This window comes from Candidatus Hydrogenedentota bacterium (assembly GCA_019695095.1).
Lineage (GTDB): Bacteria > Hydrogenedentota > Hydrogenedentia > Hydrogenedentales > SLHB01 > JAIBAQ01.
Map to the genome: position 1 here is coordinate 1 of JAIBAQ010000019.1, position 52,650 is coordinate 52,650.

44 protein-coding genes are annotated in these 52,650 nt (G+C 57.4%); 29 read left to right on the forward strand and 15 right to left on the reverse strand.

Translation table 11 applies throughout. From position 1 onward, the window contains the following. Positions 1-407 (forward strand): hypothetical protein (locus K1Y02_05275; protein MBX7255750.1); only part of this gene is annotated, 407 nt, incomplete at its 5' end. Between the two features lie 288 nt (positions 408-695). On the opposite strand, the gene K1Y02_05280 is transcribed toward K1Y02_05275, so the two are convergent. Next, positions 696-2,231, reverse strand: coding sequence for a long-chain fatty acid--CoA ligase (locus tag K1Y02_05280; protein MBX7255751.1), 1,536 nt, complete (start codon positions 2,229-2,231; stop codon positions 696-698). Positions 2,232-2,446: 215 nt separating this feature from the next. On the opposite strand from K1Y02_05280, the gene mgtE reads away from it, so the two are divergent. Further along, positions 2,447-3,814 (forward strand): magnesium transporter, encoded by a 1,368-nt coding sequence (mgtE, locus tag K1Y02_05285; protein ID MBX7255752.1) that lies wholly within the window; start codon positions 2,447-2,449, stop codon positions 3,812-3,814. 167 nt (positions 3,815-3,981) lie between these two features. Here the strand turns inward: mgtE and K1Y02_05290 are convergent, their stop codons facing one another. Then, positions 3,982-6,174 carry a trypsin-like peptidase domain-containing protein gene (locus K1Y02_05290; GenBank protein MBX7255753.1) on the reverse strand — a complete coding sequence of 731 codons (2,193 nt, stop codon included), beginning with the start codon at positions 6,172-6,174 and terminating at the stop codon, positions 3,982-3,984. Between the two features lie 293 nt (positions 6,175-6,467). On the opposite strand from K1Y02_05290, the gene K1Y02_05295 reads away from it, so the two are divergent. The 3 genes from K1Y02_05295 to K1Y02_05305 all read left to right on the forward strand — a co-directional run bounded on the left by K1Y02_05295 (position 6,468) and on the right by K1Y02_05305 (position 9,948). Beyond that, positions 6,468-7,373 carry an SDR family oxidoreductase gene (locus K1Y02_05295; GenBank protein MBX7255754.1) on the forward strand — a complete coding sequence of 302 codons (906 nt, stop codon included), beginning with the start codon at positions 6,468-6,470 and terminating at the stop codon, positions 7,371-7,373. 78 nt (positions 7,374-7,451) lie between these two features. Beyond that, positions 7,452-8,342, forward strand: a complete 891-nt coding sequence (locus K1Y02_05300) for an HAD family hydrolase (protein MBX7255755.1) — start codon at positions 7,452-7,454, stop codon at positions 8,340-8,342. A gap of 199 nt (positions 8,343-8,541) precedes the next feature. Further along, the gene (locus K1Y02_05305) at positions 8,542-9,948 is read left to right on the forward strand and encodes a hypothetical protein (protein ID MBX7255756.1); all 1,407 of its coding nucleotides are present in this window, start codon (positions 8,542-8,544) and stop codon (positions 9,946-9,948) included. Positions 9,949-10,073: 125 nt separating this feature from the next. On the opposite strand, the gene K1Y02_05310 is transcribed toward K1Y02_05305, so the two are convergent. Next, complete coding sequence (locus K1Y02_05310) at positions 10,074-10,217, reverse strand: hypothetical protein (GenBank protein ID MBX7255757.1); 144 nt, start codon at positions 10,215-10,217, stop codon at positions 10,074-10,076. Positions 10,218-10,453: 236 nt separating this feature from the next. On the opposite strand from K1Y02_05310, the gene K1Y02_05315 reads away from it, so the two are divergent. After that, complete coding sequence (locus K1Y02_05315; protein ID MBX7255758.1) at positions 10,454-11,038, forward strand: hypothetical protein; 585 nt, start codon at positions 10,454-10,456, stop codon at positions 11,036-11,038. Between the two features lie 10 nt (positions 11,039-11,048). Here the strand turns inward: K1Y02_05315 and K1Y02_05320 are convergent, their stop codons facing one another. Then, positions 11,049-11,225: a hypothetical protein gene (locus tag K1Y02_05320; protein MBX7255759.1), complete on the reverse strand. Its 177-nt coding sequence runs from the start codon at positions 11,223-11,225 to the stop codon at positions 11,049-11,051. Positions 11,226-11,384: 159 nt separating this feature from the next. Here K1Y02_05320 and pdxB point away from each other — a divergent pair, with 159 nt between their 5' ends. The 11 genes from pdxB to K1Y02_05375 all read left to right on the forward strand — a co-directional run bounded on the left by pdxB (position 11,385) and on the right by K1Y02_05375 (position 22,945). Further along, positions 11,385-12,527 (forward strand): 4-phosphoerythronate dehydrogenase PdxB, encoded by a 1,143-nt coding sequence (gene pdxB / locus K1Y02_05325; GenBank protein ID MBX7255760.1) that lies wholly within the window; start codon positions 11,385-11,387, stop codon positions 12,525-12,527. A gap of 47 nt (positions 12,528-12,574) precedes the next feature. Further along, positions 12,575-12,943: a VOC family protein gene (locus K1Y02_05330; GenBank protein ID MBX7255761.1), complete on the forward strand. Its 369-nt coding sequence runs from the start codon at positions 12,575-12,577 to the stop codon at positions 12,941-12,943. 37 nt (positions 12,944-12,980) lie between these two features. Then, on the forward strand, positions 12,981-14,258 hold the full coding sequence (locus tag K1Y02_05335) for a lactate racemase domain-containing protein (protein MBX7255762.1): 1,278 nt from the start codon (positions 12,981-12,983) through the stop codon (positions 14,256-14,258). A gap of 141 nt (positions 14,259-14,399) precedes the next feature. Further along, complete coding sequence (locus K1Y02_05340) at positions 14,400-15,692, forward strand: diphosphate--fructose-6-phosphate 1-phosphotransferase (GenBank protein MBX7255763.1); 1,293 nt, start codon at positions 14,400-14,402, stop codon at positions 15,690-15,692. A 57-nt stretch (positions 15,693-15,749) separates the two neighbouring features. After that, on the forward strand, positions 15,750-15,950 hold the full coding sequence (locus K1Y02_05345) for a type II toxin-antitoxin system HicB family antitoxin (GenBank protein MBX7255764.1): 201 nt from the start codon (positions 15,750-15,752) through the stop codon (positions 15,948-15,950). Between the two features lie 20 nt (positions 15,951-15,970). Continuing rightward, positions 15,971-16,174, forward strand: coding sequence for a type II toxin-antitoxin system HicA family toxin (locus K1Y02_05350; protein MBX7255765.1), 204 nt, complete (start codon positions 15,971-15,973; stop codon positions 16,172-16,174). Between the two features lie 15 nt (positions 16,175-16,189). Next, entirely contained in the window at positions 16,190-17,638 is a 1,449-nt protein-coding gene (gene gnd, locus K1Y02_05355) for a decarboxylating NADP(+)-dependent phosphogluconate dehydrogenase (protein MBX7255766.1), read from the forward strand. 133 nt (positions 17,639-17,771) lie between these two features. Then, the gene (locus K1Y02_05360; protein ID MBX7255767.1) at positions 17,772-18,692 is read left to right on the forward strand and encodes a sugar phosphate isomerase/epimerase; all 921 of its coding nucleotides are present in this window, start codon (positions 17,772-17,774) and stop codon (positions 18,690-18,692) included. Between the two features lie 13 nt (positions 18,693-18,705). Next, positions 18,706-19,686: a D-glycerate dehydrogenase gene (locus K1Y02_05365; GenBank protein MBX7255768.1), complete on the forward strand. Its 981-nt coding sequence runs from the start codon at positions 18,706-18,708 to the stop codon at positions 19,684-19,686. A gap of 308 nt (positions 19,687-19,994) precedes the next feature. Then, positions 19,995-21,920 (forward strand): 1-deoxy-D-xylulose-5-phosphate synthase, encoded by a 1,926-nt coding sequence (gene dxs, locus K1Y02_05370; GenBank protein ID MBX7255769.1) that lies wholly within the window; start codon positions 19,995-19,997, stop codon positions 21,918-21,920. Between the two features lie 35 nt (positions 21,921-21,955). Further along, positions 21,956-22,945 carry an SDR family oxidoreductase gene (locus tag K1Y02_05375; GenBank protein MBX7255770.1) on the forward strand — a complete coding sequence of 330 codons (990 nt, stop codon included), beginning with the start codon at positions 21,956-21,958 and terminating at the stop codon, positions 22,943-22,945. A 396-nt stretch (positions 22,946-23,341) separates the two neighbouring features. Here the strand turns inward: K1Y02_05375 and purF are convergent, their stop codons facing one another. Genes purF through K1Y02_05390 form a run of 3 tightly spaced genes read right to left on the reverse strand, consistent with a single transcriptional unit; the run spans position 23,342 to position 27,096 of the window. Further along, the gene (gene purF / locus K1Y02_05380; protein MBX7255771.1) at positions 23,342-24,847 is read right to left on the reverse strand and encodes an amidophosphoribosyltransferase; all 1,506 of its coding nucleotides are present in this window, start codon (positions 24,845-24,847) and stop codon (positions 23,342-23,344) included. Between the two features lie 26 nt (positions 24,848-24,873). Next, positions 24,874-25,773 carry a phosphoribosylaminoimidazolesuccinocarboxamide synthase gene (locus K1Y02_05385; protein MBX7255772.1) on the reverse strand — a complete coding sequence of 300 codons (900 nt, stop codon included), beginning with the start codon at positions 25,771-25,773 and terminating at the stop codon, positions 24,874-24,876. Between the two features lie 36 nt (positions 25,774-25,809). Further along, positions 25,810-27,096: a 6-phospho-beta-glucosidase gene (locus K1Y02_05390; GenBank protein MBX7255773.1), complete on the reverse strand. Its 1,287-nt coding sequence runs from the start codon at positions 27,094-27,096 to the stop codon at positions 25,810-25,812. Positions 27,097-27,565: 469 nt separating this feature from the next. Here K1Y02_05390 and K1Y02_05395 point away from each other — a divergent pair, with 469 nt between their 5' ends. Continuing rightward, positions 27,566-28,303, forward strand: coding sequence for a hypothetical protein (locus K1Y02_05395; GenBank protein ID MBX7255774.1), 738 nt, complete (start codon positions 27,566-27,568; stop codon positions 28,301-28,303). A gap of 254 nt (positions 28,304-28,557) precedes the next feature. Further along, positions 28,558-29,484: a diguanylate cyclase gene (locus K1Y02_05400; protein MBX7255775.1), complete on the forward strand. Its 927-nt coding sequence runs from the start codon at positions 28,558-28,560 to the stop codon at positions 29,482-29,484. Between the two features lie 27 nt (positions 29,485-29,511). On the opposite strand, the gene purD is transcribed toward K1Y02_05400, so the two are convergent. Continuing rightward, entirely contained in the window at positions 29,512-30,789 is a 1,278-nt protein-coding gene (purD, locus tag K1Y02_05405; GenBank protein ID MBX7255776.1) for a phosphoribosylamine--glycine ligase, read from the reverse strand. Positions 30,790-30,792: 3 nt separating this feature from the next. Continuing rightward, the gene (locus K1Y02_05410; GenBank protein MBX7255777.1) at positions 30,793-31,398 is read right to left on the reverse strand and encodes an IMP cyclohydrolase; all 606 of its coding nucleotides are present in this window, start codon (positions 31,396-31,398) and stop codon (positions 30,793-30,795) included. A gap of 310 nt (positions 31,399-31,708) precedes the next feature. Here K1Y02_05410 and K1Y02_05415 point away from each other — a divergent pair, with 310 nt between their 5' ends. The 6 genes from K1Y02_05415 (at position 31,709) to K1Y02_05440 (ending at position 39,141) form a co-directional block, all read left to right on the forward strand. Further along, positions 31,709-33,157: a hypothetical protein gene (locus tag K1Y02_05415; GenBank protein ID MBX7255778.1), complete on the forward strand. Its 1,449-nt coding sequence runs from the start codon at positions 31,709-31,711 to the stop codon at positions 33,155-33,157. An 11-nt stretch (positions 33,158-33,168) separates the two neighbouring features. Continuing rightward, entirely contained in the window at positions 33,169-33,336 is a 168-nt protein-coding gene (locus K1Y02_05420) for a hypothetical protein (protein MBX7255779.1), read from the forward strand. Between the two features lie 68 nt (positions 33,337-33,404). After that, complete coding sequence (locus K1Y02_05425; protein MBX7255780.1) at positions 33,405-35,534, forward strand: hypothetical protein; 2,130 nt, start codon at positions 33,405-33,407, stop codon at positions 35,532-35,534. Continuing rightward, positions 35,531-36,577, forward strand: coding sequence for a uroporphyrinogen decarboxylase (locus K1Y02_05430; protein MBX7255781.1), 1,047 nt, complete (start codon positions 35,531-35,533; stop codon positions 36,575-36,577). The genes K1Y02_05425 and K1Y02_05430 overlap by 4 nt, the downstream gene beginning before the upstream one ends. Positions 36,578-36,978: 401 nt before the next feature. Further along, complete coding sequence (locus K1Y02_05435) at positions 36,979-37,122, forward strand: entericidin A/B family lipoprotein (protein ID MBX7255782.1); 144 nt, start codon at positions 36,979-36,981, stop codon at positions 37,120-37,122. A 186-nt stretch (positions 37,123-37,308) separates the two neighbouring features. Next, positions 37,309-39,141 (forward strand): PAS domain S-box protein, encoded by a 1,833-nt coding sequence (locus K1Y02_05440; protein ID MBX7255783.1) that lies wholly within the window; start codon positions 37,309-37,311, stop codon positions 39,139-39,141. An 8-nt stretch (positions 39,142-39,149) separates the two neighbouring features. On the opposite strand, the gene K1Y02_05445 is transcribed toward K1Y02_05440, so the two are convergent. Then, a complete protein-coding gene (locus K1Y02_05445; GenBank protein MBX7255784.1) occupies positions 39,150-40,514 on the reverse strand; it encodes an APC family permease in 1,365 nt (454 codons plus the stop codon). 29 nt (positions 40,515-40,543) lie between these two features. Further along, the gene (locus K1Y02_05450; protein ID MBX7255785.1) at positions 40,544-41,986 is read right to left on the reverse strand and encodes a DUF2851 family protein; all 1,443 of its coding nucleotides are present in this window, start codon (positions 41,984-41,986) and stop codon (positions 40,544-40,546) included. A 159-nt stretch (positions 41,987-42,145) separates the two neighbouring features. Between K1Y02_05450 and K1Y02_05455 the strand changes: the two genes are divergently transcribed. The 3 genes from K1Y02_05455 to K1Y02_05465 all read left to right on the forward strand — a co-directional run bounded on the left by K1Y02_05455 (position 42,146) and on the right by K1Y02_05465 (position 44,721). Beyond that, entirely contained in the window at positions 42,146-42,772 is a 627-nt protein-coding gene (locus K1Y02_05455) for a hypothetical protein (protein ID MBX7255786.1), read from the forward strand. Positions 42,773-43,062: 290 nt separating this feature from the next. Further along, entirely contained in the window at positions 43,063-43,353 is a 291-nt protein-coding gene (locus K1Y02_05460) for a hypothetical protein (protein MBX7255787.1), read from the forward strand. Between the two features lie 162 nt (positions 43,354-43,515). Further along, a complete protein-coding gene (locus K1Y02_05465) occupies positions 43,516-44,721 on the forward strand; it encodes an exo-alpha-sialidase (GenBank protein ID MBX7255788.1) in 1,206 nt (401 codons plus the stop codon). 272 nt (positions 44,722-44,993) lie between these two features. Here the strand turns inward: K1Y02_05465 and K1Y02_05470 are convergent, their stop codons facing one another. Further along, entirely contained in the window at positions 44,994-45,890 is an 897-nt protein-coding gene (locus tag K1Y02_05470) for an NAD(P)-dependent oxidoreductase (protein ID MBX7255789.1), read from the reverse strand. A 341-nt stretch (positions 45,891-46,231) separates the two neighbouring features. On the opposite strand from K1Y02_05470, the gene K1Y02_05475 reads away from it, so the two are divergent. Then, the gene (locus K1Y02_05475; GenBank protein ID MBX7255790.1) at positions 46,232-48,247 is read left to right on the forward strand and encodes a redoxin family protein; all 2,016 of its coding nucleotides are present in this window, start codon (positions 46,232-46,234) and stop codon (positions 48,245-48,247) included. 97 nt (positions 48,248-48,344) lie between these two features. On the opposite strand, the gene K1Y02_05480 is transcribed toward K1Y02_05475, so the two are convergent. From K1Y02_05480 to K1Y02_05490, 3 genes are all read right to left on the reverse strand, one after another. Then, entirely contained in the window at positions 48,345-49,634 is a 1,290-nt protein-coding gene (locus K1Y02_05480) for a Gfo/Idh/MocA family oxidoreductase (GenBank protein MBX7255791.1), read from the reverse strand. A gap of 161 nt (positions 49,635-49,795) precedes the next feature. Next, positions 49,796-50,899, reverse strand: coding sequence for a peptidylprolyl isomerase (locus K1Y02_05485; GenBank protein MBX7255792.1), 1,104 nt, complete (start codon positions 50,897-50,899; stop codon positions 49,796-49,798). Positions 50,900-51,167: 268 nt separating this feature from the next. Then, entirely contained in the window at positions 51,168-52,214 is a 1,047-nt protein-coding gene (locus K1Y02_05490) for a Gfo/Idh/MocA family oxidoreductase (GenBank protein MBX7255793.1), read from the reverse strand. Between the last annotated feature and the right edge of the window lie 436 nt (positions 52,215-52,650).

Here is a 52,650-nt window from a genome sequence, read left to right on the forward strand (position 1 = left end):
GAATCGGGGTGCTGGCTCTGGGACGGGCCATGTCGGGGGAAATATCCGCCAAGCATTGTATCAAGCGGGTTTGGCGCTTTCTGAGAAATGAGCAATTGGAGACCGAAGCGGTATTCAGGGCGATGTTCCGGGACCTCAAGAATCGGGACTGGGGACTTGGACTAGACCACGTACGGCTGACACAACCTCAACGACACGACCGCCACTTCGCGGTCATCGCGTTGGCATACGTACTGTTAGCCGCCTTTGGCGCGATTGCCGAAAAACTAAAAATAGACCGCCAACTGAAGGCAAACACACGCAAAGACCGGGTCATGAACCTGGCTCGAATCGGAAATTACTTCCTGCAAATCTACTATTGCCCTCTCGAGAATGCATTTTACGCCCTCCTGCAACTACCTACGTGAAACTGGGGAACACTGAGGACATGCGGTGTTGCGACGCGCACAAACCGGGATTGCCGGAAATCGTCGAGGGCCGCGAATGATTCTGTTTGACGCTTTCAGCGCGACCGACGCTAGAGACTGGCTACCTAGGGCGGCGTTCGAGAGTGTACATTGCTTGCCCGCAACGTACACCCTCAAACTTTGCCCTAGGCTTTCAGGACCGGCACCATCGGTGCCGAATGCAAAGTACTGTTCGGTGCAAAATGTCCAGCGCCATCTATCTTCGCAGCAATGCCTCTACACCCGCCTTCATCTCGGGGCGAAGCTGCGGAGTTCGCGTTTGAGGATCTTTCCAGTCGGGCCTTTGGGCAGGGTGGTCAGGATTTCCACCTCTTTCGGGCATTTGTATTTCGCGAGCCGCTCCAGACAATAATTGCGAATCTCGTCGGGCGTGACCGTACAACCGTCACGCAGTGAAATGTAGGCCTTGACTTCCTCACCGCGCGCTTCATCGGGGATGCCTACTACTGAAGCTTCGAGAACGGCGGGGTGCGAATAGAGGGTCTCTTCGATTTCGCGCGGATAGATGTTCATACCACCCCGAATGATCAAATCCTTGAGACGGTCCACGATGTAGAAGTAGCCATCTTCGTCGACACGTCCGAGGTCGCCGCTGTGAAACCAGCCGCTCAGTATGGCCTCTTCCGTGGCCACAGGTTTCTTGTAGTAGCCTTTCATCACGTTGTGACCGCGAATAACAATCTCTCCCACTTCGCCGACATCCGCAAAGCTGCCATCGTCTCGCATGATGCGCATCTCGCAACCCCAGATCGGGAGGCCGATGGAGCCGGGCTTACAGGGCTTGTCGGTGACATTGAAGGAGGCGACCGGGCTGGTTTCGGAAAGGCCATAGCCTTCCAGGATCTGTACGCCGAAGGTCTGCTTGAACCGGTTAATGATTTCAACGGGAAGCGAGGAAGCTCCACTGACGGCCATTCGCACGCTGGAAAGATCGAAGGATGCGAGGTTCGGGGCATTGAGCATGAAGAAATACATCGTGGGTACCATCGCCATGATGGTGACGCGATCGCGCTGAATGACTTCAAGCACCTTCTCGGTGTGGAATGCAGGAACCATGGTAATGCAGGCGCCCGCCATGAGCGAAGCGTTCATGATGCAGGTCTGCCCAAACGAGTGGAACAGCGGAAGAACGGCCAACGCCACGTCGTTGGGCTTGGCCTGAATAATCTTGTCCTTCGAATAGTAGGCGTTAAAAAACATGTTGAAATGCGTCAGTTCAGCGCCCTTGGGATGGCCGGTGGTGCCGGAAGTGTAGAGGATGACGGCCGTATCGTCGGGCATCGTGTCCACGTGGTCGAATTCGTGGAACGCTTCCATAAGTAAAGTAATGAAGAGCTCGCCCGTATCCGGCGGTTCAAGGTCATCCATCGTGCTTGCAAAGATCAGATGATGGCACGTGTCCGTTTCGATGAAGGCATGGACAGCATCGTCGTGAAACCCTCGCCATGCGAAGAAGACCTTTGCATCGGAATCTTCCAGGCAATATTGAATTTCGTGCGCCTTCAGCAAGCAATTGATGGGAACCACGGTGGCGCCAACGTTGAGAATGCCGTAATAGATGATGGGAAAGTAGGGCGTGTTGGGAATCATCATGGCGACCTTGTCGCCCTTCTGCACGCCCCGGTCGACAAGAATGTTGGCGACACGCTTGGCGTAACCGTTCAATTCGGCATACGTGAGCCGCAGACCGTCGTAGACGACGGCGGTGTTGTTTGCATAGGATTGTGCAGAAATTTCCAGGAAATGCGCGAGGTTGAGACTCATAATCGAAACTCCCGGATTGCTTGCCACCAATCAGAACTAAGCCATACAGGCATTATAGTGACGAGTACCGAGAGAGTCTAGCGTGAAGAACAAAAGAATGGCCATTGCCTGACACCCTCTGATACACTCGCGCACGTTCATGCAAGGCACATACGCCGGTCCGCCGCCGCATCCGGTTTCACGAGCAGTCATTTCCGCGTCAGGAGCATTGTCCAATGGCAGAATACCCCGATCACGAGTCTTGGGAGCAGCTTGAGTTCATCATTGAACGCAAGGATTCGGAAGAACTCACGCAGTTCCTGGATTCGCTTCCGCCGTCGGAAGTCGCGCGGGCGATGTCGCGGCTTGACGATGACGATCAGACGAGCGTGTTGCGCATGCTCGCGCCGGAAGATGCGGCCGACCTGATCGAGGAGTTGCCAGAGTCTCAGGGCGCGGATTTGCTGGAAGATCTCTCTGCCCACGACGCCGCGAAAATTGTCGACGAGATGGACAGCGACATCCGCGCGGACGTGTTGAGCGAGTTGGACCAGCACGACGCCGAGGCCATCCTTCAGCAGATGTCTCCGGAAGAGGCTGAAGACGCGCGGGACCTGCTCCGCCATGCTCACAACACGGCGGGTGGTCTCATGATCACGGAGTACCTGGCGTATAGCGAGGAACTGCGGGTGCAGGACGTGTTGGCCGATTTGCGGGCCAATGCCGAAACGTATTCGGATTATGCCGTTCAGTATGTGTATGTGACCGCGAGCGACGAGAAATTGGTGGGGGTCATTCAGCTTCGAGATTTGGTGCTCTCGCCGGGTACAACCCCCTTGAAGACCATTGCGATTCCCAATCCATTGAGCGTCCCTGTCGAGGCGTCGTTAAGGGAACTCGAGGAGTTCTTTGACCGGCATGCCTACTTTGGAGTCCCGGTAGTGGATGCGAACGGTGCGATGGCCGGCGTGGTACAACGGGCGGATGTGGAAGAGGCTCAAGGCGAGGCGGCACAGCGCGCGTTCCTGCGATTCAGCGGTATCGTCGGGGGTGAGGAGCTACGCAGCATGTCGTTACCGTCGCGTGCGTTTCGACGGTTGTCGTTTCTGACGATCAATATCTTCCTGAACGTCATCGCGGCGAGTGTGATTGTGTTGTTCGAGAGCACGTTGGCGCAGGTCATCGCTCTCGCGGCGTTTCTGCCGATTATCTCGGACATGAGCGGTTGTTCAGGCAGCCAGGCAATTGCGGTGAGTATCCGGGAATTGTCATTGGGTCTGATCAAGCCACGGGATTTTATGCGGGTATGTGTCCAGGAGATTCTGGTCGGCCTGCCGAACGGAATCGTGCTGGGCGGCGTACTGGGGACGATGGCATACCTATGGAAAGGCGACCCGTATCTCGGACTCGTAGTCGGAACGGCATTGGCTGTCAATACCGTCGTGGGCGTGACGCTTGGCGGAGCGATTCCACTGGTGTTGAACCGATTGCGTATGGATCCGGCGTTGGCTGCGGCGCCCATCCTGACGACCGTGACAGACATGTGCGGGTTCTTCTTGAGCCTGAGCCTGGCGGCGCTTGCGTTGAGTTTTGGGAAGCTGTAGGGAGAGAAATGCGCCTGCGCAAAGGGTATGCAGGTGAGGCAATTCAGGTGGTGCCAAACAGCATTGGCGCAGTACGGTAAAGTCTAATCCCTAAAGAGTCAGTTCCTTCAATTTCAAATCTCAGATTCGAGATTTCAAATTCTGGAAGTAGTCACTCCTTCGACACTTCAATCCTGAAACATGGGAACCGAAATCGTCTTCACCGCAGGCGTATCTGAGCCGTTCGTGGGGCTCGTGCCCAACGAGATTTCGACGCCGTCATACACCCCGTCGCCATCGCTATCGGGACTATTCGGATTGGTGATGTAACCGTAAGTTCCGTTAGTCTCTTCGTAATCCGAGAGGCCGTCGTTGTCGGCGTCAGGATCGTTGTCCGTGAGCTTTACGGTCGCGGGCGCATAGGAACCCGCCAACTGACACGTAACGGGGTTGCTGAGCAAAACCTTGAAGTTTCGGCTTCCTGTTGGACGCGTGTTTCCGATCAAGTTGACGGTGATCGTCTTAAGCGTATCGGCGGCGCCGAAGTTTACGACACCGGAATTGGCTACGTAGTCCGATCCTGCTCTTGCGGTGCCGTCTTGCGTGGCAAACGATACTGAAGCAGAGCCCAAATCACCGGGCGCTTGGTTCAATTGCACATTGATGGTCGCGGTGCCTTGGTCTTCATCCACAGACACCGTCGCCGATACAAACGACACACTAGGCTGCACAGCCAGCAGATAGGACGTCATAAGCGGGAAACTGACATCGAATCGCCCATAGTAATCCAGCTTCGTCGAGGATGGGCTGCACGAGGAGGGCCCTCCCCACAACTGACCTATCACCTGCTCGCTGTCGTTGAATAGCGGGCTGCCCGACGATCCGGGTTCAGTCACGCCATTGCTCCAACTGGATTGATAGTATCGGTTCGCTGGACGCGACGAACGAGAGGATTCCGCAACATCTGTAACGGTGCCAAACGAAATGCGCTTGTAGTCGCCGCTCGGATGATGGATGGCGGTTGTGTTCGCGCCAAGTGGCGTCGCTGACGAATTCCAGCCGGCAAAGGTCGTGCCGGAAGACGCAGGATTGTTCAGGCGCAGCAAACAGAAATCTGTGCCGGAGTCGACGTTGGTGGTGGCAAGCAAAGCCGCGCCTCCCGTAGTACGCGGGACGCTCGCGGGGCTGGGCGCCGTACCGTTGCACGAGGGTGTCTGATAGAGCCAGTAAATTTCGACGCTCGCAGCTTGCCCGGACGTGGAGATACAGTGATTGGCCGTCAGGAAATAGGGAATGTCGGAACCCTCGACATTGTCTGCAAGCAAGGTGCCCGTGCAGAAAAGTGACCCCGTGACGCCAACGCTTCCGATTCCACCAACGGATTTGGAAGTGGCCAGCCAATCGCTGTAGCACGTCACGTCGAGATTGCACGTGCCCGCGGCTTTCGCCCACGAGAGTTCTCCGAAGGGGACGTAGTTGTGCACGATGCGGTCAATGGTCAATTCAACCTGGCCGGTGTCCGCGCCGCTGGGAACGTAGCATTCAATACCAACGGTCTCTGAAAAACAGGTCGCGCTCCACAATTCTGAGCGACCTTGCGGAAGTTCGGTGTAGGGTCCGTAGGATTCATCGGGATTGTCGTAGTTGTACACAACCACGCGCGCGCCAAGCGGCAATGTCAGTTGCGTAAAATGGATTCGCATGCCGAGCGCCCCCGGTGAAACGAGGACGGCAGACCATACGCGTCCGCCGTCTCCGAGAGTCTGCCAAAAGCCTTCGGAGGGGGTTCCGTCCGTAATACGGAGGGGCTCATCCAAATCCACGAATACACCAATGCGCCTTGGGCCTTTTCCTTGCGTTGCGGCACGCTCGGCGTCTTCCTGTAACGCTTTGTTAATGTCCACGTCGGGCAGCACAATTCCCGCGCTCTCTTGGAGCCCGCGTGTCCGCGTCTGCACATCGGGCTTTGGGGGAAGGGCTTTTTTCAGGTCGGCGGGAAGAGACGCCGCTTGCTCAACAGGAGGAAGATCCCATCGTTTCGGCGAAATTCCCAGCGCCTTCAATTCAGAATCATCCAAGAGACGTGTTGCGCCGTCGCTGTAGATGTCAAACGGCTCCTCGCCGCTCTGCTTCACACGGTATCCGGTAACGTACTTCTCACTGCCATCACGAGCCTTCTCGCTCCAGGACAACAAGACGGTGTACTGCGAGGACGGATACCCCAGCGTTTCCAGGAATGCCGACTCCGCCGGGAATCGCGGTTCGTCGCCACATGTGGCGCAGGTTTCGTCGGAAGATGCCGGCAAAATGGCAATCGAGGACACGAACAATAGAGCGACCAGTCCAAAGAGGGGAAGGACACTTCGGCGTGGAGTCTGCATTCGGGACAGAGCCTCTCTTGTGAGTTCTCGCGATACACAAATAGAATTTGGACAGGACCGTCTATTTATACCATCCAGTCGGCGAAAACACACATCGCACGCGCCGCGCGAGACAGAAGCGCTTAGTCTGCCGAGCAGCACAGCGCTTGGGCGCAGTCGCGATAACCCCTTTGAGCACACGAGGTTGCCCACGAGCCAGCTTCGACGAATTGAATCAAATGTCAACGTCTGCTAATCTACGAGACCTCGATATATCGCGGCTGAGCGCGACCCTCAAGGAATGCGCATGACGGATGCCCGCTGTGTCTGGCATCAACGTTTGTCGTGGGTTCATACCTGAGTTCACCGGGGGAAAGGAGTCTATTTTGTCTGAAGGTAACACCACTTTCGACTTGACCGGCAAAGTTGCCGTGGTCTCCGGGGGCGGCGGCGTGCTTGGCAGCGCAATCACGTGCGGACTTGCCCGCGCGGGGGCGCAATGCGCCGTCACCGACATCTCGTTGAGCAACGCGGAACAAGTCGCGAGTCAGATTACGGCCATGGGCGGACGCGCGAAGGGCTACGAATTGAACGTCATGGCGGATGGCGCCACCGAGGCGTTCTGTGACCAGGTCTACGCGGAGTTCGGCAAGGTCGATATCCTCGTCAACTGCGTTGGCGGAAACATGAAAGAGGCGACCACGTCGCCCGAGATGTCGTTCTTCGACGTGCCGTTGGATGCCATCCGCAAGGTAATGGAACTGAACTTCACGTCGGGCGTGGTGCGTCCGTGCCAGGTGTTCTGCAGGAAAATGAAGGACAATCCGGACGGTGGCTCAATCATCAACGTGTCGTCGATGTCGTCGATGCGTCCGTTGACGCGCATCCTCGGATACAGCGCGGCGAAGGCCGCGGTGAGCAACTTCACGCAGTGGCTCGCCGTGCATCTGGCGAAGGAACACAGCACGAAGCTGCGCGTCAACGCGCTCGCGCCGGGTTTCTTTCTGACGGCACAGAACCGTTACCTCCTGACCGACGAGCGCACCGGCGAGTTGACCGAGCGCGGCAACCTTATCATCCAACACACGCCGATGGGCGATTTCGGAGTCAGCGAAGACCTCGTGGGCGCGACCATCTGGCTGGCGTCTGACGCGTCGCGTTTCGTGAACGGTATCGTGCTGCCGATCGACGGCGGGTTCTCCGCGTTCTCCGGTGTGTAATGTGCATTGTCTTCGAAGCGTGAATGGAATCTGTAGCGTCCGCTGTTCGTTGCGGGCGTATTTTGGGGAGATAGCATCATGTCCGATCCGGTTGCCGCTCTGAAAAACCACAAGCCGTCGCACGAGTTTCTGATCGCCATCGACTCGGACGGTTGCGCCTTCGACACGATGGAAGTGAAGCACAAGGAATGCTTCATTCCGAACATCATCAAGTATTGGGATTTGCAACCGATTTCGAAGTTTGCGCGCGCCGCGGCGGAATTCGTCAACCTGTACTCGAAATGGCGCGGGATCAACCGGTTTCCGGCATTGACGGTGACATTCGACTTGTTGTCGCAGTGGGACAAGGTGCAACAGCGCGGCTGGAAGGCGCCGGACGTGCCGAATCTGCGCAAGTGGATCGAAACGGAGACGAAGCTCGGCAATCCCACGTTGAAAGCGTATTGCGAGACGCACAACGAGCCCGATATGCAGCGGACCTTCGAATGGAGCAAAGCCGTCAACGTGACGGTCGCGGATATCGTAAAGGAGGGACTTCCCCCCTTCCCGTTCGTGCGCGAATGCCTCGAAAAGGCGCAGTCACGCGCGGACATGCTCGTGTGTTCGCAGACGCCCACCGAAGCGCTGCAGCGCGAATGGGAAGAACAGGGGATCTCGAAATACGTGTTCGCCATCGCCGGCCAGGAAATGGGCACGAAGACCGAACACATCCGGTTCTCGTCGGAAGGCCGCTACGAAAAGACGAAGATGCTCATGATCGGCGACGCGCCCGGCGACATGAAGGCCGCGCGCGGCAACGGGGCGCTCTTCTTCCCGATCAACCCCGGCGAGGAAGAAACCTCCTGGAAGCGGTTGTTCGAGGAAGGCCTCGACAAGTTCTTCAACGGCACCTACGCGGGCGCATACGAAGAATCGCTCATCAAGGAATTCGACAAGTTCCTCCCGGATACGCCTCCCTGGAAGAAGTAGGAGTCCTGGGTTAACGCAATTGAGCTTTCAAGTCTGCTCGAACAAAGACGACTCCAAGGTGTCTGAGGTTATGAGAGAAATGACCATAGTCTCGTAACATTGTGGGGAGTTGCGGATGCGGCGCGTTCGTGTTCCAGGCCGTAATCGTGTTGGGGGACCTCAGTCATTCACATGGCGTTTCACACTCGGGAGGTGAAACATGTCTCTACTTCGTCTGAGTTTACGAGTGTCTGCAATCACGCTTGTGCTTATCATTCAAGCATTCTCAACATTCATAGAACCAGACGAGACGGTACCGCTGGAGCGATTGGTGAAGAACTACCAGCAGTACGTCAGTGAACACCCGGACGACATCAGAGGGTACTACTGGGTGGCCAGAGCGTACAGCCTCGGTTTTGCTCTAGCACAGCAGGAGTTTGGGATCTGGAACAACGAACGGCCCGACGAAGAGCCTACGATGTTCATGGACCCTTATCAGGGGGAACGTAAAACCTTCGCCGACGGCCCTGCAAGTCAGTTGTCCCAACGAAAGGACTGCCTGGTCCAAGCTTTGCGGTGGTTCCGAAAAGGGATCACGCACATTTCGTCTTCAAGTGACACGTGGTATGTTGCAGGGCTTTGGCTAGGATTGGGGTGGATGTACGAAGAGGGTGCGCAGTTTGCCGGGGACGTGGCGTGCCCAATTGAGGTAGATGTCAGTGTGAGCGATCAGCGTGAGATACTGCGGCTGATAAGCGAGATTCAGTCTCCGGATGAGGGAATGGCCGAACATGCTAAAGAAGCATTGTTCGCGCACGCATCGAGTGGCCTTCTGTTGTTGCAGCGGGCATATGAAAATGCTCCGACGGAAGTCAGTAAAGATCGGTTACGGGCCGTTCTTCGGCGCGGATGGGAAGACCGGGCCATCGAGGCATACAAGAGCGCCTACAAGCCCGCTCGCACAGACAGCCTGAAGTACAAATCCTACAGTCAAACCGCGATAGAATCGGCAAAAGGGATTCGAACGATACTTGAATCCAGAGGAAAACTGACCGCGGAAGAGAAGCAGCTCGTGAAGAAACTTGGAGACGAAATGGGCGAGATGGGTGCTTTCTCTCGCAGCGTGACGCCTATAGTCTTCTCGCTTTCGCGCGTGTCCTGCCTCCCTGATCTCATCGATTCGCGTGCACACGTTTCGTTTGACCTGGACGGATTTGGCGGTGACGTGGAATGGCCGTGGGTAAAACCCGACACCCTGTTGCTTGTCTGGGACCCGAAGAATACGGGGCAAATCGATTCAGGCAGAAGACTTATCGGCACAGCCACGTGGTGGATGTTCTGGCGGGACGGATTCGATGCGTTGCGAGCGCTCGACGACAACAATGACGGTTGGCTCGAAGGCGACGAAATGCACGGATTGGGGACTTGGCAAGACCGAAACGGTAACGCGAAATCTGACGAGGGAGAAGTCGTGCCGATCGAAGCAACGTCCATCGCGAGACTTGCTGTATTCGCCACAGAGACAGAAGTTGGAGGTATTGGCAATCCGCACGGTCTGGCACTGAAGAATGGGAACGTCTTGCCGCTCTACGACTGGATACCCCAATCAAAAAGTCGAAAGAACTGAGAACGTTTTGGGAAGTCTGGATACTACTGAATAGAGCAGCAGCAGACATCTCCACACCAACGAAACACGGCGGAGATCCTACCGGATCTCCGCCCTTTCTGTCTTCCTTCGCCAAAGAACGCGGATTAGCCGTACAACGCCTGCATCAGGTTGCCAAAGAGGGCATTGACGGGGTAGTCGTTGTTTTGTTTGTATTTGATGAATGAGACGTGGCCGTCCATGTAGAGGGTGTTGGTGCCGCCGGGAACCTGGTTGCAGGAAACCGCCATTGGCGCAAAAAGATGCGGTAGTCAGGGAACCGGCGCTCCGGCTACGGGATACTATCTAGCGCGAGACCGCGGGCGTTCGGAATATGCGTCGGAGTCTCCTCACGCTCATTTGCGGGGATTGTGTGACTGCTCACTCGTTGCTCAACGCCCATAGTTTACTCTTGCAACACTGTTGCATGGTGAAAAGACAGTGCTCTGGGCCGTGTCCGTCCGAACAAGGCGAAGGGAGCGTAGTCATGGCGAAGCGAATCCTGTTTAGCGTCTGCGTACTCATTGCCGCTGCAGGCTGTCCCGTCGTTTCGTTGCAGCCGCTCTACAATTCAACGGAAGAGCTAGTATTCAAACCCGAACTGGTCGGACGTTGGGCCGGAGATGATGCGGGCCTTGAGTACATGGAATTCTCCCAAGACAGCAGCAAAATGTACACCATGACACTGCATGAAAAGGATAACGAGATTAGGTTCGCTGTCGGGATGGTCGAGGTGAAAGGGAGACTGTTTCTTGATCTCCTGCCGGAAGAGCCTAAGGGTGACTCAGCGATGTGGCTGCAACAGATGCATGAGTTCTGGTCGATTGACTTGAACAAAGACACTTTAGCCGTGAAGCGCATGAGCGGAGATTGGACCGGCGACCGCTCCGAGAAAGGGCGGTTGTGGGTACGTCATGAGATCATCGACGACAAGACAATCTTGACCGCCAAACCGGATCGGTTGAAGCGATTTGTCCGTAAATGGGTGGACGATCCGGATGCATTCGCTGAGGCATTCACGTTGCACCGGGTACCGTCCCCGCCAGACGACGCCAAACCATCGCAACAGTAGCGGCGCGGTGTCAGGCGCTTAAGCGCTTAAGCAAGTCGTCGCGTTCACTTTCGGGCAGAGAACCGAGGTACTTTTTCCAGCCGGGGCACCAGCCGGTATGCCATTTCCAGAGGCGACCGAGGAGAGATTTCGGGTTTCTGTCATAGCGAGCGCGAATCTTGCACGTAGCGCATCCGGGTTGAGCCATGTCGCAATCCTCCCCCACCTCGCACCGGGCGCGTTGCAGCGCTCCCATTTTAGCACGTTTGCGGAGTGTACATTGCGTGCGCGTATCTGCCAAAATTGGGGCCTTCGCTGCCCGCACTTGGCACGAATTTGGGGAAAATCAACCGCACGTGGAGAATTCATGCGAATTGTAGTTGATGAGAACATTCCGTATGGCAAGGAAGCCTTCGAGACGCTTGGCGACGTCGTACTCAGGCCTGGACGGGGCATCAGCAAAGACGATCTGAAGGACGCCGAGTTGTTGTTGGTGCGTTCAATTACCAAGGTGAACGCCGATCTACTCGAAGGCACCAAGGTGCGTTTCGTCGCGACGGCCACCATCGGCGAAGACCATGTTGACAAAGAGTACTTGCATAAAAAGGGCATTGCCTTTTCCAGCGCGCCGGGATGCAACGCAAACAGCGTGGCGGATTACATCGTCGCGACTTTACTGCACCTCGCTGAAGTCCGCGGTTTCAAGCTGACGGACCGCAAACTGGGGATCGTCGGGCATGGCAACGTGGGCTCGAAGGTTGCTCGAAGAGCGCGTGCCCTGGGCATGCAATGCGTGGTCAATGACCCGCCGCTTGCCAGGAAAACGGGAGACGCGACGTTTCGACCGCTGGACGAGATATTCGACTGCAACATCATCACGTTTCATGTGCCGTTAACGAAAACAGGACCAGATGCGACCTATCATCTCGTCGATGATGCGTTTCTCCGCAAAATCAGGACCGGTACACTCATAATCAACACGTCGCGTGGTTCCGTCATTGACGGCAAGGCGCTGCAGGCGGCGCTGGAAGATGGCCGAGTGGGCGCTAGCGCATTGGATGTGTGGGAGGGCGAGCCCAACATCGACCTCGACTTGTTTGCCAATCTCGCTTTGGGAACGCCGCACATCGCGGGATATTCGTTTGATGGAAAGGTGAATGGCACACGGCAAGTCTACGAAGCCGCATGTGCCTATCTTGGAGTGAATCCGAATTGGGACCCCTCCCTCCTGTTGCCCGCGCCGGAGACGCCGGTCGTGGAGGTAGATGGATCCGTCGAGAACGCTCAAGCGGAACTGCGGCGAGTCGTGCGCTGCGTGTATGACATTCTTCGCGATGACGAGGCGCTTCGGGCTATAATCAAGATGCCTGCCGAGGAGCGCGGCCCGCACTTCGATCGCCTGCGCAAGGAATATCCGCGACGACGCGAATTCTTCAATACGAAGGCCGTTGTGACGCCCTCCAATCCGGCACTGGAACAGGCGCTCGCGGGCATAGGGTTCACGCTTTAAGCCGGGTCCCTTAGGCGCAATTACCAGAACCACAGGGAGAATACGGGATGCCGCGAGTAGTGCATTTTGAAATGGGCGTGCAGGACACCGCCCGCGCGGCAGCCTTCTATCATCATGTGTTCGGATGGGGCGCGTATCAGGTGGATGGACCCGAAGACTATTGGATACTGACAACGGGCCCGGACGGCGAACCCGGTATCGACGGTGGCTTGATTCGCAGACAAGATGGTCTGCCCCGAACAATCAACTCTATCGATGTCGAATCGGTAGATCTGTATCTGGAGCGCGTGCTAAGCAACGGAGGAACGGTATCCACGCCGAAGAAGGCCATTCCGGGTGTCGGATATCTGGCCTATTGCACGGACACAGAAGGCAATCTGTTCTGTATTTTTGAAACTAACCCGTCGGCCGAGTAATCGCTCCCAGCCGACACCGCGATAGTCGAGGGAATCCATGAAGCAACGTGTATCGGAGACTGGCTACTTAACCAATGACGAATTGCGGTCCTTCGTGGCCGAAGCATTTGAGCATGAGAACGTGGACGGCAAGCGCCTTTTATTCATCGTGCCGGACTCGACGCGAAGCATGCCAATGCCGACCGTGTTCCGGGCGCTGTTCGATACGCTGGGCAAGCGCGTGGCGAAGTTGGACTACCTGATCGCGCTGGGCACGCACCCGCCGATGCCGGACGATGCGATTCACGCGTTCTTCGGAATCTCTGACGCGGAACGGCATGGCGCCTTCAAGTCTGTCGGAATCTTCAACCACGAATGGAAGAATCCGGCGGCCCTCGCAAAGATCGGCACAATTACTTCACAAGTACTCGCCGATATCTCCGATGGCATGATGCACGAATCCGTGGACGTTACGGTGAATCGGCGCGTCCTGGATTACGACCTCGTGTGCATCGTGGGACCGGTGTTCCCGCATGAGGTCGTGGGCTTCAGCGGTGGCAACAAGTACTTCTTCCCCGGAGTCGCGGGCGAAGAGATACTTAATGTGTTTCATTGGTTGGGTGCGCTGATCTCGAATCCCGTCATTAACGGGACCAAGATGACACCGGTGCGTCGCGTGGTGGATACCGCTGCCGCGATGATCCCCGTCGAAAAGCGGTGCTTCTGCTTGAACGTGATGGGCAAGCAGACGAAGGGGATCTTCTTTGGGTCGCCGCAGGAAGCGTGGAGCGCGGCTGCGGATCTTTCGTCGCAGACGCACATCGTCTACAAGGACAAGCCCTTCAAGAGCGTGCTTGCGATGGCCCCGCCCATGTACGACGAAATCTGGGTGGCGGGCAAGTGCATGTACAAGTTGGAGCCCGTGGTCGCGGACGGCGGCGAGCTCATCATCTATGGCGCGCACATCCATGAAGTAAGTGTGACGCACGGGCACTACATCAAGCGCATCGGCTACCACACGCGCGACTACTTTCTCGCGCAGATGGAGAAGTTCAAAGACATCCCCGGAGGCATTCTCGCCCACTCCACGCACGTGCGCGGAATCGGCGTGTTTGAAGATGGCGTGGAAAAGTGTCGCGTCCAGGTGACGTTGGCAACATCCATTCCCAAGGAAGAATGCCTGTCCATCAACCTTGGCTACCGCGACATCGCGAGCATCAACCCCGAGGAATGGCGCAATCGCGAAGACGAAGGCTACCTGCTGGTGGAAAACGCCGGCGAGGTGCTTTATCGGCTGAAAGAGGGGAATCCAGCTCCGAAAAAGGTGTTGAGGTAGCGAGAAAACAGCAGCCGGGGGCGTGAGAGAACGGGGCGGCGATTTTGTCACCGGACTCAGCATCGCGCTATAATTACGCCCTATTCATGTCATCACACACCGCGCTCCCAGTCCGCGGAGTTGTGCACAGCCAAGGGGGTTATGATGCCTAAGAATGTGATTGTCGCCCAGTCGGGAGGGCCAAGCCCGGTAATCAACAGTTCGCTGCGCGGGGTCATCGAAACCTGCAAGATGTTTCCGGAAACGTTTGGGACGGTCTATGCGGGTTGGCATGGCATTGAGGGCGTACTGAAGGAAGAGTTGCTGAACCTATCCGCGCAGACCGACGAAGAAATCGCCCTGTTGCGATACACGCCGGCGGCGGGTTCGATTGGCACATGCCGGTACAAGCTCAAGAAGAATCAGACCGAAGACTTCGAGCGCGTTGTTGACGTGATGAAGGCGCACAACGTCGGCTACTTCTTCTATACGGGCGGCAATGATTCGATGGACACGGCGCACAAGGTCAGCGTTATCGCAAATGAGCGCGGACTGGACTTGGTGGCCGTCGGCGTGCCGAAGACTATCGATAACGACGTCGGCGATTCGGAGTTCAAGTTGATCGACCACACGCCGGGGTATGGCAGCGTGGCGCGGTATTGGATGAGCGTCGTGCAGAATGCCAACGAAGAAAACGGTGGGTCGTGCCCCGCCGATCCGGTACTGGTGTTGCAGGCGATGGGCCGCAAGATTGGCTATATCCCCGCCGCGGCGCGCCTGGCCGACCCAAAGCGCGAATTGCCGCTGCAGATCTACTTGGCCGAATCGGGCGTGACTGCGGAGGCGATGTGCGACTTTATCAACGACCAGCTAAAGAAGGATGGCCGCTGCATCGTGGTCGTCAGCGAAGGATTTGAGGTCGGCATGGAAGGCGGCGAAGCGCGCGACAGCTTCGGGCACAAGAACTACGGTTCGGCGAAGATGAGCGTGCAGGCGCAGGTCGTGGCAATGCTAAATGCAAAGGGACTCCCAGTGCCTGGCGCGGCACGCGGACAGGTTTCCGGCACGGACCAGCGCATGACGGCGGTCTATGCGTCTATCGTGGACTTGGACGAAGCGTACAAGGTGGGGCAGCAGGCGGCGCTCATCGCGCAGTCGGGCGAGAATGGCTGGATGGCGACGATTCTGCGCACACCGGGCACGATCTACAACGTGACCTTCGACAAAGTGCCGCTGGAAAAGGTCGCGAATTCGGAGCGGACCTTCCCGAAAGAATGGATCGCTTCGAACGGAATCGACGTGACAGACGATTTCGTACGCTACGCGAAGCCGCTGGTGGGCGAGGACTGGGCCAGCGTACCGGTTATCAACGGCAAACAGCGGTTCACACAGTTCAAGCCCATCTTCGCAGAGAAAAAGTTGCCGGCGTATACGCTGCAGGGACTGCGAAAGTAGGGAACAAACTGCGTAGAGACCGTCCTGAATGGTATCATTCCTGAGGAGGATCGGTGCATGAATTGGCGTGTGATTGTTGAGTATGACAAGGAAACGGGAGACTATGCTGCATGGTGTCCCGAATTGCCCGGGTGTACATCCGCAGGTACTACGGAACACGAGGCACTTGATGGCATACGCGAAGCGATTGCCCTCTATCTCACGCCTGACCCTGTGGATTTACCGCCGCAAGCAATTGTGCGTGAAGTGGCTGTCTAGTGTCGCCGCGCGTGCGGCAAATGACGGCGCGAGACGTGGAGATACTATTAAAAACCCATGGATTTGTGCTTGTCTCTCAGGTAGGCAGTCACCGAAAGTGGCGCCATCTCAAATCGCGTTTGCAGGTGATTGTTCCTGAACACCGGGGACGCACTCTTCCCATAGGGACCCTGCTAAACATACTTACAAATGCGTCGATTCCGGAAAAGGAATGGCGGGATTAGGAAAGGAGTAGATTCGTGTCGCAAGCAGATATCGGCCTGATTGGCCTGGCAGTGATGGGCGAGAACCTGGTGCTCAACATGGAGAGCAAGGGGTTCACGGTAGCGGTGTTCAATCGCACGACCTCCAAGGTCGACGATTTCGTCAATGGGCGTGGCAAAGGCAAGAACTTCGTGGGTTGCCACAGCGTAAAGGAACTGTGCGCAAACCTGAAGCGGCCGCGCAAAGTCATGATGCTGGTCAAAGCCGGTCAAGCTGTAGACGACTTCATCGAGCAGATCATCCCTCACCTGGAGCCGGGCGACATCATTATCGACGGAGGCAACTCGCACTTCCCCGATACAATTCGCCGCGTGAAGCACGTCGAGAGCAAAGGCTTGCTTTACATCGGCACGGGCGTCTCCGGCGGTGAAGAGGGCGCGTTGAAGGGGCCCTCGATCATGCCGGGCGGCTCCCCCGCCGCGTGGGAACACGTGAAGCCCATATTCCAGGCCGTCTCCGCGAAGACCGACAAGGGTGAGCCGTGCTGCGACTGGGTCGGCGAAGGCGGCGCGGGCCACTTCGTGAAAATGGTGCACAACGGCATCGAATACGGTGACATGCAGATGATCTGCGAGACGTATCAGCTCATGAAGGAAGCCGTTGGCCTTTCCAACGAAGAAATGCACGCGGCATTCGCGGAGTGGAACAAGGGCGAACTGGACTCGTACCTCATCGAGATTACGCGAGACATTCTTGGCTATACGGAAGACGGCAAGCATACAGTCGACCTTATCCTCGACACGGCCGGTCAGAAGGGCACCGGCAAGTGGACGGTTATCGAGGCGCTCAACCAGGGTCAACCGCTCACGCTAATCTCCGAGGCCGTGTTCGCGCGTTGCTTGTCCGCAATCAAGGACGAACGCGTGGCGGCGTCCAAGGTGCTCAAGGGTGTGACCGAGAAGGTGCAATTAGACAAGAAGGCATTTGTAGACGACCTTCGCCAAGCACTGTACGCCTCGAAGATTGTAAGCTATGCGCAGGGCTATCAACTCATGCGCGCGGCGGCCAAGGAATACGGCTGGAACCTCAACTTCGGCGGCATCGCCCTGATGTGGCGAGGCGGGTGCATCATCCGCTCGGCATTCCTCGGAAAAATCAAGGAAGCCTTTGACAAGAATCCAGGCTTGGTGAATCTGCTGCTCGATCCATTCTTCGCGGATGCAGTCAGCAAAGCGCAAGCTTCGTGGCGTCGCGTCATCGGCACGGCCGTCAGCCTGGGCATCCCGGCGCCTGCGCTAAGCAGTGCGTTGGCGTATTTTGACGGTTACCGTTGCGAATCGTTGCCCGCAAATCTGCTCCAAGCGCAACGCGATTACTTCGGCGCGCACACCTACGAGCGCGTCGATAAGCCGCGCGGCGAATTCTTCCACACGAACTGGACCGGCCGCGGCGGCGCGACGTCCGCATCGACTTATGTTGTGTAAGCATACCTAAGCACGGTATATAAGGGGCGGAGACCTTGCTGGCCAGGCGGCCGGAAGGACTCCGCCCTCTGCGGTTTCGGCTCCTTCAGCAATTTCCCCGGGGGTTGCACGCAAACAAGAAGGTGAGCACGGCATGTTGGATTCACTTCACGATTACATGCGGGTCGGTATCGTTCATTTCATGGCCTTTCCTCAATGCGCAGGCGGCGTAGGGCCCATCGTCAAAACGATCTCGGCCATCGCGTTCGATCCCTTTTTCGACGTGATTGAGATCTCGCATACGAAGAGCGAGGCCCACCGGAAAGAAATCCGGGCGCTCGCGGAACAATCGCGCATAGAGATCTGCTTTGGAGCCCAGCCTATACTGCTCGGAGGGGGACTCGACCTGAATCACCCCGATAACGGCGAACGCGCGCGGGCCATTGAGGCCGTCATGAATGCCATCGACGAGGCGTTCGAGGTGGGCTCAAAGACCGTTGCCGTTTTGAGTGGCAAAGTGACCGACGACAAATCCGCTGCCATGTCGCGCCTGACCGAATCGCTCATGGAACTCTGCGAATACGCGAAGACCAAAGCAATGAGCGTCACGCTGGAAACCTTCGATCAAGTGCCCTTCGGTAAGAACTGCCTCATCGGGCCCACCAAGGACGCCGTGGCGGTCTCTGAGGCGGTTCGGAAGCACTACTCCAACTTCGGAATCATGCTTGATCTCAGTCATTTACCCCTGCAGGAAGAGTCTCCGAAGCATGCCATTCGCATGGCGCGCGAACACCTTGTGCATGCGCACATCGGTAACTGCGCGATGGATTACCCGCACCATCCCGCATATGGAGATATGCATCCGCGCTTCGGCATGCCAGGCACTCGAAACGACGTACATGAGTTGGCCGAGTACCTTAAATGCCTCGTGGAAGTTGGATACCTTTCGAAGGAGAAGCCGCGGGTGGTCAGTTTCGAAGTGAAGCCGATGCCCGAAGAAAACCCCGAAGCCGTGCTCGCCGGATGCAAACGCACACTGGAGGCTGCGTGGCGCAGATTGCGCGCGCGCCAATAATGGAGGCCTGACGATGCCGCGAATTTTTGTCTCCCGCCAAATTCCCGACGCGGGACTTAACCTGTTGTACGATGCGTTCGGCCGCGACAGTGTCGACGTGTTTCCGCACGACCGTATTATCGGGCGCGATGAGTTTCTGGCAGGCGTGAAGGGAGCGGACGCCATCCTCCCTATTCTCACGGAGCGAGTGGATGCGGAAGTCATGGACGCGGCAGGCCCGCAACTGCAAATCATCGCCAATTTCGCTGTCGGGTATAACAACATCGAAGTAGCCGCCGCCACGCAACGGCGCATCCCCGTCACCAACACGCCCGGCGTGTTGACCGAGACTACGGCGGATCTGACATGGGCGCTTATACTCGCGGTGGCACGGCGTATCGGTGAAGGCGAACGCATCGTGCGCGCGCAGCAATGGCCGGGCTGGGGGCCGATGCAGCTTATGGGTTCCGATGTGTTTGGCAAGACGCTGGGCATTTTCGGGTTCGGACGTATTGGCAAGGCCGTTGCCCGCCGTGCGCGCGCATTCGACATGAATGTCCTTTACACGTCTCGCGATACAGTTGACCCCGAAATCGACCACGAGTACCACGCACGTGCCGTCGACAAGGACACCCTCCTGGCAGAATCGGATTTCGTGAGCATTCACTGCCCGCTGATGCCGGAGACAACCCATGCGTTCGGCCAGGCCGAGTTCAAAGCCATGAAGAAATCCGCGTATCTGATCAATACGTCGCGGGGTCCTGTCGTCGATGAGGCAGCACTTGCCGCAGCTTTGAAGGCCGGCGACATCGCGGGCGCCGGTCTGGACGTGTACGAAAACGAACCTTCGGTCCACCCAGGGTTATTCGAGTGCGAGAATGCCGTGATCATCCCCCACCTCGGGAGCGCAACTCTTGAGACGCGCGGCAAAATGGCCTTCATCGCGGCCACGAACATCGTCGCTCGCCTGCGAGGAGAACGGCCGCCGAACTGCGTGAACCCCGAAGTGCTCTGAAAAGGGAATCCGGCTAACCTGTTTGATGAATTGTCTGGCGCGTGCGCGGGAACGGATCGGTGGTCATCGCCCATCCCGAACGCTTGCACCGCTTCGTCGCCCGCACACAAAAATGCATCCTAACCCCGACTTTGGTATACTCTTAGCCAACGTCTTGGGAACAAGCTGCCTTTTTAGGCTAAGAGGCTGTTCCTAGCTGTAACGTATTGTCATTTGGCTGGTTCGGCTTGCAGGGGCCACCAGAAACACGCATCCGGGGAACCAAAGTGGTCTCCGTATGTATGGATAAGCCCAGAGGATAGGAATTAATGACTTCCAATCATGACGAGTCGGCGACGCCGCAGGAAAACCCCGGCACCCCGATCCTGGATACCATTAACTCGCCCGCAGACCTTAAGCGGCTCTCCATTGACGAGTTGAAGACTCTCGCGGAGGAGATCCGGCGCACCATCATTGCAACGGCGGCCGCATACGGTGGTCACTTGGCCCCGCACCTTGGCGTTGTCGAGTTGACCCTCGCCGTCCACTACGTGTTTGACACCGAAGAAGATATGCTGGTCTGGGACGTCGGCCACCAATGCTACGCCCACAAATTGGTTACCGGCCGCCGTGAACAGATTGGCACCATCCGGCGCAAAGGCGGTTTGAGCGGGTATCCGAAACGCTGCGAAAGTCCCTATGACACCTTTGGGGTTGGCCACAGTTCCACCTCAATTTCCGCGGCGCTCGGCATGTCCGTTGCCCGCAAACAATTGGGCCAGTCCGAACGGGCGATTGCCATCATCGGCGACGGCGCCATGACCGCCGGAATGGCCTTTGAAGCGCTCGGCCACGCCGGCCACCTGGGTTCTGACCTGCTCGTTATCCTCAACGACAACGACATGTCGATTTCCAAGAATGTTACGGCGCTTTCGGCGTACTTCAATCGCCTCATCACGCACGGCCTCTACACACGAGCGCGCGGCGACCTCCATACCTTCATGGAGCGCATGCTCGGCCAGAGCTTGACCCGCGCCGCCGAACGGCTTGAGCACTCCGTCAAAGGCTTTCTCATGCCGGGCACGCTCTTCGAGGAACTCGGGTTCCGTTACCTCGGGCCTGTCGACGGCCACGACCTTGACGTGCTGGTCGAGTGTCTCAGCAATCTCCGCAACTCTCACGGCCCCGTGTTTTTCCACGTGGTCACGAAGAAGGGCAAAGGCTACAGCTACGCCGAGGATGACCCCCTCACGTACCACGGCGTTCGTGCCTTCGATATCAAAACGGGCCGATTCCAGCCCGCATCGGCATCTGTCCCAACCTTCACGGACGTGTTCGCCGACGCGCTGATCGAAGCCGCCCGCGAAGACTCCCGCGTTGTCGGTATCACCGCTGCCATGCCCACTGGCACTGGTCTCAGTAAGTTCGAGAAGGAATTCCCTTCCCGCATGTTCGACGTCGGCATCTGCGAACAACACGCGGTGACGTTCTCGGCCGGGTTGGCGACGCAAGGCCTTAAGCCGGTCTGCGCCATTTACTCCACATTCCTCCAGCGCGGGTACGACCAGCTCATACACGACGTGTGTCTCCAGAATCTGCCCGTCGTGTTCGCCATCGACCGCGCGGGAGCCGTCGGTGAAGACAGCCCCACGCAGCAGGGAGCGTTCGACATATCCTTCTTGCGTCTAGTTCCGAATCTGGACATCCTCGTCCCGCGTGATGACGTGGATCTTCGCGCCATGCTCCTGTGGTCGTTGAAGCAGGACCGCGCCGTGGCTATTCGTTACGCGCGCGGAAAAGCGCCGACACTCGGGCCTGTCGAAGGTCGCGATATTACCCGGGGCGAAGTGCTGCGCGAAGGCACCGATGCCATGATCCTCGGAGTCGGACCGATCCTTGGCGCTTGTCTCGACGCCGCTCAGGCCCTGCAAGCCGAAGGTCTTTCCATCGGCGTGGCCGACCCGCGCCACGTTAAGCCACTCGATACCGATTTGCTCGATCGCTTCAAAGGCATGCCCTTGATTACCGTCGAAGAGAACACCCTTCCCGGCGGATTCGGCGCTGCTGTGCTCGAGTACTTTGAACACAAGGGCTGTCTCGACGAAGTTCGCGTTCGCCGCGTTGGTTTCCCCGACGCGTTCATCGATCACGCCACGCGCGAGGAGCAATTGGCCGACATTGGCCTCGATGTGCATGGGATTACCGCCAGCGTCCGTGAGTTTGTCACGCAACGCGAAGCACAGCCGGTCAGGTAACGCCACGTGAAGAGTCACACCGCGGACACGAAATCATGATTGCCGTCACAGGGGCGTCAGGCCACATCGGCGCTAATCTGGTTCGGGCCTTGCTTGAACGTGGTGAAAAGGTCCGCGTCCTCGTCCGAAAGGATGTCCGCGCCATCGAAGGCCTCGACGTCGAACGCGTCGAAGGCGACGTGCTTGATGTGCCCTCTCTGGACAACCTCATTGCGGGGGCTGACTGTGTCTATCATCTGGCCGCCCGTATTACGCTTGTGCCCGACCGCGACGGCTCCGTGCAGCGCATCAACGTCGAAGGCCCCAAGAACGTCGCCGAAGCGTGTATGCGACACCGCATACCGCGTCTCGTCCATTTCAGTTCTATCCACGCCTTCTCCGAATTTCCGCGTGACGGCGTTGTCGATGAAACGCGCCCGCTAACCGACGACTCGAACATCTTCGTCTACGATCGTTCGAAGGCCGCCGGTGAACGCGCCATTCAAGAAGCCGTGAAACGTGGTCTCAACGCGGTCATCGTGAATCCGACTGCCGTTATCGGACCCTACGACTTCAAACCATCGGCGCTTGGCAGCGCCCTGCTTGATCTGTACGAGGGCCGCATGCCCGCGCTGGTCAAAGGCGGTTTCGACTGGGTCGACGTGCGCGATATCTGCGCCGGAGCGATGGCCGCCGCCGAAAAGGGCGGAGTGGGGGAGAAGTACCTGCTCACCGGCCACCATCTCCCGTTTCCCCAATTGGCCCGGATTGTCGAAGCCGAGACCGGACTCAAAATGCCCCGCTTGTCGCTTCCGATGTGGATGGCCTACATGGGCGTACCCTTCGCCGCGTTTGCGTCGCGTATTACCGGCAAGCCGCCCAAGTTCACCCGTGCCTCATTGCACGCCCTCTGGAACCACCAACAGATTTCCCACGCGAAAGCCACCCGCGAACTCGGTTATTCACCCCGCCCCATCAATGAAACAATCCGCGACACCTACGCCTGGTTCGAAAAGAACGGTTACGCGAGAAGAAAGACCCGCTGAGCCTCAGCTAAGTAGGATCTTAATGACAGGTGGAGTGCCATCCTGTGCCTCACGGCGCATCCCTGAATCTGCGTTGTGCTTGCCGGCCAGACTGTCATCCCGAGTCCGCGTAATGCGGACGAGGGATCTGGCCTAAAAACGGCATAGTTCTTTTTACCAGATTCCTCGCTGCGCTCGGAATGACAAATGGACTCCGGTTCCAGAAGTTGTCGTGAATGAACTGTTCATCACGAGCTACAGTGAAGGACAAGGCTTCAAATCGATTAGGTACCAAAGTGGCATGCCCCTGTAAGGCACACAACCTTTAGCCGTTCCGGTTTTACCCTGACGAAACGAAACCTTCGACTCTCTGTATCCGGGATTTCAAATCTCAAATCTGAGATTTCAAATTCCTCTTCACCAATGCGCGGGCACTTGCTGATTGCCTACTCCAATTCCCGCCAAATCCAAACTCATGTCGACGTGATGACGGTTCTTACGCGCCGGGTCGAATTCCTGAGGTGTCTTCGTCGGATAATTGTTGTTGAAACAGGCGAGGCAGAATTGATCCATCGTGTATCCGGCTGCCGAAACCAGATCCTCAATCGTCTGGAACTTCAGCGAGTCCACCCCCAAGTAGTCCCGCATCTCGTCAACGCCCATGTTCGCGCCGATGAGTTTCTCGCGCTGCGGCGTGTCGATGCCGTAATAGCACGAATTGACGATTGGCGGGCAACTGATCCGGAAATGAATCTCCTTCACGCCGCTTCGACGCAGCATCTTCACGATCTTTCTCGACGTCGTCCCGCGCACGATGCTGTCATCAACCAGCACTATGCGCTTCCCTTCGACCGCTGTGCGCGAAGGATTCAGTTTGATCTTCACACCGAAATCGCGAATCTGCTGATCGGGTTCGATAAACGTGCGCCCCACGTAGTGGTTGCGAATGAAGCCCATATCGAACGGAATGCCCGATTCGTGCGAATACCCCAGCGCAACCTGATTCGACGAGTCCGGTACCGCCATCACCAAATCGGCTTCGACTTTGTCGTTCTTGGCCAGGTTTCGTCCAAGCTGCTTGCGCACCTCGTCCACACTTCGACCGAACACGACACTGTCGGGACGCGCCACATAGACGAATTCGAAAATGCACGGGCGCAACGGCGCTTTGGCAAATGGCTTGAACGAGCGCATGCCTTCCCGATTAATGACAATCACTTCGCCCGGTTCCACTTCGCGAACCGGCTCGGCATCAATGATGTCCAGCGCGCAACTTTCGCTCGCAAAAACCGTCGCATCACCCAGTCGGCCTATCCACAACGGACGGAACCCATGCGGATCGCGAACCGCCACGATGTCCTCGCCGTTGGTGGCCAGTATGCAGTACGCCCCAACAACTCGGTTGAGTGCGTCCACGATGCTGTCGACAAACTGCGTTTCCTGCGACTTCGCTACCAAGTGGATGACCACTTCGGTGTCCGTGGAAGACTGAAAAATGCGTCCCTCGTTCTCAAGCTCCTCGCGTAACTGAGCCGCATTCGTCAGGTTTCCATTGTGTGCAAGGGCGATCGAACCCCCTTTGTAGTCCCGCATCAACGGCTGCACGTTCTTCAACACGCTCGTTCCGAATGTGCTGTACCGGACGTGACCGATCGCAATATCTCCCTGCAAAGGACGCAGACGGTGGGGTTTGAATACATCCGCAACCAAACCGACGCCTCGGTGGCCCCGCAGTTGGCCGCCATCAGACACAACGATCCCCGCGCCTTCCTGGCCGCGGTGCTGCAAGGCATACAACCCCAGATACGTGAGAGTTGCCGCGTCCGGGTGACCGAACACGCCGAATACGCCACACTCCTCGCGCAACCGGTCGCCATCAAGCGGATGCTCGTCGTTCCCCGAATTCTCGTCTGAGTCCTGCATACTGTTCTCCGAATCGTTCTGGTTCATCATAGCGAGATGTCCGTACGCCCCGTCAGTTTGCGATACGCCTCCACATACTTCTCACGAGTCTTTGTCACAACTTCGTCCGGCAACATCGGAGGCGGCGAATTCTTGTCCCAACCCGTCGTCTCCAACCAATCCCGCACGAATTGCTTATCGTAACTGGGCTGACCCTTGCCCGGCTGATACTGGTCCGCCGGCCAGAAACGCGATGAGTCCGGTGTCAACACTTCGTCCGCGAGCACCAGCGCACCCTCGCGCACGCCGAACTCAAACTTCGTGTCGCACAGAATTATACCCTTCTCCAACGCAAAATCACGTCCCCGCTCGTACACCCGGATCGCCGCCGTCGAAGCCCATTCGCACCAGTCATCCCCAATAATCCCCGCGGCTTCCTCCGGCGAAATATTGATGTCGTGTCCATCCGTCGCCTTGGTCGCCGGAGTAAACAACGGCTGAGGCAGGCGATCCGACTCTTTGAGACCTGCCGGAAGCGCAATCTTACACACCGTCTGGCTGGTCTTGTATTCCTTCCAACCGCTGCCCGCCAAATACCCCCGGACAACAAACTCCACCGGAAACATCTCGCACTTGTGAACCAACATGGAGCGCCCGTCGAACTGATCCGCGTGCTCCTGAAATACCTTCGGAAAATCGGCAATGTTGACCGATATCAGATGGTTCTTGACGAGATCGCCCATCATCTCAAACCAAAACAGGGACATCTTCGTCAGGATCTTCCCCTTGTCGGGAATCCCTACCGGCATTACCCAGTCGAATGCCGAGATGCGGTCGGTTGCCACAATCAGAAGGCGGTCGCCGAGATCGTAGATGTCGCGGACTTTCCCGCGCGCTGTAGGTTGAAGGGCGGGAATGTTCGTTTCACAAAGCGCTTGACTGCTCATGATCGCTCACCTGGTTGTTCCTGTGGACTCATCGTTCTATTCGAAGAAGGTACCTTGGAGATGTTCCTTATTGATCTCCAGAAGTTCCTCCAGCAACGCCTTGCTCGCCTTGGCGCCCGGCATGAGCGGGTGAGTCAACATCGCCTCAAACGCCGCCTCCCGGTCACCATCGACTGCCGCCTTTACCGTCAAAGTCTCGTACGCCTTGATGTTCTGCATCAAGCCGCGAATGATCGGCGCGGGCGCCTCTTGCGGGATGGCCGCTGCGCCATCTTTGCCGATAATAGCGGCGACTTCCACCGACGCGTCCTTGTCGAAGGTCGGCACCGCCCCGTTGTTCCTGCAACAAATCACCTGACGGTTCTTGCGATCGTTCTCGATCGCATCGATCAAGTGAAAGGCCGCCGTAGAGTAATGCGCGCCGCCGCGCTTCGACAACTCTTCAGGCTTCTCCTTCAATTCTTCCTTGCTGTACTTGTCGAACAAAGACTGCTCGATTTCGACCACTTCCTCGCCGCGGGTCTTTCCCTTTCGCTGAATCTTTGCCAGGGCCGCGTCGGTCGCGTAGTAATACTGAAGATACCCGTTCAGGAACATCCGAAGGCTCTTTATGGACTCCACCATGTTCGCGCAAATGGTCTCGTCGTCCCATTCTTCGCTGGCGTGCTCAATAAACTTCGCCAACACCGCGTCGGTCACGTCTTTGCCTTTGATCTTGAACCCGCGAATCCACGCCAGGTGGTTCAGTCCCACGTAATCCAGCTCGACGTCCTCCATCGCGCACCCCATGTGCTTGACCACTTCCATGGTGATACCGATGGGTATGTTGCAGAGTCCGAAACTCGTCACGCTGCTGTGCCTGAGCAAGGCTTCCGTGATAATGCCGGACGGATTCGTGAAGTTTACGAGATACCCCCCCGGAGACAGGTTCTCCATGGTCAACGCAATCTCGAGAATACGCGGGATGGTTCGCAACGCGCAGGCAAATCCACCGACCCCAGTCGTCTCCTGGCCGATGATGCCGTGGCGCATGCCAAGCTTCTCGTCGTTGATACGCGCCTGGATTCCGCCCACCCGCAACTGCGTCACCACATACTTGGCATCCTTCACCGCGTCCCGCAGGTCCGTCGTGTGATGCACCGTGAACGGATTCCCGTTCTTCTCCGACATGCGCCGCGCCAACCCGGCGGTTATCTCCAGGCGATCCAGCACCGGGTCCATCATCCACACTTCCGAGACTGGTATACGGTCCAATCGCGAGAAAAGACCATCCACAAGCTCCGGGCTATAAGAGCTACCGCCCCCGATTACAGCAATTTTCATGAAGAGATCGCGCTCCTTAAAGAATGAATCGAGTTCTTGAATCGACTTCGAGGTGCGCCCGAATTAGGGCGCTTGTGAAGAGTCCCGCACGTGCTCTTTGTGACGACGACGATGATAAGGTGGACTCGCTTGGAAGTCAAACTCGTCTACACTTCGGCATTGGCATGTCATGACGTATCGGGTACAATCGATTCCGCTGAATTTTGTGCATTTTGATGTCGCAACGGGCAATTGAACATGCGATCTGCTATTTGCCAGAATTTCACTGTTCTTCGAGGGAACAAATGCGTGACCAAATTGCGCCACAGGTCGATTGTGACTTTCCCGGGTTTCAATCCAAAATCGAAAATCCAGATCTCTGAATTCCATACTATGGTTAGGTTTATCCAGCTACTTCGTTTCAAAACCGCATGCGGCTCACAAAGGAGGGTTCCACTCTGCTTGCGGCCCTGATACATGGTGATATGCGATGGTAGGATTCGACCTGGCATGGGTGCTTTCGGGTCTTCTGTTGATCCCTTACTTACTCTGGGGGTTCTACCTCCTGCGCGAACGTCTCGTGCACCGAGTCGAACTCGACCGCGCGGTTGAAACCTTCACCGTAACCGCTCTCTTCTTCTTCTTCATCTTCGAATTCACGTTGCTCAAAAAATGGCTCGGACACAATCACCTCAAGCTCGTCTTCTCCGTTCTTGGACTTACCGTCTCTGCTGCCGCACTGTACGGCCCCCTGCTGGTCTCGTTCATTTCGCACTTCATTGTCGACTTGATTATGCCCACGCGCCGCTACGGCGTCAGCGTGCCCCAATACGGCACTGCCGAGGCCTGCGAATTGCGCGGCGATTTCGAAGGCGCCGCACGCGAATTCGTCGCCGTGTCCCGCATGTTCCCCAAAGAAACCAAAGCCGCTATTCGAGCCGCCGACAACTATATGAAAGTGGACCGCCCTGCGGACGCTGTGCCGTGGTTCGAACTCGCATTGAAGTCCTCCGCCTCACCGGAGGAAACGCTCTCTATTGCAAATCGGCTTCATGACATCTACCTCCGCAGGCTCGACAACCGAGATGCCGCCAGGAAGGCCCTTGAAACCTATCTCGCCCGCTTCCCCGATTCTGAATTCGCCGGCTCCGTCTCCCAACGATTGGCCCGCCTCGATACCGGCTCAACCCCCGTTCCCCGCAATCCCTTCGGCGAAAACCATACTTAATCCGGCGCGTATATACGCACTTCCCTAGACATGTCGTGGGGCGTCCTCCTCTTTTGAATCGGCATCGTATTGCCGTCTGGACCGGGCGCGCGTGCAATGCGCACGAACTACACCAGAATGAGACATCGTATCTGCAAACACTAGCTATTGCGTGCTAATCACCTGCGACAACTTGCGTATTTTGTCGCACTTCGGGTAAACTCTATTGAGATAGTTTTCATTTGGGCTAATGACTACCAGGGGAGTGGGCAATCGTGCAGCAGTTTCGCGTGTGCGTCGCCGACGACGACGAACCCGCAGCAACAGTACTCTGCGAAGGTCTCAAGTTAAATAACTATGACGCTTTTGCCGTGTACACGGGTGCCGATGCCCTTGATGCGTGTCGTAAGGGGGGCGTCGATCTTTTACTGTTGGATGTCTGTTTCCCGGACATCAGCGGTTTTGAGGTCATCAAGAGTCTGAAAGAGTCTTCGCTTACTCGCGATATCGCGGTAATATTCGTGAGCGCGAAAGGTTCTGAAGCCGATATTCTGACCGGCTACCAATTGGGCGCCGTCGACTACATCACCAAGCCGTACAACCTGCCCATGGTGATGGTGCGCGTTGAGGCGGCGATTCGCGCGCGCAACGTTACTCAGCGCCTTACGCCTGCCGACGAGATCCTCTGCGATTCCGCGTATACCGATCACCTCACCGGTCTGCGCAACAGGCGTTTCCTTCTGGAGCGCCTTCAGGAAGAAGTCGAAGAAGCCCACCGCTACGACTATCCCGTATCGTGTGTTGTTTTCGACGTGGACGAAGTCCGCGCCGTCGACGAAGAGCTTGGACCCGTCTCGCTGGACGATCTACTCGTCGAATTGGCCATGTCGTTGCGCAACCACTCGCGCACCTTCGACGTGCTCGCTCGCTACGATGGCACCCTGTTTGCCGTCGTGCTGCCGCACACGCCAATGGAACAGGCCGTGAGCTACGCCTCGAAGATTCTCCATGAAATGGACAGCACGACCTTCTCGGATCCGAGTTTTCCCACCGAAGTGCGCATGAGCGCGGGTATTGTCTCCTGCCAGAACGGAAGCGCACTGAGCGCGGACCGTGTCCTGGGGCAAGCTATGCGCGGACTGCTTGAAGCCAAGGGCAAGCGTAGCGATAGACTGGTCGCCTGCAACCTCTCTCAAGAGTAGCGCGGCAATTCGCACAACGTCTCGATCTCAAATCCCCAACCGCTTGAGTGCTTTCTTGCCGATGTCCGTGCGCCAATGAGCGTTCTCGAATTGAATGCGCTTTACGGCCTCATACGCCTTGCCGATCGCAGCAGGTATGCCCGATCCCACCGCCGTAATGTTCAGCACGCGGCCGCCGTTGGTTGTCACTCCGGCCTCGGTCTGTTTCGTCCCGGCATGGAAAACCAGTGCGCCGCCGCGCTCCGCATCGTCGATGCCGCTTATCACGAATCCCTTTTGAAACGAACCGGGATAGCCACCAGAAGCCATCACCACGCTCACGCACGCATCGTCGTTCCATGCCAATTGCTGTTTGTGAAGCGTACCGTCGATGCACGCGCCGAAGATTGGAACGATATCACCCACCATGCGCGGCAAAACTACTTGGGTCTCAGGATCGCCAAAGCGGCAATTGAACTCGATGACCTTCGGGCCTTGCTCCGTGATAATCAAGCCCGCATACAACACGCCCTTGTACGGCGTGCCTTCTTTCGCCATCCCCTCCACCGTCGGGCGCAGGATGCTTGAATGAATTACTTCCAGCAGTCTCTCATCGACAACGGGGGCAGGGGAGTAGGCGCCCATTCCCCCCGTGTTCGGCCCCGTGTCGCCGTCGAACACGGCCTTGTGATCCTGGCTGGGGACCATCGGAACAACCGTCTTGCCATCACAGAATGCCAGTATCGACGCTTCTTCGCCGATTAGGCACTCCTCGATAACAACCTTCGCGCCCGCGTCGCCAAACACCCGTTCGGTCATCGCAGAGTTGATCGCTTCGACCGCCTCGTCCACCGTGCGCGCCACGGTTACGCCCTTGCCCGCCGCAAGGCCGTCTGCCTTCACGACAATGGGCGCCCCCTTTTCTTTCACGTACTCAATGGCCTTCCACGCCACGTCGAATTCGGCGTACTCGGCTGTGGGAATGCCGTACTTGCACATGATCCGTTTCGCGAATGCCTTGCTCGCCTCCAATTGGGCGGCCGCCTGAACCGGGCCAAACGCGCGCAATCCACGCTCTTCCAGGCGATCCACCAGCCCCCGCGACAGCGGATCCTCGGGACCCACCACAGTCAGGTCGCACTGCTTCTCAGCCGCAAAACGGACCAATCCATCCACGTCGCTCGCGGCAATGTCAACACACTCCGCCAATCGCGAGATACCAGGATTGCCCGGTGCGCAATACAATGTCTTGACCAATGGGCTCTGCGCGATTTTCCACACCAACGCGTGTTCGCGGCCCCCACCCCCTACTACGAGTACCTTCACGGACTACTCCTCGTTCAGTTGAACACTCTTCAAATACTCGGCAATGACCGTATCGTATTGGGCCGTACACTCGAACGCTTCCTGCGCCAACCGAAAACGCGTCTTAAACGTCACGTTCCCGTCGTGGGCACGCAGCTCATGCATGACGCCCTTGTACCGCTCCGGATTCACGACTACCGTCACATACCGGAAATTCTTCGCCGCCGATCGAATCATCGACATACCGCCGATATCGACTTGATCGATGACCTCTTCTACCGTCACCCCCTGACGCTGAATCACGTCTTCGACGGGGTGCAGATTCACAATACAGAAATCGATCCAATGGAAGTTGGCCGCGCACAACTGCTCTTCGTGTAGCTTTCGCTCCCGAATCCCAAGCAATCCTGCGTGCACCTTCGTGTGCAACGTCTTGACGCGCCCGTCCATCATTTCCTGAACGCCCGTATAGTCTCCGATGCTCACCGCGTCGATTCCCGCGTCCCGCAAGACTTGTAGCGTTCCCGCCGTGCTGATAATTTCCACGTTGAATTCACGCAAGAGCTGGGCAAGCTCCACAATTCCCGTCTTGTCGTGACAACTCAGAATTGCCCGTCTGACTTTCTGCATCGTCCCTACCTCCGTGCCCTACGGCGAAAATTCCCATCCTCCGCGCGCATGAGCGGAAAAGGGGGATTTATGATACCGGACCCACCACAAGAATTCGAAATTCACCGAAGCGTGTCTGCCATTCTGCACCGTCCCCTCCGTCTTGGTCCCTTTCGCCCCTACATGAATGTCCGTTGTCCAGGTTGTCCCATAGGTCCCATGTTCAAGCGCCTCTTTGTGCCATCCACCGCGTTGACCCATCCCCAATCCCCGACTATACTTCCCCGCGCCAAGAGTTCGCGGCCTCTGAAAGGCATTCACGATGGCTGTCGTGTACGAAAAACCATACTCGAAGATCCTAGTCCGCCAGGCAGGCAAGGGACGCCTGTTTCAACTTGTATCCAATTTCGGAACCTTGCCGCTCTTGCACCTTCGAGGGTCGCGCGCCGAAATGGCAAACCAGTATGGTCATCTGGCAGGAGACAAGATCCTCACTTCCGCCGCCCGCGCCATAGGCATCGTGTCGGCTGGCCTTCCGAGCACCGACCTTGCTACGTGTATTCTCGACAGCGCTTGGCGGATGCTTTGTCCTCACACTCCCGAACGCTACCTGGAAGAAATCGAGGCTATCGTGGAGGGAGCGCGCTCGGCCCACATTGCCATTACCGCCCAAGATCTCGAGCGTCTGCTGGCCGTAGCCAACCTCGACCTCTACAAACGCGAAGAACGCCTGAACGAGTTCGTCGACGCCGAGATCCTACAGGCCTTGGCAGGCTTTCGGCCCATGTCGTGCACCATGTTTGCGGTGTGGGGCAACCGGACTGTCGATGGAAAGCTCTATGCTCTGCGCAATCTCGACTGGATATCCCAAGTCGGCTTTCACGAAGACCGCCAAATCACGCTCTACGAACCCGATAATGCCCCCGCGTACGTCGCAATAGGCTATGGCGGCATTATTGGCGCCTTGGCGGGCATGAACGAAGAAGGCATTACGCTCTCCGAAGTGGGGGCCTTCAGCGTCAGCGAAGAATTGGATGGCACTCCTTGGACCCTCATGGCGCGCCAGGTATTGGAAGATTCCCGCTCGTTGGATGACGCCGTTGGCATTATCAACAACACTCGCCACACCATCGGCTACAACTACCTCGTCGCACACGGCGACCCAAGACACTTCGGGACCGAAGCCTTTGCGCCGCGAGCTGCCGCGTTCGAGACCAACTACGACTGTTGCGAGCTTTTCTACGATGACGATCCCAAAGAGCGCGCCGCGCGTTGGGTAAGCCCTTCCGGCGAAGAATTGAAATATGGCCTGCCTCTCAAAGAGGCCGTATTTCGCGCCGACACCGCATTTGGCGAAAAGACGCGCGCACTTCAGGCCGCCGACAACGGACCCGGCGAACCGGCCAATGACGGCGACCCCCGGAAAGGCAGTTCTTACGTGTCCTGTCATGTTCCCATGCACGACATGATCAAGGCCTACGAGACAGGTTCGGAGTATGTTTTCCCAATACGCGATACAAAAGTGATCGAAGCAGGCAGTCCCCGTAAAATCGGGCCTGACGAGGCCCTCAATATTGCGGCGACCGTTGCGCACAACACCGAGAAACTGCACCTCAACGATTGGAACGTGATGAGCGTCGTGTATGGCGCAACGGACCTGGACTTCTGGGTCGCCTACGAATCGCGCGACGAACAGGGAAACTGGAAAAATGCTCCCGATTCGGGATATTGGAAGTTGAACCTTCGCGAACTGTTAAACGATGGGTTGAAACAAGGATAGAGGATGCGGGTATGACACTCCTTGGTATTCTGTTGGCTATTGCTGGTGTGCTTGGGGTTGTTGGAGTCTTTATGGGAATCATACAGTCCACGGGGTTGATTGGCGACCCACGCCTTTGGGGCGGCGTCGCAGCCGCCGGAATCATACTCGCCATCTTTACGCGCCGTCCGCGCGATTGAGCGCAATGCCGCGCGACCGAGAGAAGTCGGAATATTTGTCCGCATAGAAAGCAGGGGGGAGTCTAATTATGGCTTGGATACTCGTGGCCGCGTCGTTGCTGGTCGCAGACGCCGATTTTTCCGCTCGCGTAGACACTGTCAGACAGTATGTCGCAACGCTTGATTCCATCGCCGTGCCGGCCGATCTTCAAGCCCAGCGCGATGCCAAAGTGGGGGAACTCAAAGCGCTCCTCGAAAAGGGCGCAAAGACAGAAGAGGAGTTTAATCAGCTCTATCTCAAGTTCGACGAAGTCCTCCTCTGGCTGTGGAAGAACGCCTCCGATGGGCCAACCAAAGCCCCCGGAACCTACACGGAATCCGCCGATTCCTGGACGGTGGACAACGGCGCCCTCGTGCTTACCGTTTCGCGAGCCGACCTCGGGATGACCGTAAAGACCCCCGCGACTCAGTGGCGGTTCCTCCCTTGTGATGCCAAGGATCTCCAGGTCAACGGAACCACCTTGAGCCTCAATGCCGCGGCTTCGAAGACGATGGCCGAATTCCGTACCGGCTACAGCCTCGGTATGCTGCTTACTCTCGCGGAATTCCCCGACGTCCCCGGTCTGGAACTCCGGCTGACCTTCAATCTTATTGGCAACGAAATCGTCTTTGAACTGACCGCCGTCGAAAACGGCATAAACGTCGGCTCCATCCGCTGGCCCAAAGCCATCGAAACGGGCAATACCCCCAACGATTTCGCCGTTATCCCTCACATGCAAGGCATGCTGCTCCCCGGTGACTGGAAACAGGATATCCATCAAGGCGACCTCGTGAATTCACGTTCCCTCTACATGCCCTGGTGGGGACAAATCCGCGATGGTCACGGCGTCCAGACTATCCTCGAGACCAGCGACGACGCCGGCGCCTTCTACAATCACCCGTCCGGTGGCCCCACGACAGTGGAGCCGCAATGGTATGCCAGTCTGGGCAAAGTCGCATATCTGCGCACGATTCGTTACGTGTTCGACGACGCCGCGACCTACGTTACCATGGCGAAACGCTATCGCCGCTACGCCATCGAAACCGGGAACTTCGTTTCGCTGAACGAAAAACGTACGCGCACGCCCAACGTGAACGAAGTCATCGGTCGCCCGGTGATTCACATCGGCTCGCTCTACCACTTCGTGCCCCAGGCTTCCCTCTTCAACAAAGGGAAGTACGAGCAAAACCACCAATACCAGTCATTTGATGCCCTCGCTAAAGGTCTGAAAGAACTCCACGATCGCGGCGTAACCGATGCCTACGTCCATCTCGACGGCTGGGGATGCTACGGCTATGACAGCGGCCATCCCGACACGACGCCCGTTGGCGCGCTGCAAGGAGGCCCGGAAGGTCTAAAACGGTTCGCGAACACCTGCGATACCATCGGGTACCTCTTTGCCGTCCACGATCAATACCGCGACTTCTATTTTAACGCGGCCTCGTTCGATGACCGCCTCGCGGCATATCGCGTCGACGGTTCCCGTGAGGAGGGTTCCACGTGGCCCGGCGGACCACAGACGATCCTCAGCGCCCGATTCGCCCCCGAATACGTCCGCCACAATCACGATTACTTCGTCGATCACGGCATCAAGGTGAAAGGCGCATATCTCGACGTATTCTCGGTGGTCCCCCTTGAGGAAAGCTCGGAGAAGGCCCATCCCATGACCCGCTCCGAATGCGCTCGATACCGCCGCATGTGTTTCGACCTCTTGCGCGCTCGCGGCTACGTCGTCAGCTCCGAAGAGCCGACCGACTATCTCGCAAAGAGCCTCGACCTCGTCCACCACGGCCCCTATGCCACGTTTCCCGGAATCGGCGGCGGCGGACCATCAGGCATCCCGATTCCCTTGTGGAACCTCGTTTACCACGACTCCGTTTTGCTTCCTTGGGACATGGGCGAAGATGGGGGATGGGGGATTCCCAAAGGGGACGCCGGACGTCTTCATTGCCTGCTGAATACCGGCTTGCCCTATCTTGGCTTGGGAGCAACCGACGAAGAGATTGCCCGCATGAAAGAAGCCTGCGAACTAAATACGAAATGCGCCACCCTGGAGATGACCAACCACGAATTCCTGGATGCTTCCTACCGGAAACAGCGCACCACCTTCGCTGATGGAACGTCCGTGACTGTCGACTTTGATGCCAAAACCTACTCCATCGAGTATCCAAACAAATGAGCCTTACCTACACCAATGACCTGATCCTGCGCGCCGCACGTGGAGAAAAGACACCCAGAACGCCCATTTGGATGATGCGGCAAGCGGGGCGCAGCGACCCCGAATACAACCGCCTCAAACGCGAATGCGGCATGGCTCTCGGCGAGATGTTCCGTCATCCGGAGCTTGCCGCGCGCGTCTCGCTTCTTCCAAAACGCATTGGCGTCGATGCGATCATCTACTTCCAGGATATCTTGACCCCGCTCGGCCCCATGGGGCGCGAGTTTGTCTTCGCCCCTGGGCCTCGAATCGACGCGCCTATCCGCGACGAAGCCGCCGTCGATAGCCTCCGCCTCTACGACGTTGTCCAGGAACTTCCGTTTATCCCTGAGACATTCAGGCTGATTCACGAGGAACTGCGCGGTGAACTGCCCGTTTTGGGCTTTGCCGGTGCACCCTTCACGCTCGCCGCGTTCCTTATCGAAGGAAAGAGCTTCGGCGCCAAAGCCGAGAATACCCACGCGTTCATGCGCGACAACGCTTCATGCATGCACAAGCTGCTCGACAAGCTGACCGTCATGACCATCGACTATCTGCGCATGCAGATTGACGCTCAAGCTGCCGCCGTCCAGCTCTTTGAATCAGGCGCCTACTTGCTGAACCAGGTCGAATACCGGGAATTCGCGTTACCCTATCAGCAACGCATCTTTGAGGCCTTGCGAGGCACCGTCCCCACCATCGCGTTCGCCCGCGAGTGGAACGATCTGAATACCCTCGCCGCCTCTGGCGCGGATATCATCAGCCTTCCCTCAAGCATTGGTATCGCGGAAGCGCGCGCCGCGCTTGGTCCATCACGTCCTATTCAAGGTAACGTCAGCAACCAACTCGTCGCCAAAGGTCCCAAAGACGCCATAACCGAGGCCGCTCAGTCCTGCGTGCTCGCGGGAAACCATCAAGGCCACATCTTCAACCTGGACCACGGTCTGCTCAGCGAGACTCCTTTTGAACACGTGACTCACCTCGTTGATGTTGTCAAAGCGACACGATGCGACAGCGCAGGGTAAACCGTAGCCCATGAGACTCTGTTGTGGCTGGGTCTCCTCTGTTGTGGCAGGGTCTCCTCTGCTGTGGCGGGGTCTCCTGACCCAGCCACTCTTAGCGACCGAAGGTCTCCCTTCGGTAGCACCGCGATCGCCGAACGCGGCGCAAGATAAACCGCAGACCGTGCGACCTGTTGTGGCAGGGTCTCCTGCCCCAGCCACTCTTAACGACTGAAAGGTCTCCCTTATCCCATGAAGTGTTCGCCCCGTACTTCAGCCAACCAATTGCAGTCGAGGCAGGCGCTGTCTACCAAGAACTGCTCACCCTACACCCCAAGTTGACCGCCGCGTCACCGGTTGATACGCTGATGTTTCAGTCCAACAACCCAAGCAAGGCGTTAGAACGATATTGGGAGCTCAAAACGATGAAACGGATCATTGCAACCCTGTCACTCATTCTGGCTGTGGCGATTCTCGGCGCGTGTCTCAATGGATGCAACACGTTTCGCGGAATCGGGAAAGACATTCAAGCCGGCGGGCGTGCCATTGAGCGTGCCGCGAACAAGTAATCCTGCTTCGTTTTACCGGAGCAAATCGGAATCCGCCTGAGCGCGTGATTCCTCGAACGGTTCAGTACGGACTGGGCAGCCGTGCGCGGCTGCCCAGGCGTTTTTGTCCGGTTTATGTTGGCCGCGCCTGATTTGCGTGTCTTTGGTACTTTGGGATAGCGTAGAAACAACACAAGAGACTGCCGGATGGGACACGGATATACACAGATAATACAGTCTGCTGCCCTGCGCATTGTTGAAGCTGCTATTGAATATACCGACGTCGACGATTTTGAGCAGCCGCTGCACTCTCTTGTCGCGGAACTTCCCTCAAGCATTGCCAACGAAACCGGCGTGGATGTCGCCAGTCTCAGGGACCACGGCGCCGACCCCGCAACGACCAGCCGGCTCTTACGGGCCGTCGAGGCCGAGACCATCAATGTCCTTCGCGAGAACTACGGAGAGGAAGATTTCCACGAGATCGTTCTCGCTCTCCGGCGGTGCATCCGCAAGTCTTTACCTGAGCGCCCCCTCAATCCTGAAGGCGTTCGCCTCTATCAAGGGTTGGTCGGCGCATCCGTAGAAGAGACAAAGCCCGAGACCCGTCGCCTTTACAGCCTCTTGAAGGGCATCCTTCGAAGCATCCGCGACATGGTCTATGTCCACGACACCCTCGGCAACTTCCTGTACGTCAATGACCGGGGTCTCGAAATGACCCGCTACACCCGCGACGACCTCGTCAATGGCATGTCCGTTTTCGATATGGTCGCTCCCGAGTACCTCGATTTGGTCGAGGAGCGCATGGCGTCCTCCCCCGGACGCTCGTCACCCTATTCCATCGAAATCTTCACCAAAGACGGCGACCGTGTCCCGATCGAAATTGACACCCGAGTTATGTTCGGCGAACGCGGCCGGCCAGATGCCGTCGTGGGCGTTGCTCGCGACCTCAGGCTGGAAAGACGTCTGCAGGAAGACATCGTTCGGACGAATCGATACTTCGAGCACCTCATGGGCAACACGTCGCACGGCGTGATCGTCATCGACCTCCAGGGCAACATCAGAGACGTGAATGCCTGCGCGTTGGCCCAGAGCGGCGCAACGTCAGCCACCTCGCTGATTGGTCATAACATTCGCAACGTGTGCGAGCAAGACGAAGAGAAGATATCTCAGGTCATTCAATCCGTTTGCGAACAGCGCAAAATCCTCAAGTCCCCGCTCGCCGTAAGGACCCGGTTCGGCGGCGAAATCAAGGGCGAAGTCACAGTCGTGCCCATCGAGGGAGAGAAGGCTTCGCCGGACAGCCTTATGCTGATCGTCCACGATACCGCGCGGCAACGCGCCCTCGAAGAAAACCTGATCCAGGCGGCCAAGCTCTCCGCCCTCGGAGAGATCGTCGCGCGTGCCGCCCACGAATTAAACAATCCGATCACCGCCATCCTCGGCTATGGCGAATTGCTGAAAGGGACAGCGACCGACGATTCCCAGCGCCAGCGATTCGATCGAATGTTGGAAGAGACGCACCGCTGCCGTCGCATCGTCGAGAATCTTCTTACGTTTTCTCGCCGCGCCGAACACAGTCGCAGGCCCGTGGACATCAACGGCCTTGTCGGCGAGGCTTTGTCGCTGTATGAATACGCGCTTCGTCTCGACGAAATCGAGGTCGATGTGAAGCTTGATCCGGATTTGCCGCAACTCAAAGTGAGCGCGCAGGACATTCAACGCGCCTTTCTCAACATTCTCAATAACGCCCACCAGGCACTGCTCGAGGTTGGTGATCGCCCCCGGCGCTTGAGCATATCCACCTCATTGAGCGGTCCCAATGTGCGCATTGGGTTTCGCGACAATGGCCCCGGTATCTCCGAGGAAGCAAGGACCCGTTTGTTCGACCCATTCTTCACAACGAAGCCCTTAGGCCAAGGAATAGGGCTCGGGCTGAGCATCGCCCACGGGATCGTGGCCGATCACTGTGGCCGCATCGAAGTGGAATCGGCGCCAGGTCATGGCGCGACCTTCACGATACTACTTCCTGTGACGCCGTAGCGCAGTTGTTAGTGCTCGATGTCGTTGCCGGGATTCTGTCGGCTACGCATTGCGTAGTGCGCAAGCACCACAACGCTGAACACCACATAAACCAACGCGGCAGACGGCGCTTCGCTTATCACGATGAGCATGAACCCCAGTGATGTCGCCACAGCCACGACGGCAGTCACCTTCAACAATGCCGGAGGAATCTGAAGATACGCCGCGCCGTACTCTGCCGGCATTCTTCGCGGCAGTCGCACGCTCGCGATGCTCAGCATCACCGTCATCAGCAAGATGCCCACCGCGGCCATAATCCCGTAGTAATCGATGGATGCGTTGAAGCCCAGCAGCACAAACACCAGCACGAAGAACGCCGTCTCGGCATGCAACGGACTCCGCGTACGTCCGTTTACGACTCCCAGCCAGGCGGGAAGCACCCCTTCGCGCGCTTGCGCGAACACCTCTCGCGGCAACGCGATCGCTGCTGCATTCAGTGAGGTCAGGCCCGCGCTCAGCGCCCCGATGCCCAAAAAGAATACCAACGGCGCGGGCATGAACAGGGCCGCCGATTCTGACAGCGGTGCCTTCATCGCGCGGATATGCTCCGGGTCATACGGAATGGAGTTCACGAACGTCGCGCCCACCGCAACGTAGAGAACCAGAACGATCACGCCGCCGATGCCCAGCGACAACGGAATGTTCCGCTTCGCATGTTGCATCTCTTCGCCCATTTCCGCGATCACTTGAAACCCCATGCACACGGAATAACAAAGTATCGTCCCCATGGCAAAACCGCCCGCACCCTTGGGAAAATCCAGCGCAAACGATATCGGAACCTTCACGGCGCCAAGGGCTGCATAGGACGTCAAGGCCAGGAACAACTGCACGACCATGGCGATCTGCAGCCACATCGCCAGCTTCAAACCAAATTGGTACATCGCAAAAAATACCGCGAGGATCGCAAAGCTTATGGCCATGTCAGGTACGCCGCCGGGGATGTGCTGACTAATGTACTTCGCCAGACCCACCGTTACGACGCACGTCGAGCATGCGCCACCCAGTATCGCCCACGACGACGTGAGCGCGCCCATCGCCGGCGACATCAAGTGCGCAGCATAGTAGTATCCGCCCCCCGCCTTGGGCATGGCGCTCGAAAGCTGCATCAGGGGGGTGACGCCCACCATCGAAATGGCTATCGCGATCAGAAACGCAAGCCACTGCGAAGTGCCCGCCGCGATCGAAATCTGGGCGATAAGCGCATAGATCCCAATCCCTATCACCCCGCCAACAACCAACGCGACACCACCCAGTAGTGTCACGGGTTTTGCCAGCTCTTGCTCAATCGGCGTTGCTGCAGAAATGGATGACGCGTTCTCCGGCGAAACAGTCACGGTAGCTCTCCCTGATTGTTCGTGCACAATCAGGGCGAAGGGTAGGGCACCCGCGAATCCTTGTCAAGATGTGGGACGAGAAAGCAGTTGCGGCAAGACGGGTTGGACCTGCACCAATCCTGATAGACCTGCAGGAGTCCTTGTTGCGCGCGAAAATCGATTCGCAGGGGGATCGCTTTTCCAAACAAGCGCGGCAACATGATTTTCACGATGTGATTGTCTGGTTCTTTCGGAAGCGCCGCGAACAACGCATGCACGCCTTCTTCCGCGGTCCGGTCCTGCCTCTGGCGCGCCATGGCCAACGCGGCAGGTACGAAAACGTTGCCGATGATTGAGCGTACCCGCCCTGCCCCCAACAACGCGACAGGTTTGGCGAGCCGCTCGCTCGTCCACGAGTAATGCTCCGCCCAAAACCCCATCGGACGTGGAAACAACGCCTCAAGCGCCCTGCGCCGCTGAAGTGGGGGAGAGGCATCCTTCCAGATCGATGCCAGTGTGCTCGCGATACCGTCTTTGCTGGTCCTTGCCAGAAACCTCGCCGCTCCCGCCAGCCTGCGCTCTGGATAGTTGCACGGACGCACACCGCTGCGTGACCACCCAAGCGGCAGGCTGCGCAATCCGGAAAGATGCGCTTCCCTTAGCTCAGAGAGACGAACATGGTGCGGGTGCGCGTCTTCCTGCAAGGAAGGCAACAGTCCCCCGAGTTGTAGAAACGCCGTTTCCACTAGCATCGGATCGAGTCGCGCCAGTTGCACCACGCGTTCGTAAGGCAATTGCCGCGCCAACGCATGAAAGTGATTCTTGTACCGGACGAACCCGCAGGCCGTCATGAACATCTCGTAGATTGCCTGGTCCGCGCCCACCCGCGATATCCGTTCGCCCATCGCGCGCGCCTTGTTTAGCAGCCGCCATTCGCCGGCGAGCCTCAGAAACTCCAGAAGGTGCGCCGCGCCGTACGCGCCGCAGATCTCCGCACACTTTCCCTGTGCCATGGGCGTGTCATACGGAAAATCGTCGGGGACTACCGTGTCGGCAAGCAACGCAACCGGCAACTCAAGGAACTTGCCCAGCAGCAGGCACGGAATCGCCCGCCCCGATGAAGTGACTGGCGGCGACGAGGGCGGTCGGGTATCCAGCACGACCACGAGGATAACGTCGTCGTACCGCGGATCGACGTGATGCCCGTGCTGTTTCCACGCGGCGTGATCGAGATGGATTTCGATGTCACCCGAATGCAGCGTCCCGGCAATCTCAATTTGCGCGCCGCGAAAGTCCGGCCCTTCCCCCTGATTCCACCAGCCAGGCGACAAAACCCGCACAGCTTTCCCGCTTGCGGTCTGAAGCCCACTTCCGCGATACAACCGATCGAACCATAGACACTGAACAACTTCTTCCGACACCACCGGCGCGCCTTCGCGCGCCACCGTGTGAAATCGCGCGTAGTCGCTCGAAAACGCCGCCCCCTCTTTCATGATTGGTCCTCGTGCCAACGCTTCAGATCCGAGACGCGAACTAGGCAACCCCCACAAATGATACTAACCACACACCCAATTCCCAAATTCTCTACCAACTCCAATCTCGCATGGTATAATTACTTGACAAAATGACCTCTGCTCTTGAGGAGGAGAAACATGGGTTCTTGGCTCGGACGATGGACTACGCTGTTTGCCTGCGTGTTGGTAGCTTATCCGGCGCTCAGTGAGAGTGCCTCCACGGACCTGGTCGGCAGAAAAGGCAAAGTTCAAGTCATCGAACGCGACGGCACCGTCGAGAACATTGATCCCAACGACTTGCGCATAAACACCGTGCGCGAAAAATCCGCCGCGCCGTCCCCATCGAAAGCGACCCCCGCGGACGAAGAAGCAAAGTCTGAAGCTCAACCCGCCGAGGGTGAGTCCAAGGATGCGCAGGACAGCACTAAGCAGACGGACGGAAAGCAGAAGGACGCCAAGCAAGCAGATCCCAAACAGGCAACCCCAAAAAAGAAAGAGCTAACTCCGGAGCAAATCGCCGCACAGAAGAAAGACGCCGAAGCCGTGCGCAAGATGCTCGACACCGGCGGCGCCTACTTCTACAAGAATGACAACACGCCCTTATCATACGATGAAGTGAAGAAGATGGTGGATTCAAACAACGTCGAAGGCATCAAGGCGCTGGACCTGTGGCAACAGCCCTGGAAACCCTCCTTCACCTCCGGCACCGAAGACACAAAAACAGCAACTTCGGGATCCAATCCCTCACCCAAAGAGCAGAAATAGGTCATATTTGTCGCACTAGACCCATAGGTCCCATTTCGGAATTCGGATACCAGGGCCATGTGTGATATCGTGCGTCATCGCTCATTATCATGCCCAATACTTCGCAATGAAGGACCCATTGCGCAGTGTCCTCGCGCGCTGATGCATTTCGAAGAATGGTCGACTGTATCCATGTCATGCTCTCGTGGTATTATGTCGACTATCGGCGAGATTGACGGGGCTTGCCGTGATTAGGATTGGAGGCTGTTCCGTCGAACGGCGGTTGGAGCGGATGGAGAGGAGACCCTGCTATGCGCCATGCTATCGATGGTTCCAATGAGCAGCGACTCAAACGCCTTGAGCGAGACCTTTCCCAGACTAGGAATCTCCTGCTTGTCGTGCTTGCCGTCCTTATTCTGGGGGTATTCGGTCCGCCTGCGATGTTTGTTCTCGGTGTGGGAGGGTGCATAGTCTACGGTTCCGTTCTGGTCTTTGATGTGATCTCAAAGCGGAAGCTTGAGTCGTATAAGCAAGCTATAAGCCTTCCCGAAGTCGAGGCGTTCGATTCGCGCCGTGCCTGTGAGGACGACGAGAACATGTAGAAGTGCGGTGTCCGTGCTCTTTGGGGCGTTTTCGGTACGGTTTCCTTCGTCAATCACAACCATCGTCACTTCTCCCTTCCCCGCAACCTTGCACAAGCACTCAATCGACACTACAATTCGCTCGGGCCAGATTCGACGTGCTTTTCGCAAGGAGACTCCGCTATGACCAGCTTTCTCACCGCACTTTTCCTGTGCGCCGCCGCCAACGCCCCGCTGTACGAACAGCAACTGGTCTTTGAACCCGATCCCAAACACAACCACAGTTCCAGCATCGTCGAAACGCCGAACGGCGATTTGCTCGTCTGCTGGTTCCACGGCTCCGGTGAGCGCTCTTCCGACGATGTGCTTGTCGCGGGCGCGCGCAAACGTAAAGGCGACGACAAATGGTCGGCCCCATTTATCATGGCAGACACGCCCAACCTGCCGGACTGCAATCCGGTCATGTTCGTCGATCCACGCGGTACGCTGTGGCTCTTTTGGGTGACCATCCAGAACAACGAGTGGGGGGGAGCGCTGCTCAAATACCGGACCTCCACCGACTATGCGCAAGATGGTCCACCCAAATGGCAATGGCAGGATGTCGTTCATTGCCGCCCCCTCGACCTCGAAGACGATTTCCTCGAAGCCGTAAAACAAGCCGAAATCCAGTACGCACCCCAATTGAAAGCGGACGAAAAGATGGCCAAGGGCCTCAACGAATGGAAGACTAAAGCGAAGGACAAACTCGCCCAGCGTCTTGGTTGGATGCCCCGCATTCATCCCATACTTCTCGGCGAAAATCGGATTATGCTTGGACTCTACTCCGACGTGTTCAATTGCTCAATCGCCGCCTTCACCGAAGATTGGGGCGAGAACTGGACCTTCAGCCAGCCCATCATCAGTTACGAGCTAGGCAACATCCAGCCCGCATTTGTCACCAAAAAGAACGGCGACATTGTTGCTTTCATGCGCGACAACGGTATCCCCAAGTGCATCCGCACGTCCGTTTCCGCCGACCACGGCATTAACTGGACGCCTACCGCGACAACTGCGTTACCCAATCCCGGTTCCAGCGTCGATTGCGTGGGACTCAAGAGCGGTAGTTGGGTACTGATTTGCAACGACACTCAAGACGGACGCCACATCCTCTCGGCCTACCTCTCCGAAGACGAAGGGGCAACTTGGATACGCCGCCGCCGCTTCGAGAGTTTCATCAAAGACCAAGGCTCCGGGTCCTACCCGTCGCTAATCCAAGCCGCTGACGGCACGCTCCATCTGACCTATTCCTATGTCAGCCAAGAGTTCAAGGGATCGGCCATCAAACACGTCCACTTCGACGAGGCCTGGCTCCGCGACGGCGAACAGATTTCTCAACCCACGACAAAGTGATCGGAGCGGGAATCGCGCAAATCTGAGACTGAACATACCGGAGACTTACGCAGGACTGATCAAATTGGGGACTGACGCAAGCGAGCGCAGCGAGACGTCTGTCCCCAATTTGCGCCCATACCGCGGAACGCGAAATTGTCCCCGACTACGGCCTTCAAATTTCAAATCACTCCCGCGCTGCGGCATGGTCTCCCGATCCGCCGCGGCGGACCACTCCGCCGACACACTTGTCGGCATGCGACCGAAGGTATCCAAAATCCAAAATCCAAAATCTAAAATCCCCTCGCCCCCAGCATCAACTCCATGCCCCGCTCCAAATCCACCATCGGCGTCTTCAGCCGTGCGCGCGCCTTCATATTGCGAAGCGACACGTCACGCGGCCGTTCCGCCCTGCCCGGTATCGACGCCGGGTCATGCGCAACAATTTTCGACTCGCTGTATCCCAACCTGCGCGCGATCCGGCGCATCATTTCCAGCCTGCTCAATCGATCACTCCCGCTGAGGTGCATACACCCCGTCCAATCGTTCCCCGCAAGCTCCAGCAAGGCCTGTCCCAGCGTCACGACATCCACCGGCGACCGAATCTCATTTGCCGGCGCGGTCACATCGCGTCCCGCCTCCAACGTCGCGACCATCCGCGAGACAAACGAATTGCCCGCGCCAATCATCGGCAGCCCCATGACCAACGCCACGCGCCCAACGACGGCCCTGCAACGTGACGCCGAAACGGCCCATTCTGACCGAACCTTCGTCTCTCCGTAGAAGTTCACGGGATTAACCGGGTCGCTCTCGTCGTAATTGCCCTTCTCGCCATCAAACACGTTATCCGTCGACAGGTGCACCATCTTCGCATCGTGATCGCAACACAACGTCGACAGTATCCGCGTATAATCCACATTGACCGCCACGGCTTCATCCTGGTTTGCCTGGCAATAGTCGATGTCCGCGAGCGCTGCCGTATGAATCACGGCATCCGGTTCCACATCGTGAAACAAGTCATGAAGCGACTCCTCGTCAAACGACGAAACCGTGTGCCATCGGAGGTTTTCCCGCTCGAACGCCGCTGGTCCGCGCGATACCGCGTGCAGTTCCCACGACGCATCCGCCTGCTTCACAATACTGCCCGCCACAAAACCATTCGCGCCGGTTATCAAAAGTCGCTTTGCCATTCTTTCAACTCCAGTTGAAATCTTCCGCTAGTACGTTAAGAGCGTAGCAGCGGCGCGTCTCTTCGTCAAAAGCGGTAATCCGATGCTCTCAACGGCCATCCCAAAATTTGACTTATCGTCAAATCTTTCCGAGAATGATCCCATGCCAATGGCATCGTTGTGGCAACTGCAAGGCCCAAACGCCAAATTCGAATAAACCCCACGAGCTTTGCCTGCATCCCAATACCGAGCAAGGCCCTGTGGTGTCCAATATCGTAACCACGTGCGTTGAGTGTAACGGAAGCCTCTCACGGCCCCGTGCGCAACCTATAAGTCTGCCTGGTGATTCTGGAGTGTGTGCAATGCGTTACTCTGCCCTGTTTGCCCTGATCGTGGGTGCCCTCGTTTTCCCCTTTGCTGCAACCCCTGAACAAGCCCAAGACCCGACGCCGCTTCCTGCCGTTGCCAAGAACTTCCGCCTCGATGACCACCTGGGGAAATCCCATGAACTGTCGCGTTTTCGCGACGCCAAGGCCATCGTACTCTTCTTCGCGGGAAACGGTTGTCCCATCGTTCGCAAGTCCATCCCCGCGTTGAAAGAAATCCGCGATGCCTACGCCCCTAAGGGCGTGGTCTTCCTCATGATTAACGGCAATCCCAATGACGACCGGGCCAGTGTCGCAAAAGAAGCTCAAGAGTTCGCAGTCGATATGCCCGTTCTACTCGACAGCGCCCAACTGGTCACCAAGACGCTCGGCGTGACTCGAACGGCTGAGTGCCTCGTCATCGACATGAAAAACTGGTCCATCGCATACCGAGGCGCGCTCGACGACCGCCTAGATTACGGTGCCGAGAAGCCAGCAGCGGGACATGCGTGGCTCAAATCGGCGCTCGACTCTGTTCTGGCCGGCACCCCCGTCGAGACTCCACGCACCGAAACCAAGGGCTGCATCATCGACATGCTCCCCGAACCCAAGCACCTCTCCTATTCAAACAACGTCGCCCCAATTCTCAAAAAGAAATGTGTCCAGTGCCATTCCGAAGGCGAAATCGGCCCCTTCTCCATGGACAGTTACGACGACATCGCCGGACGCAAACGCATGATGCGCGAAGTCCTTCTGACGAGACGGATGCCTCCTTGGCACGCCGATCCCCATTTCGGCGTCTTCGGCAATGACAACTCCCTCAAACAGGACGAGCTGCGCACACTAGTCGCATGGCTTGACGCCGGAGCCCCTCGCGGCGAGGGCGACGACCCCTTACTCGACGCGCCCAAACCCCGGCTGACGGAATGGCCGCTCGGCCAACCCGATATCGTCTTGCCCATGCCGCAGGAAATGCAGATACCCGCTTCCGGAGTCGTTGAGTACCAGTACTTCGAAGTACCCTTCCCCGGCCAGGAGGATATCTACGTCCGCGCCGCGGACGTGCTCCCCGGCAATCGCCAGGTACTGCACCATGTTCTCGTGTTCATCCAATACCCCGATCGCCTCGCAGCGCAACAGCCTGAGTTTGAAGGCGGACTCGAAGGGTATTTCGCGGGTTACGTACCCGGACAGGCCCCCGTCGAATTTCCCAAAGGCACGGCGAAATTCGTCCCCGCCGGTTCGACCTTTGTTTTCCAGGTCCACTACAGCCCAATTGGAAAACCCGTAACCGACCTTTCCAAGCTCGGTCTTTACCTCTACAAAGGGAAACAGCCCCAGGAACTCCTCACTAAAGCCGCGTACAACACCGATTTCGCGATACCCCCCAACGATGCGGCTTACGCTACAACAGCCACGCATCGGATCCTAAGAGACACGCTGCTATACGAACTCGCTCCGCACATGCACTACCGCGGCAAGGATTTCCAATACCAGGCCATCTATCCCGACGGTTCCTCCGAAATCCTGCTGTCGGTTCCCAAATACGACTTCAATTGGCAGACGCTCTATCGCTTTAAGGAGCCGAAGCTCCTGCCCGCGGGCACGCGCATCGTCTGCACCGGCGCCTTCGACAACTCATCCGCCAACCCAAGCAATCCCGACCCCAACACGTGGGTCGGATTCGGTGAACAGACTTTCGAAGAGATGTTCATCGGTTATATGGGCTATTCCTATGTTCCCGGCGGCAACGAGACCAGCCTGCCAACCGGCCTCGGTGCGGGCAAGCTCATCACGCAAGAAACGCTCACCAACACCGAATGGCAGTGGGGGAGATACCGTATCCGCTTTCTGGAAGGCGGTGTCATGGCCGCTGGCGAACGCGCTCGCGGCTCGTGGGAGATTCAGGACGGACACGTCCTGATAAAGGCAGGCGACCGCGAATTCAAACTCACGATCAAAGATGATTCGCTGCTTACCCGCGATGGAAAGCCACTGCAATGCCTGTCGTGACCTAGGGAATCCTCACCACAGCGCATTGGTCCAACCAGTTCTTGGGGCTTGCTGTCTCGGCCCATGGGTCCCATAAGACCTATGGGTCCCGTAGGTCCTATCTGTGCCTCGGCTCCACATGCGGCTTCCCGTCATAGACGATATTCACCACATCCCCATCGCTGAGAATCGACATGCGCGCCGCTTCCGTTACCAGTTCATTGATGCTCGAATTCGCCGGCGTCGCGATGATCCCCTTCTCGTCAACTTCCTTGATGATCGCCTGCCTGCACTTGAGACTCTCCGCTTCGCTCAAGCCGGCGGCCTCGCGCTCGATGCGCTGCATCGTGCTGATGTTGGCAGCAACCGATCGGAAACCATAGCCCACCGGTTCATACCCAGGTCCTTCCCAAGGCACAAGCTGATAGAAGTCGGGGCTGACGTAATTGAATTTCGTGCCGCCGCAGCCGATTCCGTCGAGGTAACAGTGACTGACCCCTCGGAATTGATCGTTGTGATGAATCATGCCTGTCTTGTCTTCGCCTTCGAAGAACATGATCAGGAACTGGTCGTTACTCCCGGCTCCATCGTCCGGATACCCCAGGCCGTTGGCCACTGACAGGCATGCGCCGTTTTCGAAGATGACCCGGCCATGCGCCCACATGAAGCACTCATTGCCGTTGGGGAACTTCCCCTTCACGCCGTGTACCGAAACCGACGTCGGACGCAGCCCCGTTATGAAATAGACCTGGTCCACGTAATGGCACCCGATGTACACAAACGGGTCCGTGTTCTGACATGTAAACCAGTTCTGAAAATTCGAATGCCGATACAGGTATGGCTCGTGCAACCGTGCCTCGCCCATCACGAATTCACCGTAATGACCTAGCGCGTAATGCCGTTTCGCCATGAGCGCGCGCGTATCGAACCGCTTGTGATACTCGACGCCCACAAACAGCCCCTTCTCGTACGCTTCATGCTCGATTTCAACCGCCTGCTCATGCTTCAACACGAGCGGCTTCACACACAGCACATGCTGGTTGTTCTTCAGTGCCTCTTTTACCACCGCGTAATGCAACTGATCGGGCATTGCCACAACGACCGCATTGCGCGGCGGCATGGCTGCAATGACCTCCTTGAACAACTCGGGATAGTTCTTCGTGGGCGGCTCGCTCAATGACGGATGAGCAACAAAGCTCTGTCCAGGAAACGCCTGCGTCAAATCCGGACTCTCCTGCAACGCTTTGAGCGGCGGAGTATTGAGCGCGCAGACCTGAATCTTGCCAACTACACCCGTGCGTTGAAGGTGATACACCGACGGCAGCAGCAGATCGTGCGTGATCATGCCTCCACCCACAATGGTTACGTCAATGCGTTCGGTCGAAGCGTGCGTCTTATTCGTCGTCATCTACCTGCTTCCCTTTTCTCTGAACAAATACACCCGTGAGGCGGGAATCTCCGCGTTACTACCGATGGCATCGCGTCGAAGTAGGCCCTGTTTTTCCAAATGGACCTGCTTAAGTCGACGTTCCCGGCCTTTCCCCCAAACCAGTAATGTCCAAATGCGGACTAGATCGCCTTGTCGAGCAGCTTCCCGGCATCGCTCTCAGGCGTCGCCGGTGCAGCGCCTTCCGCGGGCATCGTGATCTGAATGTTCATCTTGCTCCGCGCTTCATCGACGATCTTCTTCATCGCCTCCTGCTTCTTCGCGCGAAGCATGATCATCTTGAGATTCTCGCTCGCCTTCTCCTGCGCTATCGCACCCCGCGCGTTTACTTTGACCAGGTGCCAGCCCGACGCGCTCTTGAATGGCTCTGCCACTTCGCCAACTTTCGTTGAAAAAAGCACCTTGTCCAACTCCGGACGCCTCGGATTGTGTGGCACCCCGGTATACACACCGCCCTTGTCCTTCGTTTCCGCGTCCTGCGACACTTCCGCCGCTACTTTCGCAAAATCCTCGCCATCCTTGATCCGCTTATACGCGGCGTCAATTGCCTCTTTCCCTTTTGCCCACGCGGCGTCGTCCGTCCCTTCGACACGAATCAATATGTGCTGGAAATCGACCGCGTCGAACACACCGCGCTCAGACGCGCGCTTGTATTCGTCCGCAAGTTCCTGATCCGGCACCGTCACGTCCTTTGTCTGCTGATCCGTATACCGCTGAAGGAGGATCCGTCTTCTCACATTCTCCTTCACGGTATCCAAGTTCAATCCTTGCTTGGTCAAGTAGTCCTCGAACGTCATCCCCTGAGGCAGCCGCGCCTTGTTCTGCTCGATGTCCGCATTCACGTCTTCATCCGAAATCACGATCCCAGACTGCTTCGCAAGCAAATACATCACCCGCGTTGAAATCATGTCATCGAGCAACTGCATCTTCTGGGCCTGCGTCGGTTCAGGAATAGTGGGCGCGGCCATGCCCCTCGCACGCGCCTGAATCATCTGATTTTGCCGAATCGCCGCAATGCTCCGGTCCAATTCAGCCTTCGTGATGACCTCGCTATCGCCTATCTTCGCAATTACCGGACTATCCTCTTTCGCCGCTTCGGGAGCCGGAACCGGCGCCGGCGTCTCGCCAGGCGCCTGACCTTCCGCCGCATACGAGGCGTACAGCCCCAAGGCGCCCGCGGTCAGGATCCCAAACACAAAAACGCGCCAAGCACGTCGCTGAAACATACACGGATCTCCAAAGAGGGTGATGGACAGCCTGACCGGTTCAGCCGTTTACACTCGGGATCGGTCAGGCAGAACAGACTCAAACGAGGATAACAGAAACGATTTCCCAATGAAAAACGGGGACATTGCTACGTACAACGCGCGTCCCCAAAGAATCCTAATTGGGACAAAACGTGGAAGACTCAAGGAAGAGTGAAAAGCAGCGAAAAACAGGGACTGACCCAAGCGCAGCGAAGCGGAGACGGGTCTGTCCCTGTTCTTTCAATTCCTACAACTGCACCGGTTTCCCGGATTCCGCCGACCGGTAGATTGCTTCAATCACTTCCACCGACTTTCGCCCGTCTCGGCCATCAATCAGCGGCATACGGTCCTCAAGGATTGCATGCACAAAATCGTCGATCTGCCTCCGATGACCTTCATGCTTCAAACTCGCCAACGGGTCTGCCGCCCCCGACCCCAACGCCGATTCCTGACCGATCTGCGCGCGGATCTGCTCATCTTCCGGCCGCTCGTCCTTGAACTTCCAGACCACCAATTTCCCGTCTTCAAGCACCGCGCTGCCGTCCGTGCCATAAATTTCCACACGCGCCGCATGTCCCGGCCACGTCGCGGTGGAGCCTTCAATCACGCCCATCGCGCCGTTCTCGAACGTGAGCATTGCGCACGCCAAGTCCTCGACTTCCAGCCCTGTGTGGCCCACCAGCGCGGTTTGCGCGACGACCGACTTCACGCCGCCCATGAACCATACAAGCAGATCGATCTGATGGATGCCTTGGTTCATCAACACGCCGCCGCCATCCAACTTACGCGTGCCGCGCCACGCGCCGCTGTCGTAATACTCCTGCGAGCGGAACCACTTGATGTACGCGTCCCCCATGACCAGCTTCCCAAACCGTCCCTCATCCAGCGCCCTGCGGATGGCTAACGCTCCTTCCGCGAACCGGTACTGGAAGATGCATCCCAACTTCACGCCCGATTCGTCCACGGCCTTAATCAAGCGGTTGATGCGTTCCGAATTCACTTCCAGCGGCTTCTCCGCCAGAATATGCTTGCCTGCCTTTGCGCACTCCTCGGCAATCTCCGCCCGCATGCCGCTCGGCACACACAAACTCACCGCATGCAGATCATCGCGCCGGAGCATGGCCTTATAGTCGGTATACGCCTCAGCGCCATACTTGTCCGCAAGCGCCTTCGCATTCTTTTCGACTACATCCGACACCGCGACCAGTCGCGCATCCGGAATTTCCGAAATGGCCTGCGCATGAACAGGACCGATGTTGCCGCAACCAATGATTCCCAATCCAACTACTTTCATGACGCTCCCTTTGTGCCCCCGTGCCGGGTGTGTTGTGCATCGTGCAACGACCAACGCATTGCAGGCCTGATCCTTCCGCCCGGCGCCGGTATTCTTCCGTCGCGCCTGGCCCTTGCTCTCATTGGCCTGTCGCGCTAGTTACTATTGCATCATGCGATTTGATCACCCAAATTTCAAGCACCCACCTAACCCACTTGGCCTCACTCCGTTTTTGCTGTCCTTGCTGTCCTTGCTGTCCTTGCCGTCCTTGTTGTCCTTGCTGTCCTTGCCGTCGTTGTTGTTGTCCTTGTTGTCCTTGCTGTCCTTGCTGTCCTTGTCGTCCTTGTCGTCCTTGTCGTCCTTGTCGTCCTTGTCGTCCTTGTCGGCCTTGTCGTCCTTGTCGGCCCTTACCTTCGATTCTGCCTGTTGACTTCCCCTTCACCGCATTGCTACATTC

Excerpts from the sequence above, each read along its gene's own strand:
- K1Y02_05280 (MBX7255751.1), bottom strand. The coding sequence starts at position 2,231 with ATGAGTCTCAACCTCGCGCATTTCCTGGAAATTTCTGCACAATCCTAT.
- mgtE (MBX7255752.1), top strand. The coding sequence starts at position 2,447 with ATGGCAGAATACCCCGATCACGAGTCTTGGGAGCAGCTTGAGTTCATC.
- K1Y02_05290 (MBX7255753.1), bottom strand. The coding sequence starts at position 6,174 with ATGCAGACTCCACGCCGAAGTGTCCTTCCCCTCTTTGGACTGGTCGCT.
- K1Y02_05295 (MBX7255754.1), top strand. The coding sequence starts at position 6,468 with ATGCCCGCTGTGTCTGGCATCAACGTTTGTCGTGGGTTCATACCTGAG.
- K1Y02_05300 (MBX7255755.1), top strand. The coding sequence starts at position 7,452 with ATGTCCGATCCGGTTGCCGCTCTGAAAAACCACAAGCCGTCGCACGAG.
- K1Y02_05305 (MBX7255756.1), top strand. The coding sequence starts at position 8,542 with ATGTCTCTACTTCGTCTGAGTTTACGAGTGTCTGCAATCACGCTTGTG.
- K1Y02_05310 (MBX7255757.1), bottom strand. The coding sequence starts at position 10,217 with ATGGCGGTTTCCTGCAACCAGGTTCCCGGCGGCACCAACACCCTCTAC.
- K1Y02_05315 (MBX7255758.1), top strand. The coding sequence starts at position 10,454 with ATGGCGAAGCGAATCCTGTTTAGCGTCTGCGTACTCATTGCCGCTGCA.
- K1Y02_05320 (MBX7255759.1), bottom strand. The coding sequence starts at position 11,225 with ATGGCTCAACCCGGATGCGCTACGTGCAAGATTCGCGCTCGCTATGAC.
- pdxB (MBX7255760.1), top strand. The coding sequence starts at position 11,385 with ATGCGAATTGTAGTTGATGAGAACATTCCGTATGGCAAGGAAGCCTTC.
- K1Y02_05330 (MBX7255761.1), top strand. The coding sequence starts at position 12,575 with ATGCCGCGAGTAGTGCATTTTGAAATGGGCGTGCAGGACACCGCCCGC.
- K1Y02_05335 (MBX7255762.1), top strand. The coding sequence starts at position 12,981 with ATGAAGCAACGTGTATCGGAGACTGGCTACTTAACCAATGACGAATTG.
- K1Y02_05340 (MBX7255763.1), top strand. The coding sequence starts at position 14,400 with ATGATGCCTAAGAATGTGATTGTCGCCCAGTCGGGAGGGCCAAGCCCG.
- K1Y02_05345 (MBX7255764.1), top strand. The coding sequence starts at position 15,750 with ATGAATTGGCGTGTGATTGTTGAGTATGACAAGGAAACGGGAGACTAT.
- K1Y02_05350 (MBX7255765.1), top strand. The coding sequence starts at position 15,971 with ATGACGGCGCGAGACGTGGAGATACTATTAAAAACCCATGGATTTGTG.
- K1Y02_05360 (MBX7255767.1), top strand. The coding sequence starts at position 17,772 with ATGTTGGATTCACTTCACGATTACATGCGGGTCGGTATCGTTCATTTC.
- K1Y02_05365 (MBX7255768.1), top strand. The coding sequence starts at position 18,706 with ATGCCGCGAATTTTTGTCTCCCGCCAAATTCCCGACGCGGGACTTAAC.
- dxs (MBX7255769.1), top strand. The coding sequence starts at position 19,995 with ATGACTTCCAATCATGACGAGTCGGCGACGCCGCAGGAAAACCCCGGC.
- K1Y02_05375 (MBX7255770.1), top strand. The coding sequence starts at position 21,956 with ATGATTGCCGTCACAGGGGCGTCAGGCCACATCGGCGCTAATCTGGTT.
- purF (MBX7255771.1), bottom strand. The coding sequence starts at position 24,847 with ATGCAGGACTCAGACGAGAATTCGGGGAACGACGAGCATCCGCTTGAT.
- K1Y02_05385 (MBX7255772.1), bottom strand. The coding sequence starts at position 25,773 with ATGAGCAGTCAAGCGCTTTGTGAAACGAACATTCCCGCCCTTCAACCT.
- K1Y02_05390 (MBX7255773.1), bottom strand. The coding sequence starts at position 27,096 with ATGAAAATTGCTGTAATCGGGGGCGGTAGCTCTTATAGCCCGGAGCTT.
- K1Y02_05395 (MBX7255774.1), top strand. The coding sequence starts at position 27,566 with ATGGTAGGATTCGACCTGGCATGGGTGCTTTCGGGTCTTCTGTTGATC.
- K1Y02_05410 (MBX7255777.1), bottom strand. The coding sequence starts at position 31,398 with ATGCAGAAAGTCAGACGGGCAATTCTGAGTTGTCACGACAAGACGGGA.
- K1Y02_05420 (MBX7255779.1), top strand. The coding sequence starts at position 33,169 with ATGACACTCCTTGGTATTCTGTTGGCTATTGCTGGTGTGCTTGGGGTT.
- K1Y02_05425 (MBX7255780.1), top strand. The coding sequence starts at position 33,405 with ATGGCTTGGATACTCGTGGCCGCGTCGTTGCTGGTCGCAGACGCCGAT.
- K1Y02_05430 (MBX7255781.1), top strand. The coding sequence starts at position 35,531 with ATGAGCCTTACCTACACCAATGACCTGATCCTGCGCGCCGCACGTGGA.
- K1Y02_05435 (MBX7255782.1), top strand. The coding sequence starts at position 36,979 with ATGAAACGGATCATTGCAACCCTGTCACTCATTCTGGCTGTGGCGATT.
- K1Y02_05440 (MBX7255783.1), top strand. The coding sequence starts at position 37,309 with ATGGGACACGGATATACACAGATAATACAGTCTGCTGCCCTGCGCATT.
- K1Y02_05450 (MBX7255785.1), bottom strand. The coding sequence starts at position 41,986 with ATGAAAGAGGGGGCGGCGTTTTCGAGCGACTACGCGCGATTTCACACG.
- K1Y02_05455 (MBX7255786.1), top strand. The coding sequence starts at position 42,146 with ATGGGTTCTTGGCTCGGACGATGGACTACGCTGTTTGCCTGCGTGTTG.
- K1Y02_05460 (MBX7255787.1), top strand. The coding sequence starts at position 43,063 with ATGCGCCATGCTATCGATGGTTCCAATGAGCAGCGACTCAAACGCCTT.
- K1Y02_05465 (MBX7255788.1), top strand. The coding sequence starts at position 43,516 with ATGACCAGCTTTCTCACCGCACTTTTCCTGTGCGCCGCCGCCAACGCC.
- K1Y02_05470 (MBX7255789.1), bottom strand. The coding sequence starts at position 45,890 with ATGGCAAAGCGACTTTTGATAACCGGCGCGAATGGTTTTGTGGCGGGC.
- K1Y02_05475 (MBX7255790.1), top strand. The coding sequence starts at position 46,232 with ATGCGTTACTCTGCCCTGTTTGCCCTGATCGTGGGTGCCCTCGTTTTC.
- K1Y02_05480 (MBX7255791.1), bottom strand. The coding sequence starts at position 49,634 with ATGACGACGAATAAGACGCACGCTTCGACCGAACGCATTGACGTAACC.
- K1Y02_05485 (MBX7255792.1), bottom strand. The coding sequence starts at position 50,899 with ATGTTTCAGCGACGTGCTTGGCGCGTTTTTGTGTTTGGGATCCTGACC.
- K1Y02_05490 (MBX7255793.1), bottom strand. The coding sequence starts at position 52,214 with ATGAAAGTAGTTGGATTGGGAATCATTGGTTGCGGCAACATCGGTCCT.